Here is a 56,768-nt window from a genome sequence, read left to right on the forward strand (position 1 = left end):
AAGCCAGACTCACTTTGAATCAACAGGTCGTAGGCTTTTTTATCGCGGTAGGGACCGTCTTCGCCATAGCCCGAGATATTGCAAACGATAAGCTGTGGAAAACGTTCATGCAGCGCATCAAACGATAAGCCCAAACGCGCGGCAGCACCCGGTGCCAAGTTTTGCACCAATACATCGGCTTTGGCCAACAACTGCTCCAACACCGCTTGTGCTTCGGGTTGCTTCACGTCCAGCGTCAGGCTTTCTTTGGAACGGTTCGCCCACACAAAGTGCGAGGCCATACCCTCTACGCGTTCATCATAAGCACGTGCAAAGTCGCCCGTACCCGGGCGTTCCACTTTGATTACCCGTGCGCCTAAATCTGCCAATTGCCGCGTACAAAACGGGGCAGCAATCGCATGCTCTAACGTCACAACGGTCACACCATCAAGAGGACGGGACATCTTTACCTCAGCTTAGAAAGAACGTGGCAAGCCCAGAACATGCTCGGCCACGTAAGAGAAAATCAGGTTTGTAGAAATAGGCGCTACTTGATACAAGCGCGTTTCACGGAATTTACGCTCAATATCGTACTCTTTGGCAAAACCAAAACCACCGTAGGTTTGCAAGCAGACGTTAGCCGCTTCCCAGCTGGCTTTAGCCGCTAAATATTTGGCCATATTGGCCTGAGCACCACACGCTTGGCGAGCATCAAACCTACGCGCTGCGTCAAAACGCATCAGGTTAGCCGCTTCAATTTCAATAAAAGACTCAGCAATAGGAAACTGCACACCTTGGTTCTTGCCTATAGGTCTATCAAACACCACACGGTCATTCGCGTAGCGACACGCTCTATCAATAAACCAGTAGCCATCCCCAATACACTCGGCCGCAATCAAAGTGCGTTCAGCATTTAAGCCTTCCAAAATGTACTTAAAGCCTTTGCCTTCTTCACCAATCAGGTTTTCTTCGGGAATTTCTAAATTATCGAAGAACAACTCGTTGGTTTCGTGATTCACCAAGTTAGGAATAGGCCGCACATCCAAGCCTTTACCGATGGCGTCACGCAAATCCACCATGAAAATGGACATACCTTCAGACTTTTTACGCACCTCAGAAAGCGGTGTAGTACGCGCCAACAAAATCATCAAATCTGAATGCTGTACGCGTGAAATCCACACTTTTTGGCCGTTCACTACCCAACGACCGTCTTTTTTCACAGCGGTAGTCTTGATCTTGGTAGTATCAGTGCCCGTGGTGGGTTCTGTTACCGCCATAGACTGTATGCGTAATTTGCCTGCGGCGATCTCTGGCAGGTATTTTTCTTTTTGTGCCGTACTGCCACTACGCAGCAAAGTACCCATGTTGTACATCTGGCCGTGCACAGCACCTGCATTACCGCCACAACGGTTGATTTCTTCCATAATCACCGATGCAGCTGTTAGCCCCAAACCTGTACCACCGTACTCTTCGGGGATCATCGCGGCCAACCACCCCGCTTCAATCAACGCATCTACAAAAGTTTCTGGATAGGCTTCCTTGGCATCAATTTCACGGAAATACTCATCCGGAAATTGTTTACACAATTGGCGTATACCATCGCGGATTTCTTCAAATTCATCGTGTTCTATGTGCATGCTTATTCTCCGTTTTTAGTAGAGCTCTACCTGTGCCTGCATGGCCAGGTGCCCCGTTTCTGTGCAGGCCCACAAGGAAACCTGATGCGCGTTGTCTTGGCGTCCACATACGGTGAACGAATGAATATCAAAAATAGGGCTCACCGCTTTGAACGAGAAATTTCGTACGCGAGCATCTGGCAGCTCTCTACGCAATAAATCCAACAGCAGCGTAGCAATCAACGGGCCATGCACAATCAGCCCTGGGTAGCCTTCTTCTTGTGTGACGTAACTGCGGTCGTAGTGAATACGGTGACCGTTAAACGTCAGTGCCGAATAGCGAAACAGCAGCACGGGATCAGGGTCTATACGTCGTGTCCATTGCGCTGACTCTGGGGCAGGAATAGGAGTGGGTGCCGGCGCATCCGCTGCGGGTAAATCACGGTACACAATATCGTGGTACTCCACGATGGCCAATTTTTCGTCCGCATAAATATCGTGCTTTACCTTCACAAACACCAATGCACCACTGCGGCCTTCTTTAACTGTTAAATCAGCAATGCGCGATACCCGCTTGATCTGTTGCCCTTCATGCAAAGGCGCTACAAACTCGAGTTGGCTACCTGCCCACATGCGGCGTGGTAACGGCACAGGCGGCAAGAACCCACCACGTTGTGCATGCCCGTCATGGCCAAGCTCAGACTGTCTATGCACAGGCAAAAAATACAGCCAATGCCAACATGGCGGCACATCTAGCATGGCCACATCAGGGTCATCTCTGTCCAACGTAGCTGTTAAGGCTTTCAACGGTGCTGCAGTAATGCTGTCCGTTGCTGTTTCGGTACGCCCTATCCACTCGCGTAAATGTTCCATGTCTACCGCTGCCATCACCCTTCCTTTGTTCTTTGAGTCTATGTTCTGCTGTAGATCGATTTTAGGTATCACTCAAATATCTGTAAAATAGTTATTAAGTCTATTTGCTATACATTTTTCATATACCAGAAAGCCATGGAATTACGTCAGCTACGCTACTTCATAGGTGTGTGCGAAACCGGCAGTCTGCTGCGTGCCTCTGCGCGTTTGCACATTGCCCAACCGGCGTTGGGGCAACAGATTACGGCACTGGAAAATGAACTGGGTGTGAAACTGTTTGAACGTTCTAATCGGGGCATGATTCAAACAGAGGCCGGACGCACCTTTCTGGAACATGCACGTGTGGTACTGGCTGATGCCGAACGTGCCAAACAAGCCGTGCGGTTTTCTAGCACTACCCCTAGCGGTGAAGTCGCCATAGGCTTGCCCACCAGTATTGCCCTCAGCACTACGCTCCCCATACTCAGCGCCTGCAGACAACAATTTCCCAATGTGCGGCTCAAAATTGTGGAAGCCTATAGCGGTTTTATTCAAGAATGGCTGCATTCAGGTCGCTTAGATATCGCGCTACTGTTTGGTGCTGAACCCGAACCCGGGCTCAATAAACGTGCTCTGCTGGACGACAGCCTGGTCTTTGTTTCCAGTACTCAACAGCCTTTAGCAGACAACCTCAGTTTAGCCGATATCAGCAGCCTCCCGCTCGTGTTGCCGGGCCAAGAACACGGCTTACGTCGCATCATTGACGACGCCTGCGTCGCTCAAAAACTCACGCTGGATGTAGTGGCCGAAATCGAATCGTTGGGCAGCGTAAAACGTGCCACCCAAGCTGGGCTAGGCAGCACCATTTTGCCGCAAGTCTGTATTTTGGAAGAGGTTGCCAACGGCACCCTGCATAGCGCCCACATTGATGGTGGCAATTTATCCAGACGCGTGGTGTGTGCCACCAGTTTGACACGTCCAGGCTCTACCGCTATTGCTGCCGTAGAAGCCTTAATTTTAGATGTGATTTCTCAGATGGTGAGCAGCGGCATCTGGCCCGCTCGCTGGATTGACGAAGCGCTCTAAACCTAGCTTCCAGCCCTTTTTCTCCTTGTTTTTGTACTGCATCTGATCATGCGGCGGTATACGCATGTTTCGTGATAACCCTTATTGCCGGGCAAAACATTGTTGAACAATAATGAAATTGTTCAACAATTATTAGCAGCACAAACGCCACCAAGCCCACAAGGAGACTCCATGAAAAAGCCACATCAGCGCACGTCTTTACGCGCACTCACACACGCTCTAACCAGCCCACTAACGTGGTTGGGCTGCAGCGCCATCTTGGCATTTAGCCCACTCGCCTCTGCCTCTACCGACACACCTCCTACCGTGCAATCTGGTGTGCTGACTATTGCTTCTGACTTAACCTACCCACCCTACGCTTACTTCCAAGACAAAGTACCTTCCGGTTTTGATGCGGACTTCAGCCGCTTAATGGCCAAACACCTGAACTTGGATGCCAATATCGTAGACACCCGGTTTGCTGATTTGGTGGTGGGGCTACGCGCTAACCGTGTTGATGTGGTGGCCTCAGCGCTGTACATGACACCAGAACGCGCCAAGCTAATCAGCTATGTGCCGTATCTGAAAACAGGTTCGTCACTCATCGCCTTGAGCAAAAGTACTCAGCGCCCCCAAAACCCTGAAATGCTGTGCGGGCTCAAAGTCAGCACCATCAAAGCGGCATCGTGGACACCCAAGTTAGAGCGCGTATCGCAATCCCATTGCCAAGCACAAGGCAAGCCTGCCATCACTGTGTTGGAATTCCCTACCTCACCTGAAGCCTTGATGGCTCTACGTTCCAGCGCTGCCGACGTGATGATGGAAGATTCCGCCGTGGCTCACCAGTTGGTGCAAACCATGAAAGGTGAGTTGGAAGTTACGTCTCCCGAGTTGCTCTACACCATCGTGATTGCCCTAGGCGTTAACCAACGTAATCCAGCTCTTTCCGAAGCCCTAACACAAGCTTTACAACGCGCCACCGAAAGCGGTGAGTACGCCCAACTGCTAGAGCAATACGGTCTTGCCGCCCCCACACAGGCCGACATAGAAAGCTCTCTTGCTACACAGCCACAATAAGAATCGGAGTATCTGGTAATGGAATTTGATTGGTCGTATGCATATAGCCTACTTTTTGATCATGACTTTTGGCTCGCCTGCTGGACAGTCGCCAAACTGGGCTTTTTGTCCTGGTTACTGGCGGGCGGCTTAGGCTTCTTTCTGGCTCTGGCAAAACAGTCCAGCATTCGGCCCATCAACTGGCTATCCAGACTCTACATCTGGTTCTTCCGCAGTTTGCCGCTGTTGGTACTGCTGATGTTTATCTACAACCTGCCGCAGGTGTTCCCCGCCTCGGCCAGTGTGCTCACCGAGGCTTTTTATGCCGGTTTGATTTCGCTGGTATTAAGTGAAGCAGCCTACATGGCTGAAATTCACCGTGGCGGCATTCTGGCAGTACCCCGTGGTCAATATGAGGCCGGTAAAGCTTTGGGACTACGCTATGCCGGTATTCAGCGCTTGATCATCATCCCCCAAGCCATCCGCATCGCCTTGCCTACGCTGAGCAACGAGTTCATCACTATCGTGAAATTAACCTCGCTGGTATCAGTGATTTCATTGACGGAAATTTTGTTGGTAGGCCAACGCCTGTACACACATAACTTTCTGATCTTTGAAACCATGCTGGCTGTTGCCTTCTATTACGTGCTGATGGTGACGATTTTCGACAAAGCATTGGGCTGGTTAGAGCAATACTTGGACGTCAACAAACGCAAACCCACGGCCTATCGTTTGAGCAGTGCCGAACAAGCTGCCATTCAAAAGGCACCCTCTACCACCACCGCGACAACTGCCCCAACCACGGCACACTCAACTCCTGCACTGGAAGTTCGCCACCTTAACAAGTTCTATAGCGATCACCATGCACTGAAAGACATCAACCTGAGCGTACGTAGCGGTGATGTGATTTCCATCATTGGCCCATCCGGTTCCGGTAAAACATCGCTAATACGTACGTTAAATGGCTTAGAAGCTTTTTCAGACGGTAGTGTATGGATTCACGGCCAGCACTTCTTAGGCACACAAAACGGCCAAAGCTTAACGGCACCCCATCCTGAGCTTATTCTGGATATAGGCATGGTGTTCCAAAGCTTCAACCTGTTCCCACACCGCACCGTGCTGGACAACGTCACGCTAGCCCTGAGCTATCACAACCGTGGCACCGCCTCGTCTCGACGTATTGAAGCACTCACCCAGCTGTCCCGTGTGGGCATGGTAGAGCATGCCAACAAATACCCGCACCAGCTTTCCGGTGGTCAGCAGCAACGTGTCGCCATTGCCCGTGCCTTGGCCATGCACCCTTCCATCATGCTGTTTGATGAGCCTACTTCAGCGTTGGATCCTGAGTTGGTCAACGAAGTGCTGCGTGTTTTGGAGTCCTTAGCTGCCGAAGGCATGACCATGCTGATCGTGACCCACGAAATGCGCTTTGCGTTCAACGTTTCCAATCGTGTCGTTTTCATGGAAAACGGAGCCATTTTGCACGATGAATCACCCACCGATTTGCGCCAATCCAGCGATACGCGCGTCAGTGAATTTCTGAGCCAACTGAATCACTAATCGCATCATGAGTACCGAAACCGTTTCTACCGCTTCGTGCTTGCACCGTATTGACGCTGCGCCTAGTGAGGCCGCTCTCGCCCTAACGGCCATAGACAGGCAAGCCAGCACCCACACCGCTGGCCCGCTAGCCGGCTGGAACATGAACATCAAAGCCAATATAGATGTAGCGGGTTGGGTGAGTCATGCCGGTTCTGCCGCCTTTGTACAGCGCCCTGCTGCCACACACGATGCGACCCTCGTGCAGCAATTGCGGCAACAAGGAGCCACGATTCTGGCACAAAGCAACATGACGGAATTTGCCTATGGTGCATTGGGCTTGAACCACCACTTTGGCACACCACGTAATCCGCGTTACCCCAATGAAGAGCGCGTACCCGGTGGCTCTAGCTCAGGGGCTGCGGTATCCGTCGCCTTGGGCTTTAGCGATGCAGCCTTGTGTACAGACACCAGCGGTTCGGCCCGCATCCCTGCTGCGTTTTGTGGCCTGGTGGGGTTCATTCCCACCAAGGGCTTGCTGCCCGAAGACGGAATCTTCCCGCTTTCGCCCAGCTTTGATGTACCAGGCCTCATCACCCCTAACGTCACACGCTGCACTCAACTCTTTACTGCCTTACACCCCACAACGCACCCCGCCACCTCGCCCTCTCAGCCTTGGACGCTGTTAGTTCCCACTGAGTTAGATAGTTTGAGTCTGGATGACGATGTTGTTCAGCAATTCCAGGCTGCCTGCGACGCATTAGAACAAGCCGGTGTAACGTTGGTGAAAGCGAGTTTTCCAGCATTGATCACGGCCGGTGCCACTGCGGCAGAAGGCGGGATGATTAGCGCCGAAGCCTACGGCATCCACCAGCACTGGTTAGACAACTATGGTGAGCAATACGACCCATTAATACGTCAGCGCATTACCGCTGGTGCTGCGTTACCAGCATGGCGCTACGCACAGGCTCGTCAACAACTACACGAGCAAACACGCGCAGCGCTACATCAACTCGCACACATAGATGCCGTACTGACACCTACCTGCCCCATGCTGGCTCCCGCCCTCGCCCCGCTACACGACAGTGAGTGTTATCTGGCCACCAACAGGCGCTCATTCTTACTCACTGAATTTGCAAATCGCCTGAATCTACCAAGCCTTAGCTTGCCATATACCCCCGCCAATACGCACAGCATTGGCTTATTAGTGACTGCCAAACCCCACAACGAGCCTAGGCTTCTTGCTCTAGCCCAGTGGATAGAAACCCTTTTACTTGCCAAGGAGCAACACCATGATTGTGATTAATGCCAAACAACTGCGCGGTACCCCTAGAGACGCAAGCGGCCCGGGCTGGGAAAGCGTACGCATGATTGTCAAAGACGATGGCATGGGCTATTCCGTACACGAAACACGCATCACAGAAGGTGCCGAGCTAGAACTGGAATACAAAAACCACTTCGAGACCAACTACTGCGTATCCGGCGAAGGTGAAGTCAAAGACCTGAACACCGGTAAAACCTACCCCATCAAAGCAGGTGATATTTATGCCCTAAACCTGAATGACCCGCACATGCTGCGCGCCATCAAAGGTGACCTGCATTTGCTGTGTGTGTTTAATCCACCGCTCAACGGTGATGAAACCCATAACGCTGATGGCAGCTACGACGTGCGCGACTAATAGCTCCCCGTTTTCTGCTGGTTTTTACACATCATCTTTAGAGGTATCACATGGGAAATTATCCTGCCGCCTACCAGTCCACTCAGGGCTCAGCACTCTCTGTGGACAAAGCGTTCTACAGCCGTCTTATAGAACGCCCAGAAACGCGCACCTTAGTAGACAAGTTTGTGGTGCCCATACGCAGTGGCAAAGCATGGGAAGTACCGGCTGGCCACGTCTGCCGCATTGTCACTATTGAAGGCCCTCAAGTAGCCGATTTAAACATGTGGAATAGGCACGACCCGCGCGAACGCATGTGGGCATCCCGTACACGTCAGCTACAAGCCGCACACGTTAGCATTCATGATCGTTTGTGGTCTACGCTGCCCTTCCTACGTCCTATGGCCACTATTACTGATGACACCCTTGCCAACTACGGTATTGATGGTGACGGCGGTCGCGTCCATGACTTGCTGGGCACGCGTTGCGACCCTTACGTCAATCATCTGCTCACAGGTGAAGATTTCCATTTCCACTGTCACTCCAATCTGACACGTGCGGTTGCTCCCTACGGCTTAACGGAATTCGACGTACACGACGTCTTAAATGTGTTTCAATGCACAGGCTTGAATGACGACGATCAGTATTTCATGAAGGCCTGCCCTGCTCAAAAAGGCGACTACTTCGAATATTTTGCCGAAATAGACTTGCTGTGTGCGTTGTCTACCTGCCCTGGCGGTGATTTATCCGTACCATTATGGGGGCCAGACGCCCGTGACCCTATTGATGTTTGTCGTCCATTAGGTGTAGAAGTATATGCGTTGGCACCAGAATTACTGGAAGGTTGGTCACAACCAGAACGCGCCCGTTACCACGGCCACCACGGCATGAACCCTGAACTCGTTCAATGGAGATGAGTCATTGAAAACCAAAATCGATGTGGAAAATCTATCTATTGTTGATGTCATTGGCTACAAGCTACGCAATGCCATTATCGAAGGTAAGTTGGCCCCCGGAGAGCAATTGATAGAAGTGGATCTCGCACAAACCTACGATGCTTCACGCAATAGCATCCGCGAAGTGCTGCATCTACTGGTTCGCGATGGCTTGGCCACATCGATTCGTCACCGTGGCGTCTTTGTACGCAAGTTTCACGTTGATGATCTACAAGACTTATACACTGCACGTCGTACCTTGGAACTGCACGCTGTGCGCTCCTCGCCTCCGCCTTCCCGCACGTTGCTCAACAAGATGGCCAGAAACAACAAGCAAGCCGAACGCGCCTTGGCCAAAGAGCACTGGCAAGAAGTGGGATCACTCAGTTTGATGTTCCACCAACTGGTGGTGTCCATGCTGGGTAGCAAACTGTTGGATGAGTTCTTTCTCACCCTCTGTGCGCAGCTACGTTTGGTGTTCTTTGCCGGCCCTGATGAAAAAATCGTTCAAGCCCCGCTGTGGATAGATTGGGAACGCCGTATACATCAATGTTTATGCGACGGTGACATCGCCCAAGCCGAGCACGAGTTAGCACAGTACTTAGATGCCTCTGAAAAAGCCTTGAGCAAAGTGGTCAGCACATACCAAAACTCAGGTCTGAAATAAACACTGCATTTACCTGTTATTACAGCCTTTTTCCATGTGTGTAAGACTTTACCTGATATAGTTTTCATAGGACGACCTAGATAAGGTAAAACCAAGTGAGCGTACCTGCTTGACCCGTATCAATCCCTTTTTTACCTATCGTGGCAAAATGTGTTTTAAGCCCATTGTTTTTTCATCAAGGTATTTCAACATATGAAAACTGTACTATTGCCCTACGACGGTTCCGACACCGCCAAACGTGCTCTGCAATATCTGATTGATCTGTCTAAGGATTATTCCGGCTTCTCAGTGCATGTACTGAATGTGCAGTTTGATCCGCAAATTTATGGTCGCAGCTACACAGCCTTCATTGGCGACGCGCTGAAGCAACTACGTGAGGACACACACAAATACGCGATTGATATGGCCGAGCAAGCCGCTGCAATGCTGCGCGAAGCTGGCATCAATACTACTGCTCACGCTTCTGTAGATACCGATATCGCATTCGCTGTAAACGAACTGATCAAATCGCAGAAATGTGACTCCATCGTAATGGGCACACGCGGTATGAGCGGTTTGGGTAATCTGTTCTTGGGCTCGGTAGCCACTCGCATCATTCATCAAGTAGACATTCCTGTCACTCTGATCAAATAAGCGGGTACTCATCTACAAAAACAGGCGCTTTACGCGCCTGTTTTTTATTGCCTATTCACTACGTATTACATACGTCCCATTACATCTGTTGCAGGGTTACGTTTGTGCCAATAGGCCAAAAAGATATGTATGAAGATCGCAATAAACAACACAATGCCCAGATTACCGTGCCAATTGTTCCCTAGCGCTACCATCCACTCTACCTTTTGCTCGCTGGCTTGTGTGATAGGAATACCGAAATAGTTGAAGGCGCGTCCCGACCCATATTGGCGGAACAAGGCCATACAGGGTACTACCAGCATAAACACATACATCAAACGGTGTCCCCACAAGGCAAACGTGCTAATCGCTGCTGGCGATTCTTCACGCATCTTCCATGCCCACAACACACGTATCCACCACAACAGAAACAGCGTAAAACCTACTATGCGATGCCAAGGCCATAATGCATCCGCAAAAGCCGACCCGTCAGCAAACCGGCTAACGAGAATTGTCACCAGCATCACACCAAAACCTATCGCCATTAACCAATGCAAAAAACGGCTTACCCCATCGTACCGTGCTTGCGAATTGGAAAAAGAACGCATAACAGCCTCCTTCATCTAAACGTCATGGAACAGGATGAGTGGATGCATGATGCGTCCACTCACGCCACATAGCAACTAACAATGCCATCAAGACCGGGCCTATAAACAACCCTACAAAGCCCATAGTCTGTACACCGCCTACCAATCCGAAGAATGTAGGCAAAAATGGAAGTTTCACCGGGCCGCCTACCAAACGTGGGCGCAGCGTTTTGTCTACGATGAAGAGCTCTATCGCCCCCCACAAGAACAACCCCACACCAGCACCTACGCTACCCGACCCCACTAAGTACAGCGAGATCAGCGTAAAGGACAATGGCGCACCACCAGGTATCAGCGCCATGAAACCAGTGACCACCCCCAGCAACGCTGGAGACGGCACACCCGCTATCCAATAGGCAATACCCAGCACAATCCCTTCACCCAGCGCAATTAGCCCCATACCGGTGACAGTGGAGTTTACTGTTGCCGGTACGACACGCGAAAACCGCTGCCAGCGCTCAGGCAAAATGCGCTCGCCGATGACATCCAGTTGGAACAATATATGATCGCCGTCTTTATAGATGAAAAATAAGGTAATCAGCAGAAACAACAATGTCAGCATCAAGTGGAACACGTTACCTGTAGCCGACAGCACCATACGGTAAATATTGCCTAAATGCTGGCCGCTGACCATCTCTACCACAGAGCCTAATGCATGAGGCTCACCCAGATAAAACGTCCAGTACTCAGATAGTCTCTGCCCTACTAACGGTAATGCGCTTATCCAATCAGGTACTGGCATACCATCGCGGTTTGCCGCTAAAGCCCACGCAATAAAGCTGCTGGCTTCTTTAATAGCGAAGGACAACGCCAATGATATGGGTACAACCACCACCACAATCACGACTAACAGCGCCAAAGTGGCCGCCAAGGTATTGCGGTTATTACAGTACGCCAATAAACGTCTATACAGTGGCCAACTTGCCAAGCCTATGATCAGCGCCGCCAATACGGGCACCAAAAAGCCATGCAAGAAATACAAACCGGCCAAGACAATAAGTAGCAATAACCAACGGGCAATCAGGTGAGCCGGTAAAACAGGTTGCATAAGAAGCGCTTCCGTTAGTAAGAATCAAGCTGTAAAGATAGGCGTAGCAGGCAACGCACGCTTATGCGCTGACGCCGCAAAGTAACGCAGCATAATTTGCGCCGCGTCATCACTTACTGCCTTTCCTTCCAGAAAATCATCGATTTGCTCATAACTTACACCAAAAGCTTCCTCATCTGGGCGCAACGGTGACAAATCTTCCAAATCGGCTGTTGGAACTTTATACACGAGCTGATCTGGCGCACCCATCAACGCCCCCAAACCCCGTACTTGGCGTTTAGTCAGCCCAGCTAATGGCATGACGTCTGCAGCACCATCACCAAACTTGGTGAAAAAGCCCATCAATGCCTCAGCAGCATGATCACTACCCAACACCAACCCTGAGGCGGCTGCCGCTGCGGCATATTGCGCCACCATGCGCTGTCTGGCTTTGATATTACCTACGATGAAATCTTGTTGTGCGGCGCTTTTGAAGGTTTGCCCAGCTTGCAACATTTGCGCTAACAAAGCGTCCGTTGCTGGCTTGATATCTACAGTTAGACGCTCATCTGGTTGAATCACATCCATGCAAGCCTCGGCATCTGCCGCATCAGCTTGCTGACCGTAAGGCAAACGCATAGCGATAAAGCGCACGTTATCGCCCTCTTTACGTAGACGTTCTGCGGTGCGTTGTGCCAAACATGCAGCGACCAAGGAATCCACCCCACCACTGATACCCAACACCATCGCCTGCACACGACTGCGCTTCACATACTGCATTAGAAAAACGATACGACGTTCTAACTCGTGCTCTAGATTCAGCCCGGCTTTCACACCCAGTTCTTCGATAATTCTTTGTTGTGCTTCGCGCAATCTTGCATCCTGCATAGTCATTTCCTACTTGGGTTTCAACGACAGTGAAGCACTTATTGTAATGCCATGCTGTCAGAGCCACTGTTAAAAATCCGTGCCTATACCCCACACATCCTGACAATCTGTCATAACATTACCCGCTATACTGATAAAACTTTACCAATTGCGTCATTTAGTTACTGTCCATCAGGATGAAAACCTCTTCCTTGCAAGACTTAAAAACACTGAGCATCGCGTCACTACAAGATACGTTTTCCACACGTTATCACTCCAAGGACTTCAGCTTCGCTCGCAGTGAGTACTTACGCGTACGGATACAGATTATTGCGCTACTTTTTGCCTTACTCACCCCGTTGTGGGCGGTAATGGATAATCTAGCCCTACCGGAACACACTCTTAATCATGTGCTGCTCTTACGTGTAGTGATGTTTATTGGTTTAGTCGCCATTTTGCTGGCGTCTAGGTTCAAGCGTTCTAACCGTAGCAGCCTGCTATTAAGCACCTTCATCTTCGTGCTACCGGCTCTGTTTTACGCTGCCGTATTGGTTTACCTACCTAACGATGGCAACTACTCGTTAGTGGGCTACAGCTTCATTCCGTATTTGCTAACGGCCACCTTGGGGATCTTCCCCTTCACCTTGTTAGAGTCTTTTAGCATAGGATTAGGCCTACTTTTGCTGCAATTCTGCTCTGGCTTTGTAGACGGTACTGCCTTTAGCCCTCGCGCCTTACAAGACTTGTGGCTGCTGGCGGCCTTGCTGGTCATCGCCATGACCACCAACCACTTTCAACTAGGCTTATTGCTGCGGTTATATCGCCAAGCCACCCACGACCCGCTAACAGGCTTACTAAACCGCACCGCACTCACCCGTCATATAGAACACCAAACACCACAAGAGCTGGTACCGCCCGTAGCCGTGATGCTGTTGGATCTGGATTTCTTTAAACAGATTAATGACCAACACGGTCACTCTGTGGGTGATCAAGTGCTCAAACGTTTTGCGTCGTTGCTCAAAAAAGAAGCCAAACAACAAGACGTGATTTGTAGATACGGGGGCGAGGAGTTCTTATTACTCAGCGGCCCCTGCGCCTTAGAAACCGCCACTGCCCAAGCTGAACGCATACGCGAAGCCTGTCATCAACTGCGACTGAGCAATCTGGATGGCCATACAGTGAGCCTGACCGTCAGCATAGGCATCAGCATGCTGCGCCATGGCGAGCACCTAAACGATGCCATACAGCGCGCGGATCAACGCCTATACCAAGCCAAACGTGCAGGTCGTGACTGCATCATAGCTGGTACAGCAACCTAAGCGTGTAATGAGCGTAAGCCCACTTACTCACGACTGGCCTGAGTAAGCCTAAGACACCCAACACTATCGTGGGGACGGAGAGGAAACTTTTTTGATTTGGTGTCTCAAAGCACAAAAAGCTTTCCTGCAGTCCCCACAGCATGTGCGATCAACTCTAGCCGTAACACTTAAACGGAAAAAGGCAGCGCTATGGCTGCCTTTCTTCATTTCTGCGACCAGCTTACTTACGGTACAACTGACTCACGTCACGTACTGCACCACGGTCAGCCGAAGTTGCCAGTGCAGCATAGGCACGCAGAGCCTGAGACACCACACGTTTACGATCTTCTACTGGCTGCCATGCATCTGCACCGCGTGCTTCCATTGCAGCACGACGTGTTGCCAATTCTTCATCGCTAACAGCCAAGTGAATACGGCGGTTAGGAATGTCGATTTCAATCACATCGTTTTCTTCTACCAAGCCAATGGTGCCGCCCTCAGCTGCCTCGGGGGATGCATGACCAATCACCAACCCTGAAGAACCACCCGAGAAACGACCATCGGTAAACAGCGCGGCTTTAGCGCCCAAACCTTTGGATTTCAGGTAGGAAGTTGGGTACAGCATTTCTTGCATACCAGGACCGCCTTTAGGCCCTTCGTAGCGGATGATGACCACATCGCCTTCGCCTACTTTGCCATTCAAAATGCCATCAACGGCACTTTCTTGGCTTTCGTAGATACGGGCACGACCAGTAAAGGTCAGAATGCTTTCATCCACACCCGCTGTTTTCACGATACAACCGTTCACTGCCAAGTTACCGTACAGCACGGCCAAACCGCCGTCTTGCGAGTAGGCAAACTCTTTGCTGCGAATACAACCGCCTTCACGATCTAAATCTAGGTCTTCGTAGTAACGATCTTGGCTGAATGCCACTTGGGTAGGAATACCACCCGGTGCAGACAGATAGAATTTTTCTACTGCTTTCAGGTTTTCACCCTTCACATCCCAACGACGAATAGCTTCGCCCAAGGTGCCGCTGTGAACGTTATTCACATCTAGGTTTAGCAAATCAGCACGCGCCAATTCGGCCAAAATACCCAGAATACCGCCAGCGCGGTGTACGTCTTCAATGTGGTATTGCTGTGTAGCAGGTGCCACTTTACTCAGGCACGGTACACGACGCGAAATACGGTCGATGTCGCTCATGGTGAAGTTCACTTCAGCCTCTTGAGCCGCTGCCAGCAAGTGCAATACGGTGTTAGTAGAACCGCCCATGGCCACGTCTAGTGTCATGGCATTCTCAAAGGCTTCAAACGTCGCCACATTACGCGGCAATACGGAAGCATCTTCTTGTTCGTAGTAGCGTTTGCACAGTTCAACGATCAGGCCGCCAGCCATTTCAAACAAGCCTTTGCGGCGTGCATGCGTAGCAACGATAGTACCGTTACCTGGCAAGGACAGACCCAACGCTTCAGTCAGACAGTTCATGGAGTTAGCCGTGAACATACCAGAACAGGAACCGCATGTAGGACAGGCGCTGCGTTCGGTTTCAGCTACTTCTTCGTCAGATACACCGTCTTCAGCTGCTTGAATCATGGCATCCACCAGATCCAGCTTGCGCACTACGGTTTTGCCATCTTTGGACATGACTTTACCGGCTTCCATTGGGCCGCCGGATACAAAGATGGTGGGGATGTTCAAGCGCAAAGACGCCATCAACATCCCGGGGGTAATTTTGTCGCAGTTAGAGATACACACCATGGCATCGGCACAATGCGCGTTCACCATGTACTCGACGGAATCCGCAATCAGCTCACGCGAAGGCAGCGAATACAGCATGCCATCGTGACCCATGGCAATACCGTCATCCACCGCAATGGTGTTGAATTCTTTGGCTACGCCGCCTGCTGCCTCGATATGACGTGCCACTAATTGGCCCATATCCTTGAGGTGCACGTGACCCGGCACAAACTGTGTGAACGAGTTCACTACAGCAATAATAGGTTTGCTGAAGTCGCCATCTTTCATGCCCGTCGCGCGCCACAATGCGCGCGCGCCGGCCATGTTGCGGCCATGAGTAGATGTACGTGAACGATAGTGTGGCATGTGTGCTGCTCTAGTCAAAAAGCATTGAAAAGAAGACTATGATAAACGTGCAGGCAACATAAAGCGACCAGACTGCTAAAAAAACACAGCTAAAAGCCTGCACCGTGCTACAGAATTGCACCGACCACCCCACACTAGAGGAGACATCATGCCCCAGCCGCAATCACTTCCCAACCAGCTTCCTTTATTACGCCAAGACATACGTTTGTTAGGCAAAGCACTGGGAGACGTGATTTACGATACCGATGGGGCTGATATTTTCAACATTATTGAGCGGTTGCGGCGCAGCGCCGTAGGCTACCGACGCACAGGCGATCAAAACGAATTACAAGCACTCACTGCTGACATTCCACAGCTAAGTTTAGTGGATGCACACACCGTATCACGTGCCTTTGCGTACTTTCTGCACTTGTCCAATATTGCCGAAGACCGCGAGCAAACTCGCCAACGCCGCCAACACAGCCCAGACCAAACACCCGGTTCGCTGGAATACGCTTTGGCGTTGTTTGCTGAACAGCCTGAACCCGAGCAACTGCTGTCCTTTTTAGAGCAAGCCTGTATTGTGCCGGTGCTGACTGCCCACCCTACTGAGGTACAACGTCAAAGTACGCTGGCGCTACACCAAGCTATTGCTGCACTGCTGCCACTGCTGGATCAACAAGCTGCAGGCCATCAACCGCAATTGCGTCATCGTTTAACGGCGCTCATCACTACCATGTGGAAAACACGCATGCTGCGTCAGCACAAGCTGACGGTGATGGATGAAATCGACAACGCGCTGGCCTACTATCCGCACACCTTCTTTCAGGCTATTCCACAGCTTTATCACGACTTGGATCTGTTGCTGCACCCTGCGCCCTCCAATGCACGTACAACCTTAAGCCAACCACCGTTACGCCCCCTACCCACTTTCTTACGTATGGGCAGTTGGATTGGTGGCGACCGTGACGGCAACCCCAACGTGGATGCCAACACACTGGAACAAGCCTTGCTGCATCAAAGCAGCACCGCACTGCGTCACTATTTAAGCGAGCTCAAAGCCCTAGGTACTGAGCTGTCACTGTCAGAATCCTTGGCTCCGGCCAGCGACGCCCTGATGGCACTTTCCGCCGCCAGCCAAGACCAATCTCCGCATCGTGTGGACGAACCTTACCGACGCGCCTGCATTCATCTTTATGCGCGCGTCGCAGCCACTAGCCAACACCTAACGGGCAAGAGTTTGGCCATGCACCAAACCTATGCGGCGCCAGTCTATGAATCACCTGCTGCACTGCTGGCTGATCTGCAATGCATTGCAGACTCGCTGCAAGCTAGTCACGCGGGTGCCGTGGCCGATCTGCGTTTACGCAACTTGATGCAAGCCGTCAGTATCTTTGGCTTCCACTTAGCCACGCTGGACTTACGTCAAAGCTCTGACGTACACGAACGCGTGTTGCACGAACTGTTCCAAGCCGCTGGCGTGCAATTCCAAGGTCAACTAGTGCAATACAGTCAGTTGAGCGAAACTGACCGTGTCGCCCTGCTGCGCCAAGAATTGGCAGAAACCCGTCCACTGGTATCGCCGTGGCTCACCTACACAGACGAAACAGAAAAAGAACTGGCCATATTGCGTTATGCCGCAACTGCACGTAAACAATATGGCCACCGCGCGATTGAACAAAGTATCGTGTCGCACACCGAGACATTAAGCGACTTGCTGGAAGTGCTGGTGCTGCAACAAGAAACCGGGCTGATTATTCCTGGTCTGCATGATCGCCAATCTTCGGGCTTGATGGTGGTACCACTGTTTGAAACCATTCCCGATTTGCAATGTGGTGCCGCCATCATGGCAGCCTACTTGGCCTTACCTGAGGTCTCTGCTCGCATACGTCATGCGCAAGACTCCGTACAAGAAGTGATGCTGGGCTATTCCGACAGTAACAAAGATGGCGGTTACTTATGCTCCAACTGGTCTCTGTATCAAACAGAACGCGAACTAGTGGAAGTGTTTGACCAGCACCATGTTCGACTGCGCCTGTTCCACGGTAGGGGCGGCTCGGTAGGCCGTGGTGGTGGCCCTAGCTTTGATGCTATCTTGGCTCAACCTGCCGGTACCGTTAACGGCTTAATCCGCCTGACTGAACAAGGCGAGATCATTCAAGGCCGTTATAAAAATGCAGACGTAGGCCGTTGGCACTTGGAAATGCTGGTAGCCGCAACGCTGCAAGCCAGCCTAAACAGCTCTACCGATGTAGAAAACCAGCATGTCAGTCAATACGGCGCGGCCATGCAGTTTATGTCCGATGCGGCTCGCGACAGTTACCGTGCCTTGGTATACGACACCCCCGGTTTTAACGACTACTTCTTTAGCGCCACCCCTATTCGTGAAATTGCAGGGTTGAACATAGGCTCGCGCCCTTCATCACGCAAAGCATCGCAAACCATTGAGGATTTGCGCGCTATTCCATGGGGCTTCTCGTGGGCACAATGCCGTTTGCCTATCACAGGCTGGTACGGTGTAGGCAGTGCTATTCAACGTTATTTGGACGAAGGCATCGCCGGTGGCCCGCGCACCCAAGAACTACGTTTGCAGCAACTGCGTGACATGGCTAAAAACTGGCCGTTCTTCCGCACCTTGCTGTCCAACATGGAACAAGTGTTGGCCAAAACCGACCTAGATATTGGTGAAGCGTATGCCCAGCTCTGCCCTGACGCCGACCTAGCACAGCGTATTTTCGGTGCGATACGCGAAGAGTACCAACGCTGCTGCACGCTGTTTACGCTCTTAACTGAACACACCTTGCTAGAGCACGACCCAGCGCTGCAAGCTGCTCTGACAGAGCGATTTGCGTACATTGACCCACTGAACCACTTGCAAGTAGAGCTTCTTCGCCGGTTGCGTCAACACCCACAAGAGGTTGCCACCGAAGAGCAAGAAGCCATACACATCACCATCAACGGTATTGCCGCAGGCCTACGTAATTCGGGCTAAACCCCTTGCCCTGCCTGCTGGTCTAGCTACCGGCAGGCAGGCTACAATACCCCCATCCGGTTATTGTTTATGCCATGAAAGCTTTCTTGCAACGCCCCATCTGGCGCGCCATTATCCTTTGCATACCGCTGTGGATAATCTTCAGCAATTTCTTGCTGGCAGTGATCAGTGCCACTGCTATCAGCTATCTTATTGGCATGCTCACTGAACTACGGCGTCTAGAAGCACGCCAACGCGACAAATCTGAACCGCCTTCCTCGTCTTGATCACATGAAACTGCTGCAAACTCCCCATATGCCTTCAGGCCTTCCTATGTTGGAGCCTGAACTGACCGCCCTATTGGACCAACAGCACCACATATTAAGTGCTCGCATCCACGCTGAATCCGGCTTTATGCCGTTTGATCGCTGGATGCATGAGTGCTTATATGCACCGGGTTATGGCTACTATACAGGCGGCAGCACAAAGTTTGGCAGCACCTCGCCTCAAGGTGACTTCACTACCGCACCCGAACTCACCCCATTATTTGGCCAAACAGTTGCCCTGCAAATTCAACAAGTGCTACAGCAATTGGGTAGCGTCAATATTCTGGAGTTTGGTGCGGGCACAGGCGCGTGGGCGAAATCCATCATTCCCGCCTTGGCAGACCTAGGCATTGAGGCCAGCTACGCCATCTTGGAATTGTCGCCAGACCTACAACAGCGTCAGCAGCACACCTTGGCAGAGTTTGGTTCGCAGGTTCAATGGCTACAGCAATTACCACAGGACTTTGTGGGCTGTGTGATTGCCAACGAAGTGTTAGATGCCATGCCCGTGCATGTGGTGCAACGCGCTGACGACGGCAGTATCCTAGAAGTAGGTGTGACACTTGCCGACCCTGTCACCGCGACTGGCCCCTTAGTCAGCCCCTTCCAATGGGCCGCCAAACCCGCCGCGCCTGAGCTTGCTGCCATTGCCGAAGAACGTTTACCCCACATTCCCGGCTACCGCACAGAAATTAACCTGCAAGCCGAAGCATGGGTAAAAGGTGCAGGACAATGGCTGCAACGCGGCGCTATCTTATTATTCGACTACGGCTTTCCTCGCCACGAGTACTACCACGGCCAACGTGCAGAAGGTACGTTGATGTGCCACTTCCGTCATTACGCACACGCTGAAGCGCTGCTTTACCCTGGTCTGCAAGACATCACCGCGCACGTAGACTTCACGGCAATGGCTGACGCCGCTTTAGAAGGTGGGCTAGATGTACTGGGCTACACCGCACAAGGACGTTTCTTGCTTAATAGTGGTTTGGCACAACGTTTGGGTCATGCGCCAGACAACCAAGACCCTGAAGCCACAGCGCGTTGGGCGCACACTGTAGGCGCTGCACAAAAATTGCTGTCTGAAGCAGAAATGGGTGAACTGTTTAAAGTGCTGGCCTTGGGTAAAAACATAGACCCGCCACTGATAGGCTTTTTCAACGGCGACCGTCGCGATCGCCTTTAATCCGTCATCAAGTTAGATAGCACCATCACGCGGGCAGCCTGTACAGCTGCCCGTATTTGTGGCCCCTGTCCGGCATACTGTCGGGCAATACTCGCCGCATCCACCTGCAACACCGCATTCAACCTCTGCAACCACAACGCTTCCTCTACATGGCGGTAGCACGCTAAGGCTCCCAGCAACAAAGCGAACCTATCCGGCCTGCGTAACGCATCTACCTTTTCTAACCATTGCAACTGTGTTTCTGCAGGAGCACCCTGCTCCAAAGCCGCATGTGTCAGCGAGACCGACATCAATTGCGACAAGTCTCTGCACTCGGCTGAAGCACGTATGCGGTTAGCCAGATCCAACGGCGCATCACTCGCCGCGCACAGCACCGCATAGCGTTGCACGCTGTCTAGATTACGCTCTACAGCTAGCTGTAGCGCTTGCTCTACTCGGGCGTCGTACTGCAACCCTGGCATGACACGCTGCGTAGCCTGCACAGACTCCAGCACCTGCACAAAGCGCCAAGGTGCTTGGGTATGTAAAGCTTTACGTAATTCTTGCCAAATGCGCTCAGGCACCAACGCATCCACTTCACCATCGGCTACTAATTGCTTGGCCAATTTTTCCGTTTCAGTGGCAATACTGAAGGTACTAAAACGGGCAGCGAAGCGCGCTAAACGCAGTAGGCGTACTGGGTCTTCTACAAAGGCTTGCCCCACGTGGCGCAGTAGCTTCGCCTCTAAGTCGGCCTGCCCATGTAAGGGGTCAACAATTCCACCGGTAGCGCCCAATGCCATCGCGTTAATGGTGAGATCTCGACGACGCAGGTCATCTTCTAAGGTAACTTCTGTACCGGTATAAAAGGTAAAGCCTTGGTAGCCCCTGCCCGACTTACGCTCGGTGCGTGCAAGTGCGTATTCTTCTTTGGTGTGTGGGTGCAAAAACACGGGGAAATCGCCCCCCACAGGAATGAAGCCACGCGCTTGCATGGCTTCGGGAGTTGTCCCCACCACTACCCAGTCTTGATCACCAGCCGGTAAGCCTAGCAGTGCATCACGCACTGCGCCGCCCACCACGTACACCTGCAACCCCGCAATATAGCGATCGTTGGTTGCAGGCCGTAACGCTGCTAGCTTTTGTTCTAGTGCCTTAGCCCCCATTAAGGCAATGCCGCCACACTGTTAGCCGTAGGCGAAATCACCCCCAACCTGCGTTTCAATGACTGAGGCTCACCCGTAAACATCATGGAGTAATACGTCGCGTTGGATAGTACGTTCTTCACATACAAACGGGTTTCTGTGAATGGAATAGTCTCGGCAAAGATGGCGCCTTCTACCGGCGCTTGTAAACGCGAACGCCACAGGATTGGACGTTTTGGCCCAGCGTTATACCCTGCAGACGCCAATACCTCAGAACCATCTAACTGTTGCAACACCATGTTCAAGTAGTTAGTACCCAAGATCGTGTTGGTATCGAAGTCGTTCACGCTAGAAGGCGTAAAGTTGCTCATGCCAATTTTGTTCGCTACCCATTTCGCTGTACCTGGCATCAACTGCATCAAACCTGACGCGCCAACGCCTGAACGTGCATCGGTAATAAAGCGCGACTCTTGACGAATCAACCCATACACCCATGCAGGGTCTAAGCTCACCAATTCTGCTTTTTCAGCCACACGGTCTTCAAACGGTGCAATAAAGCGCTGATCAAAGTCGATTTCATTACGTGTCAGCAGCGATGTATTCACTACGCGATCATAGATATGCTCTTGGCGAGCCAGCTCAGCTGCCGCGCGCAGTTGTCTGTCGCTCATACCACGCAGTGCAAACGACCACTCTGATACAGCCTCTGGGCGCCAACCCAAACGGAACAATTCCAACGAACGCATCAAACCAGGGTGCAAACGCATGTCGGCAATTTCTTGAGCGCTCACGCTGGCAGGGCGTGCTGGCAATTGCGGCAATCTACCCAATTCCTCGTGCGCCAACTGACCATAGAAATTCAGGTCACCCGTAATGGACTCAAACAAGGCATTCGCTTCAGCAGTTTGGCCTTGAGCTTGCAGCGCACGGCCTTTCCAATACACCCAGACAGGCTCAGCAGCTTGCTGCGGTGACATTTTCTCTACAGCAGCCTGCACTTTAGACCAATCAATCACTGGCTCACGCAGCTCAGCACGTACTTCCCAGGCATGGTTGTAATCTGTTTTACGCGTAGAACCCGATAGCCTGTACCAACGTGCGGCATCAGGCTCTACACGCAATGCTGTCGTTAACCCAAACTGACCCCATACCCAATCCATGTTCTCGCGTGGGATACGGGTTTGCCAGCTTTGCTGTATGTACGCGGCTTGTTCAGCACGGTTAGCATCACGAGCCAAGCGCGACAAGGCCAAAGTCACTAATTCTTGTTGTCCACGGTCTTTAATAGACCCTTGTGCTTTCAACCATTGCTGTGGCGACTTCAACAAGGCTGCATACTCTTTCATTTGTGCTGGCGTGAAGATAATCGCTGCCAGACGTTGCGCCTCGGCGGCTTTCCCTTGCTCTAACGCATTGCGCATCAAACCGCGTATATCTTGCCAGCTCACCGCCTGATCAGCGTACAACTGGTCCAACATGGTCCAACACGTAACGCCAGGTTTAAACTGCGACAGCACAGTTTCGCTATCTACACTTTGACCCGCCATATGACGCGCATAACTTTGTGCACAGCGTGTTTGTGAGTTGCCCAAATCAGCAGCATTCAGTTCATTAATGAGCGCGTAATCACCACCACGTACGGCAATAATCGACCAATCACCTTTTAGACGTTCGGCTAAATAGTGATCAGGATAGGTGCGCAGGAAATGGCGTAGTGAGTCGGCTGGAGCAACGTTCTTAGGGTCCTGTAGCTGTTGGCGCAACGACCAATACTGTGGATAAGCGCCTAACACGGTGTCATCTTTAGCTTGGTTAGCCAGCGCTGGCAAGGCATTCCAACGTTTGGCGTCCAACGCATCTTTGGCTTGCAACACGGCTTGCCGCGCTTGTGGGGGCACAGTAGGTGCTACCGCCACACGAGGCAATGTAGGTTCTGCTACCGCAACCTGTGCGGCGGGCGGTTCTGCAGTAACTGTTTTTTCTGCATGCTCACTGGATTGAGCCCCCGAACATGCTGCTAACCCCAACACTGACAAGGCTATTGTCAACATGGAAAGCGGTGAAGGTAACACGGGATGTGAAACCGCTTCGTTTTTCTGATACCTTAAGGGCTTTGCACTCATATTTTTACCTGCCTTGAGAACGTGCTGGGCGGAATCGCCTGACTGTAGGACACCAATTCATTATGTTACGACAAAGACTGCTAGAAAAACGTAAACAACAAGCAAAATCCGATACAAGCCGCGGTGCTCTGCTGATGCGCGGTCGGTTGTACACATGGGTAGCTGGCGTCAACAAAACCCGTAAAGAGCAAAACAAAGCGCCCATCACGCATATAGCCGGTTTTTGGTCCATGCCAGACGAGCCAGAACTACAACCTTTGCTGTACAAATGGGCCGATGAAGGCATGCAAGTTTCACTGCCTGCCGTACTAGGCCCTGACCAAGCGTTACAATTTAAATTGTGGGACCCCGAAGGCGAGATGAAAACGGGTGCCTTTGGCATACAAGAGCCCGACACCACAGTAGCAGCCCCTGCCCCTGATTTGGTTCTGGTCCCTACATTAGGCTTTACCCGCCAAGGCGATAGGCTAGGCTACGGTAAAGGCTATTACGACCGCACTTTAGCTGCACTACGTGAACAAAACCATCACTTCCTAACGGTAGGCTTGGCATGGGCATGTGGCGACTTATCCACTGAGGATTACACGCCTCAAGATCACGACTTCCAACTGGATGCTGTACTGACCGATAAAGGCTGGGCCAAACCCGCACCGACAGTCTAAACAGCAACAAAAAAGGGGCTTATAGAAGCCCCTTTTTCTATGCTGCCACGTCTTACTTGAACATTAGCTTAGGCAATATCGCCATCGACGCATCGGCACCATTTAGCGTGTAGAAGTGAATACCTGGCGCACCACCATCTAGCAAGTCTTGACATAGACGACCAATCACATCCACACCAAAGGCTCGAATAGACGCTCGGTCATCGCCAAAATCAGCCAAACGCAAACGCAACCACCGTGGAATCTCTGCACCACACATATGCGAGAAACGCAGCAATTGCGAAGAGTTGGTAATAGGCATAATGCCCGGCACGATAGGGATATCCACGCCTTTCTCTCGCACGCGCTGCACAAAATCAAAATACGCATGAGGGCTAAAGAAATACTGCGTGATGGCACTGTTCGCGCCTTGCTGCACCTTGTGAATAAAGTGCTGCAAATCCGTATCCATGCTGATGGCTTGTGGGTGCATTTCAGGGTAGCCCGCTACCTCAATATTGAAATGATCGCCACTGTGCTCACGAATCAAGCGCACCAAGTCGCTGGCATAGCGCAGTTCACCCGCATCGCCCCCCATCCCGGAAGGCAAGTCGCCACGTAAGGCCACGATACGATTAATACCGCGTCCACGGTAATCATCTAAGATCGCCAACAGCTCATCACGCGTAGAACCCACACAGGACAAGTGCGGGGCCACATCAAAACCTATGTTCTGAAGCAGATCCACGGCCCCTACTGTGCCGGAGCGGGTGGAACCACCCGCCCCAAAGGTCACGCTCACATAGGCTGGATTCAGCCCCTGCAGAGTTTTAGCGGTACGCACCAGCTTTTCCTGCGCAGCAATATCGCGCGGAGGAAAAAACTCCAGACTAAGCGACTGTTTCTGTGCCATTGACTAATAACCTTGATAAGAATCCTGAGACCACACTATAAATAATGGCTCCTATCACCGCCCACCAGAAACCATCCACCTGGAAGCCGTTCAAAATTGAGCCAGCCATCCAGAATACCAGCGCATTAATGACTAAAAGAAATAAGCCCAATGTCACAATCGTAATGGGTAGCGTCAACAGCGTTAACACCGGTTTCACTAAGGTATTGAGCAGGCCAAGCACTACAGCAGCAATCATGGCTGAGCCAAATGAGGCCACATGAATCCCTGGCAGTACATAAGCCACTACCAGTAGCGCTACAGCATTCAGAATCCAGATCAGTAATAAGATCATCATGAATCTCCCTTTAAAAAAGGGCACTGCACAATGCAATGCCCTGCTCTACACGTTTAGTAGCGGTAGTGGCCTGGTTTGTAAGGGCCATCTACAGGAACATTAATGTAGTCAGCTTGCTGCTGACTCAGTTCTGTCAGGTTAACACCCAACTTTTTCAGGTGTAAACGTGCTACTTTTTCGTCCAAGTGTTTAGGCAATACGTACACTTGACCACTTTCGTAGGCTTCACCACGCGTGAACAGCTCGATTTGCGCAATAGTTTGGTTCGTGAACGAAGCAGACATCACGAAAGATGGGTGACCTGTTGCACAACCCAAGTTCACCAAGCGGCCTTGTGCCAACAAGATGATGCGTTTGCCGTCTGGGAAAATCACGTGATCAACTTGAGGTTTGATCTCTTCCCATTGCAGATCTTCAATCGCCGCTACGTCAATTTCGTTATCGAAGTGACCAATATTGCAAACGATAGCTTGGTCTTTCATGCGCTCCATGTGATCGCGTGTGATCACATGGTAGTTACCTGTAGCAGTTACAAAGATATCCGCTTTGTCAGCAGCCTCTTCCATGGTCACTACACGGTAGCCTTCCATGCTGGCTTGCAGTGCGCAAATAGGATCAATTTCAGTCACCCACACTTGAGCACGCAGAGCGGCCAGTGCTTGTGCACAACCTTTACCCACGTCACCAAAGCCCACTACGACGGCAATCTTACCGGCAACCATCACGTCAGTAGCGCGTTTGATACCGTCAACCAGTGACTCACGGCAACCATACAGGTTGTCGAACTTGGATTTAGTCACGGAGTCGTTCACGTTGATGGCTGGGAATGCCAACTCACCACGTTTGGACATCTGGTACAGACGGTGTACGCCTGTAGTGGTTTCTTCGGTTACGCCTTGGATTTGTGCCAGACGTGTGGAATACCATGTGCCATCTTGCTGCAAACGTGCACGGATGCTGGCGTACAGTACGCGCTCTTCTTCGCTGGTAGGTTTGTCCAATACAGACAAATCTTTCTCAGCACGAGCACCCAAGTGCAACAGCAGCGTTGCATCGCCACCATCATCCAAAATCATGTTGGCTTGTTCACCAGGCCAGTTGAAGATGTCGTGGGCGTATTCCCAATATTGTTCCAGTGTTTCGCCTTTTACCGCGAACACAGGGATACCAGCGTCAGCAATAGCAGCAGCAGCGTGGTCTTGGGTAGAGAAAATATTGCAAGATGCCCAGCGTACTTCTGCGCCCAACGCCACCAGCGTTTCAATCAGCACAGCAGTCTGGATAGTCATGTGCAAACTGCCAGCAATACGTGCGCCTTTCAGTGGCTGGGAAGCAGCGTACTCTTCACGAGTCGCCATCAAACCAGGCATTTCTGTTTCGGCAATAGCAATTTCCCGGCGGCCCCAGCCTGCCAGACTAATATCTGCAATCACGTAATCTTCAGTTTTAACAGTCATGTGTGCTCCGATAAATTGGTGCGAGAACCGACGGGGCACACTATTGGCATCACCACGGCTTCTCGGCACGAGAATCTGGTGAGCGTCGTTGAAGGGGATCAACGCTACTGTCTGAGCCTGGCAAACCACATGGGGTTTGTCGCAACGCTCCTCAGACAGGAATCAAAACGTGTAAATTGTACCTGCTAATTGTCTTTGTGCTAAGACCTAATAGCCTGATTTTAACTAAGGCCTATGCCAACGAAAACGCGCATCAAGAACACAAAGAGGCGCCGAAGCGCCTCTTTACTTCATGAGCAATTACGCCAACCCGGCAGCTGCGCGCAATGCTGCCGCTTTATCGGTAGCTTCCCATGTGAACTCAGGCTCGTTACGGCCAAAGTGACCGTAAGCTGCAGTTTTGCTGTAGATAGGACGCAGCAAGTTCAGCATGTTGATAATGCCTTTAGGACGCAGATCAAAGTGCTCACGTACCAACTCAGCAATGCGCTCATCCGACACTACGCCTGTACCTTCGGTGTACACAGTAATGTTGATAGGCTCTGCCACACCAATGGCGTAGCTAACTTGCACTTGGCACTGACGCGCCAAACCAGCAGCCACCACGTTTTTTGCTACATAACGTGCAGCGTAAGCAGCAGAGCGGTCTACTTTCGAGGGATCTTTACCAGAGAAAGCACCACCACCGTGAGGGCATGCACCACCGTACGTGTCCACAATGATCTTACGACCTGTCAGACCGCAATCGCCTTGTGGGCCACCAATCACAAACTTACCAGTAGGATTCACCAAGAACTTGGTATTTTCTGTCAGCAACTCAGCAGGGAAGCTAGGGCGGATGATGTGTTCGATCACCGCATCGCGAATCTCTTCCTGAGAAATTTCAGGCGCATGCTGCGTAGACAACACTACTGTGTCTACTTCTGCAGGACGACCATCTACATAGCGGAATGTCACCTGAGATTTTGCATCTGGGCGCAACCAAGGCAAACGGCCATCTTTGCGCAGTTCGCTTTGACGCTGTACCAAACGGTGTGCGTACCAAATAGGTGCTGGCATCAAGTCAGGCGTTTCATCGCACGCGTAACCAAACATCAGACCTTGGTCACCAGCACCTTGGTTCAGAATTTCTTCTTCAGAACGGTCTACGCCCTGGGCAATATCTGGTGACTGTTTGTCGTACGCCACCAAAACGGCGCAACCTTTATAATCAATACCGTAGTCGCTATTGTCGTAGCCAATGCGCTTGATGGTATCGCGTGCAACCTGAATGTAATCTACGTTGGCGGTGGTGGTAATTTCACCCGCCAAAATGACCAAACCAGTGTTGCACAGCGTTTCTGCTGCAACACGAGCGTTAGGGTCTTGTTCGAAGATGGCGTCTAGAATGGCGTCGGAAATTTGGTCAGCAACCTTATCTGGGTGACCTTCGGAGACAGATTCAGACGTAAATAAGAAGTCGTTATTTGCCACAGCTTTTGCGTCCTGTAGTAATGCGCATTAAAAGGAAACGAGCTGCGTTGCACCACACACACAAAGGCTTAATAGGGCGCGACGCTTTAGCGGGTTTAAGAGCCAGTAACTGGCATATCGCTCCGCAAGTTGTCGGTTAACTCAGCGATAAATTGCATTTTAAGCGAAAATAACACATCTTTAAATGTATAAACAAATTTCTGGCGTTATGCCCTGGGATTTATGCTGTTGTTTTTATTACGTCTGATGTCTGCATTGCCGCTGCGCGTGCTGCATGCACTGGGACGCTTTGCGGGTTCTATTATCTATTTTGTGCCAGGTCGTTACCACAATAGACTGCGTGAAAATGCCGCACAAGCGGGGTTTACAGAGGGTAAATTTGCCCGTCGCGCTGCTGCCGAAACCGGCGCCATGCTGATGGAACTGCCCAAAGTATGGCTGCAAACAGAGCAATGCTTGGCGCTATGTCAAAACCCCGATTCCGACATTGTTACGCAAACGTTGGCTGAAAATCGTGGTGTGTTGTACCTCACGCCACATTTGGGGTGTTTTGAGATTACCGCCAGACGTCTGGTGCAATATGGCCCCATCACGGTGATGTTCAGACCACCGCGACAATCGTTTCTTGAGCCTGCCATGCGTGCCTCACGCGACACGCCGGGGCTGCACTCTGTACCCGCTAATGTTCAAGGAATACGCGAATTTGTGCGCGCATTGCGCCGTGGCGAAGCCGTGGGGATGTTGCCAGATCAAGTACCTAGTAGTGGCGATGGCTTATGGCTGCCCTTTTTCGGCAAACGCGCCTACACCATGACCTTAGCCGCCAAGCTGGCCTTGCAAACCAAAGTGCCCGTTGTCTTAACAGCGGGTGAGCGTTTGCCCAAAGGCCAAGGCTGGAAAATTCATTATCTACGTCTGCCAGAACCTTTCCCTGACAACGTAGAAGACATGGCCTTGCTGATCAATCAAGGCATGGAAACGTTGATTCAACGCTTCCCTGAACAATATCTGTGGAGCTACAACCGCTATAAGGTGCCGCCTGAAGCGCCCCCTATTCCAGAACACCTACGCTAAACTTAACGCTGCCTACCGCTTTTGCCAAAGGATACTGCATGAGTCCCTCTGATCTGAACGCCCTTGCTATCGCCCAGTTCCTGAGTACCCACCCAGATTTTTTCCTGCAACATCGCGATCTCTTTTCAGAGTTACGTGTTCCGCACCCTCATGAAACCAGAGCCATCTCGCTGGGCGAGCGTCAAATACTGGGGCTACGTGCCAAAAACAAAGAGCTGGAACGTAAGCTACACACATTGATAGAAAACGCGAGCGCCAATCAGCGTATTGCCGATCAGCTACGCACATGGACTTGCACCATGTTGGCCGAGACCGATACGGCGCAACTGCCACTGCACATACAAGAATCCTTAACGGAAGTGTTCGATCTGGACGCCATCGCCCTGCACTGCTGGGAAGATTTCGCCGCCACAGAAGCGCCAGAGGAACTACAAAAATACGCCCAAGCATTAACGTCTCCGCGTTGCGGCATTCCCCCTCAAGAAGTGCTGGCATTATTGCCTGACAGCATTCAATCGGTAGCCATTGTGCCCTTGCTGCACCCAGTGACTCAAAAAAATTCTGGTGTGCTGATTTTGGGAGCGACACAAGCCGAACGTTTTACCACGGACATGGGCACCGAATTTCTGCTGAATATTGGCCAACTGTGTTCGGCGGCACTTAGCCGAGGCACTGAATAACCATGCCTACCCCAGCCTCTGCAACGGTGCAGTCATGGTTGGACCATCTGCGCTACGAGCGACGACTATCCGAGCACAGTCTGGCGGCATACGAGCACGATATACAGCATATTCTGCCTTTATCTGGCTCTATCTCGCCTGACACGCTCACACCCGCTCAACTGCGCCAAAAACTGGCTGAACTACACGCTGGTGGGCTACACCCTCGTAGTCTGCAACGCACACTCGCAGCATGGCGTAATTTTTTCCATTGGTGGTGCGAGCAATACCCTGCCCACCCCAATCCGTGTGCTGAGCTCAAAGCTCCCAAAAGCCCACGCCCACTACCCAGCTCATTATCCGTAGACCAAGCACAGCAATTACTGGATCATCAGCCGGCACAAAGCTTAGAGCATCTCAGCCCCGTGCAGTCACGCGATCAGGCCATGTTTGAGCTGCTGTATTCTAGCGGCTTACGTTTAAGTGAATTAGTGAGCCTAGACACCCATTACGTGAAACAGGCAGGCTATGAATCGTCCAGTTGGCTAAGCCTTCAGGAAGCTGAACTGCATGTGCTAGGCAAAGGCAATAAAAGGCGCTCGCTGCCCATAGGTAGCAAAGCGCTGCATGCTGTGCAGTGTTGGTTGCAACTACGCGGCCGTGTACTGCGCAGTGCGGTAGACGATGCCGAACACTACTACGCGCTATTTTTGGGGGCTCAAGGCAAACGCATACACCCCCGTATGGTGCAAACACGCTTGCAGAAATTATGCCAAGAAGCGGGCCTGTCTTTAGACATCAGCCCTCATGCTTTACGACACAGTTTTGCCAGCCACATGCTGCAATCAGCTCAAGACTTGCGAGCTGTGCAAGAGCTACTAGGACACAGCAACATCAGCACCACGCAAATCTACACGCGCTTGGATTTTCAGCATTTGGCACAGGTGTATGACCAAGCACACCCCCGTGCCCGTCGCAAACCGTAATTACGGTTGTAACGCCTCTTCTACCATACGTAGATTGCTCTGCATCATCCCCAAGTAAGTAGCGGCCTCATGGCCTGGCTCAGCCAAGGCATCAGTGTATAAGGTACCACCCATACGTGCGCCTGTTTCTCGGGCCAATTGTTTAGCCAAAGCAGGGCTCACCGCATTTTCTAGGAAGATAGCCGTAATATGCTCTGCGCGTGCTCGCTGCACTAGGTCAGCCACTTCACGTGCTGACGGTTCAGCTTGGCTAGACATGCCCAACAACGGTACAAATTCGATGTTGTAGGCTTTGCCTAAATACGCCAATGCATCATGCGACACCATCGCTTTGCGGCGTTCAGCAGGAATAGCCGCCAAGCGCTCTTTAGCCTGTGCATCTAACTGCTTCAACTGTTCTATGTAACGAGCCGCATTTTCTTGGAATATAGGGGCAGACTCTGGTGCCACTTCACTCAACGCGTCACGAATATTTTCCACATACACCACCGCATTGGTGAGGCTTTGCCACGCATGTGGATCTTGCGGGCCATGCTGATGATGCTCATGTCCATGACTGTGGTCGTGGTCGTGGTCGTGGTCGTCAGTATGATCGTCTACGTGATCATGATTATCCAGCGGTTGCACTCCTTTGGTAGCTTCTATCTGCTTACCGTTATAGCCGGCCGATTGCACTAATCCTGCCAACCACGGTTCAAACTGCAAACCATTTACAATCAACAACTTGGCATCTGCCAATTTACGCACATCACCCGGTCTGGGTTCAAACGCATGAGCATCGGCATTAGGGCCAATCAAAGTGTTTACCTCAACAGCATCACCGCCCACCACGCTTACCATATCGCCCAAAATCGAAAAACTCGCCACCACAGGCAAAGGTTTGGCTACCGCAACAGATGCCACCGCTACGCTAATAGACATGGCAGCTACCCCTTGCGCCATATAGCGTCCAATGGGGCGTAACCACCTACGTTGACTGTCTCTAGTATTCATGTGCTTTCCTCTGTGATGAATAGATGGCCCCTAGACGATTACCGCAAGCGTTGCAGCAACCCACCCTGTGGACCACAGGCTAGTGATAGAAAATAGGTGATCCCCGCAACCAGAATAATGGCGGGTGATGCTGGCACATTGGCGTAGTAGGAAAGCAGTAATCCAACGAAACATTCGCCCATACCTAACAAGGCGGCCAACACCATCTGGCTACTGGCAGAGCGTGCCCAAAAGCGGGCAGCTGTTGCGGGCAACATCATGATCCCCACTACCATCAGCGTGCCTAGCACCTGAAAGCCTGCTACCAACACTACAACCAACAGCACCAAAAACAGCATGTGCACCCAAGAGCCTGATCGCCCTTCAGCACGTAAAAATAGCGGGTCTAAACACTCCAACACCAGCGGCCTATAAATAATGGCCAGCACCAACAGTGCCACACTGGAGGTTCCTGTGACCAGCAACAATGCTTGGTCATCCAACCCCAACACAGTGCCAAACAGCACGTGTATTAAATCCATATTGGAGCCTTTTAGGGATACCAATAGCACCCCTAAGCCCAAAGACACCAAATAAAACGCGGCAAAACTAGCGTCTTCTCGCAACGGCGTCAGCCTAGATACCAAGCCCGCCAGTAACGCCACCACCAAACCGGTAATCACACCACCTAGCGCCATCGCACCCACCGATAGACCTGATAGCAAAAAGCCTGCTGCCACACCGGGCAAAATGGCGTGCGCCATGGCGTCGCCCATTAAGCTCATGCGGCGTAATACCAAAAACACACCTAACGGACCTGCGGCGGCAGCCAAGGCAAATGATCCCGCCAGCGCTCGGCGCATAAAACCAAATTCAACAAAGGGGTGAATCAACACATCGTACAGCCACATCACAGGTAGTCTCCCTCGCACAAGTGACGGGCCAAATGCAGATTCTCTGCAGTCAATACGGACTCTGTTTCTCCCCACGCGACCAATTGGCCAGCTAACAGTACCGTTTCGGGGAAATTTTGTCGGATAGTATGCAAATCATGCAGCACCACAATCACCGTTCGCCCCTGTTGATGCCAGCGATGCAGCAGCACCATCAGGTCATCCGTGGTAGCTTTATCCACAGCAGAAAAAGGTTCGTCCAGCAACAAGATAGGCGCATCGTGCATGATCAATCGGGCAAATAAGGCACGTTGCAATTGACCACCCGACAGGGTACTGATGGCACGCTCAGAGAAACCTTGCAAACCCACCTGGCATAGCGCATCTTGCACGCGCTGATGTTCAGATTCACTTAACCCACGCCATGCCCCAGTGCGCCGCCATGATCCCATGGCCACCAAGTCATACACGCTAATAGGAAAACTGCGATCCAACTCACCAAACTGGGGCAGAAATGCCAAACGTTGGGGCGAATTGATCTGTATTTTGCCCTTCAACGGTGTAAGCTGCCCAGCCAAACCTTTAAGCAACGTCGACTTGCCGGCACCATTTGGGCCTGCCAACGCATATAAACCACCTTGCATAAATTGGCCGCTGACATCACGTACAGCCACTTTATCGCGCCAACCCAACGACACCTGATCCAAACTAATTACGGCATTGTTGGTGGCCATTATTTGAACCACCCTAACGCCCATGCAGTCAGTAGCCATAAGACCACAACCACAGGCAATACACGCAAACAACGCTGCCAAGCTGAGCTTAGCAACACCGTGCCTCTATAGATTCTTTTACCCACTTTAGGCGCGGAATGTGCGGTCGTTCTACTGTGATGCATGACTTACTGGTAAGATCAATAGATAGCATTATTCTTAGATACGTTATGTTATAACATATCCAACTTTTTGTGTCTGTATATTTACTATGCCTGTGCATGTTCTGACTCCCCAAGCCCTAGAGGCACAACTGCAAACAGCGGAAAAACTCTGTCAGCAGAGGGGTAAACGTTTGACCCCTATCAGAAAGCAGGTACTGGAATTGCTGCTCAAACAACAGCGCAGCCTTAAAGCCTACGAGCTACTTGATTTGTTCAGGCAGGATCAACCCGGTGCCGCACCTCCTACGGTCTATAGAGCGCTGGAATTTCTGACTGAAGAAGGTCTGATTCACCGTTTAGATGCCGTGAATGCATGGACCGCCTGCGTAGATGCCAACGGCCATCCGCACGATCTGCTGATCGTCTGCACCAAGTGCGGAGCCGTCGCTGAGCTGTGTGCGCCACAGCTCACCGCCCAACTCGCGGAATGCGTGGCACAAGCGGGTTTTACCCTCGGCACACAGGAGACCGAGCTGCAAGCATTGTGCAAAAACTGTCAACAAAGCTTATGTAGCTAAATATTCCTGTCTTTTACCGATGGCTTCTGACGCATAAAACGTATATATTGCTTTATTTCTCGCCGTGCGACTCGGGCATTTGCCCTGAACGCAAGGCTGTGCTGTAATCTGCAAGTTATTTTATTGCCTATGCAGCTTTTGTTTACACCAACCTGATTGCACAACCATGAATGCAACAAACGCTTCTATGATCCCAGTAACCATTCTGACCGGCTTTCTTGGCGCAGGTAAAACTACCCTGCTCAAGCGCATACTGTCTGAACAGCATGGCCAACGTATTGCCGTGATCGAGAATGAGTTTGGGCCTGAAAACATCGATAACGAACTGCTGATTCAAGACGGCGAAGAAGAAATCGTTGAGCTCAGCAATGGCTGTGTGTGTTGTACGGTACGTGGCGACTTAATGCGCGCATTGAACGACCTGTATCAGCGTCGTGCAGACGGCAACGTCAAATTCGATCGTGTCATCATCGAAACGACTGGTATGGCCAACCCTGGCCCTGTATGCCAAACGTTTTTCGTGGATGACCAGATCGCTGCTCACTATCGTCTAGATGCCATCATCACGATAGTAGATGCCAAACATGGTATGGAAACCCTAGATCAACAAGCCGAATCGCAACAACAAATTGGCTTTGCTGATCGCATCCTGATTTCCAAAAAAGATCTGGTATCCGACGAGGAATACCAAGCACTGCGTAACCGCATTGTGAAGATCAACCCCCGTGCCAGCATTTCTCCGGTGCACTTCGGTGAAGCCGATATTAATGAACTGCTGGATTTGGGTGGGTTTAATCTGGATGCCATTCTGGATATCAACCCAGATTTCCTCAAAGACGAGGACGAACATCATCACCATCATGAGCATCACCATGAACACGAGCACGAACATGGTGAACACTGCGGGTCTGATTGTGGCCATCACCACCATCATGCACCGCACCAAGATGAAATTGGTGCATTTGTATTTCGTTCACGCAAAGCTTTTGATCCGGAACGCCTGGAAGATTTCCTGGGCGGTATCACCCAGGTATTTGGTCCGGACCTACTGCGGTACAAGGGTATCCTCTACCTAAAAGGCGTGAATCGCCGCATGTTGTTCCAGGGGGTACACATGATGATGGGGGTTGAACCCGGGAAACCGTGGGCAGCCAAAGAAAAACCTGAAAGTAAAATCGTTTTCATCGGACGTAAACTGCCTCAGGAGATTTTTACGCAAGGGCTGGAAAACTGCTTGGTCTAAGGACCTTGCTCTCCCTTCTGCCCCACTACGTTAGAGAGAGAAAATCATGGCAAACAAATCGAATGTCAGCAATCACCCCACCAAGCTGCTAAGCGTTGAAGAGTTATTGGCCATGCCGGACAACAACTACATGAACGATGCACAACTGGCTTTTTTCAAAAACCGGTTGAGAGAGCTGGAACAGGAAATTTTGGCTAACGCTGGTGCCACCACCGAAAACCTGCGTGAAACACAGTTCGTGCCTGACCCAGCAGACCGGGCCACTATCGAAGAAGAACATGCACTGGAACTGCGTACCCGCGACCGTGAACGCAAGCTGCTGAAGAAAGTACAGCAATCCATTGCCCTGATCGATGCTGGCGAATACGGCTGGTGTGAGGAAACAGGCGAACCCATTGGGTTGCAGCGCCTGTTGGCTCGTCCTACCGCCACCTTGTCTCTGGAAGCACAAGAGCGCCGCGAAAAACGTCAGAAGCTGTACGGGGACTAATCAGCGGCCTTTATACCGCTTTGCAGACCGCCCAGTTCTATACTCTGTGCCACGCTAGCCCCGGCTACCGTGGCACAGTTATTTTCTGCTGACCCGACTCTTGAATTTATGGCATCCACCCCCATTTGCTAGAGTAAGAACAGTAAGGAATGTTATGGAACAATTTCACGCCACTACCATCATTGCCGTACGTCGCGGCGAGAACGTTGCCATTGGTGGCGACGGTCAGGTCACGCTGGGCAATATTGTCATCAAAGCCACAGCACGCAAAATTCGTAAACTCTACAGGAACTCCGTACTTGCGGGTTTCGCTGGCGCTACCGCCGATGCGTTCACCCTGCTAGAACTGTTCGAAGCCAAATTGGAAAAACATCAGGGTCACCTGATGCGAGCCGCCGTTGAGCTGACTCGTGATTGGCGTACCGATCGCGCCTTGCGCCGTTTGGAAGCCATGCTAATTGTTGCCGACAAAGAGCACACCTTGGTATTGACCGGAAACGGTGACGTACTTGAGCCTGAACACGGTATTGCCGCTATTGGCTCCGGAGGTTCGTACGCTCACTCCGCAGGTTTGGCCTTGGTACAAAACACCGATATGGCGCCTGCTGACATCGTCAAAAAATCCTTGGAAATCGCTGGCGATCTTTGCATCTACACCAACGGCAACCACGTTATAGAAACGCTCTGACTTTCAAAGGCTGTATCATCATGTCCGCTACATCCATGACACCCGGAGAAATTGTCTCCGAGCTAGACAAACACATTGTTGGCCAAAATCGTGCCAAACGTTCCGTGGCCGTGGCCCTGCGTAATCGCTGGCGTCGTCAGCAGGTTCCTGAGCCTCTCAACCACGAAATCACTCCTAAAAACATTTTAATGATCGGGCCCACTGGTGTAGGTAAAACCGAAATCGCCCGTCGTTTGGCCAAACTGGCTAATGCACCTTTCATCAAAGTCGAAGCCACTAAATTCACTGAAGTGGGTTATGTAGGTCGTGACGTAGAAACCATCATCCGTGATTTGGTCGATGCTTCCGTCAAACAAACTCGTGAATTAGAAATGCGTCGTGTACGCAGCAAAGCTGAAGAGTCCGCCGAGGACCGCATCTTGGATGCTTTAGTACCTCCTGCTCGTGACAGCTACGGCCAACCTGAACGCGAAGAAACTGGTGCACGCCAAACCTTCCGCAAACGTCTGCGCGAAGGCAAACTGGATGACACCGAGATTGAAATTGATGTGGCGCAAGCCATGCCACAAATGGAAATCATGGCGCCTCCAGGCATGGAAGAAATGACCGAGCAACTGCGTGGCATGTTTGCTGGCATGGGTCGTGACAAAACCAAAAAACGCAAACTACGTGTGAAAGAAGCCTTCAAGCTACTGGTAGACGAAGAGGCCGCTAAACACATCAATGAGGAAGAACTGCGTGCAGCGGCGGTACAAAACGCCGAGCAAAACGGTATCGTCTTCTTGGATGAGATAGACAAAATCACATCCCGCGAAGGCAATACCAGCGGTGAGGTTTCTCGTCAGGGTGTACAACGTGACCTGCTGCCATTGGTAGAGGGCACCACTGTCAACACCAAATACGGTGTGGTGCGTACCGACCATATTCTGTTTATTGCTTCCGGCGCGTTCCACTTGTCTCGCCCATCTGACCTGATCCCCGAGCTGCAAGGTCGCTTCCCTATCCGTGTGGAACTGGACTCCCTAACTGCCGATGATTTCGTCTGCATTTTGTCTGACACTGATGCTTCGCTGACTAAACAGTACACGGCGTTGTTGGCAACAGAGAACGTGCATTTGGACTTCACACCAGAAGGCATTCGTCGCTTGGCTGAATTGGCTTTCGAGGTAAACGAGCGCACAGAGAACATTGGTGCACGACGCTTGTACACCGTGATGGAAAAGCTGCTGGATGATCTATCCTACGAAGCTGGCTCTAAAGCCGAACAAACTGTAGTGATTGATGCCGCTTATGTCGATGCACAGTTGCAAGAAGCTGTGACGCACCAAGACTTGGCTCGCTACGTGCTGTAAGTCTCATTGCTTTCAGCATCAACGAAACAGCCGCCCTTTGGGCGGCTGTTTTTATATCAGGGCGGTCTCTTTAGCTGTCGCAAACCATTGTTCCCTACTGACACTCTATACGGTAGAGCACAAACTAAATAGCCATCTCTGTTAGCTCATTCCCTATTGCTCAGAAACGCTGCCACAGCGAGGGCTTGTGTCTTTTACTACCTACGCTACTTATTTCTGAATACTAATCACCACGTATTCGTCGTTCTGGCGAATGGCCACAAAACGTACTTTATCACCGGGTTTTAAATCAGCCAGCAAGCTAGGATCAATGCGGTAAACCAGAGTCATCGCTGGCAACCGTAAAACGTCAATCTCACCGTGTTTCAATGTGATTTTGCCTGCACCTGGATCCACCCTGCGCACTTCGCCAGAGGCTCTGGCCTCTTGAGCAACACTTACACTTGAGAACAACGTCATGAATACTATAGCTAGTAAAGCACTTAGCTTACGCAAAGTTCGCAGCATCGTTTACACTCCTTTACGGCATGATGCATTATTGTAGCAGCCCGTTTTGACTACGCCGTATACGCGTATTTTTTGAATTATCGCACACAGTCTGTATGTCATACCCTCTTTCCTCTGGCTATATTTTACGCGAAGCTACGCTTCAAGACATTCCCCAAATCCATCAATTAATGATGGAAATGGCGACATTTGAAAAGTTGCTGGACACCTTCCAAGCCACAGAGCAAACCTTGCACGATAACATCTTCACGCAGCCTGCTGCTGTGAACTGTTTGGTCATTTGCCATCAAGATGCGCCGGAAACTTTGGTGTCCTACATCATGTGGTTTCATAATTACTCTTCTTTCAGGGCCAAACGTGGCCTGTACCTAGAAGACATTTATATTGCCCCTGAACATCGCCGTTTGGGTTTAGGTCAACAAGTCTTACAATACTTGGCGCGCAAAGCACTGGAGCTAGATTGTGCTAGGTTTGAATGGGTAGTACTAGACTGGAACCAAAGCGCAATTGAGTTCTATGAACACCTAGGTGCTTCAGTATTGCCTGACTGGCGCATTGTGCGCATAGAAGGTTCAGCCTTAGCAAACTTAGCCCAAGCAGGCCAACCCGTATGAGTGACAGGCTTTCCACCATCACCACACGCACAGGCGACCAAGGCGAAACCAGCCTTGGTGATGGGCAACGCGTACCCAAGAACAGTTTACGCATCCATGCCTTGGGCGAAGTGGATGAGTTAAACAGCCTCATTGGGGTGTGGCGCTGTGAAGCCTTGCCAGAAAACATTGATACCTTGCTATCCCATATACAGCACCACCTATTCGATATGGGTGCTGAGCTATGTATCCCTGGCCATACTGCTATGCGTGACTCGCAATTGGCTGCGTTGGATAACGCCATACTCACCCTCAACGAACCACTACCACCGTTAAAAGAATTTATTCTGCCCGGTGGCTGTCGTGCTGCTGCACTGGCTCACCAAACACGTACGGTAGCACGTAGGGCTGAACGTAGCGTCGTAGCATTACTGCAATTCGATGCTGTACGCCCCGTGGTGCAACAGTATTTAAATAGGCTCTCAGACTTGTGCTTTATTCTGGCACGATGCCTGAATAAACATGCTGGCCAACCTGATGTACTGTGGCAACCCCAAGCACAATCATGATGTGCAACTGCGCACATAATTTGCCAACTGTTGGCTGACTCTAGCCAAATCAGCTTGCAGGACAGTAAACCCTGAACTCTTACGGTGATGGCGCTCATCCATATATAAAGCTCTGTTCACCTCTATCTGCAAACTGTGCCGATTTTGTGCTGGCTTTCCTACCTGTGTCACGATCGCCGCCCCCGAATAAGGGTGATTGCGCACTACCCTGTAGCCTGCTGATTTCAACAGATGCTCTACCGTGGCAATGAAATCTGCACTACAACTGGTGCCCTGCCTATCGCCCAATACAAAATCCGCCACAGGCCCTGTGGTAAATAGCGCTTTAACGCTAGAAGGCATGGAATGCAGATTCAAATGCCACACACCGCCAAAACGTCTATGCAAATGCCGTACTTGTAGCCCCAGCCAATCATGGTACGGTCTATACACCAGAGCCAAGCGCGCTTGTACTTCTGCGACGCTTAACTGACGGTCGTACAGTTCAACAGGCCCTAGGTTTTTCCACAGTAACCCATGCCCCAGTTGAGTCTTCTCTGATGGCTCAAGCAACCCCGGCCACGGCGCATCCATCATGCCTGAATCCAGATCTGTTTCGTGGCGATTCAAGTCCACATAGCTTCTGGCCACGCGTGCCGCCAACAAGCCTGCTCCTTGCGTAGGTAAAGCCGACCATAGCTGATCCACAAAAGCATCCTCGGCACGACGCAATACCTGCATGGGTGCTCGGCTACGAAAATCCAAGGGATATACATTACCGCTATGCGGGGAGTCTGCCACCAATGGCACCTGCAAGGCACCATCTGGCGCATGCCATTCAAATGGCAATAACTGATTGTGAACATCCTGCATAGTCTCTCCTCTACTTCTTTTTATGGCTGCACGATCTCACACCGCAGTACGGCTAGTTCTTTGTAACATAGCCCATTGCAAAACGGGCCATGTACCGCTTGAGTACATGGCCCGTAAAGGTTACGCGTTGCAACTGGCTTAGATCATTTCTTTACCATCACGTTTGGCAGCTCGCCAATCTCGTACTAATGCACCGATCAGTAGTACCAACACGCCTGCAGATAATACTGGCCAGATCAATATATAAGTCACAATCCAATTCATGTTTGCTCCGTTCTTATTAAAGCTGAGGCTTAGGCGTCAACGCAGGTTGTTTCGTGGAAGGTTTCACCATTTTTTCTTGCTCTTCATGGAAAGCGCGTACACGGTGTGACAGCACAGAGAAATCAAAACGTTCGGAACTACGTAGACTCATCAACGTACACACAATTGCACTCGCACCATAGGAGGTCAGCGAACCCAACAATACGGTGTAGTCGCGCCAGAAGCCTACGCCGTAGTAGATCAACACGACGGTAACTACTGACCCCACCGCCAATGCTAGGTTGCGACCAAAGAACGCGAAGGTCATCAAACCTACCACCACACCGCCACCCACCGAAGCAACCAGCTCAAAGAACACCGCAACAATGCCGGTCATGGGTATAAGCTCAAAACGCACCAACAAGAACATAGTGACGGCACATGCGACAGAGGTAGTAAAGGCGGTATTGGTCACTCGGTTCCAGAAGAAGCTACTGATTACAGGGAAAACAATCGCCCCCCACAGTGCCCCCACGAACACCAACATGACCAAGATGTCCAGACGCAAACTCGCAAAGACCACACCACACATAGTGGCAACAATCATGGTCATACGTCCCCACAACAACATACGACGTGGGTCAGGTTTACCTTTAGCGATGTTTTTGCCATAAATATCCGTCATCACAATAGCCGACAATGCACACAAGTCAGCGTCAGCGGTAGAAGACAACGAACCAATCACCAAGATAAAGAACAGCGCAATACCAAAGGGTGGCAAGTAGGCTGACGCCATTTGCGGGATGATATTGTTCATATCCCCATCAATAGGCTGTAAACCGGTAAAAAGTGCCAGCAGCCCCAAAATGCCCAATCCAATCACTACTACACCGTAGCCTACGGTAGCGGTTAAGAAAGTAGGTTTTATTAAGTCTTGGCGCACAGCAAAGAGTCGCTGTGCAATGGTCTGGTTACCGATGGCATAGGCCAATACCGCAATAAAATACGGTGCCCCTTGCTCCAGAATCGCTGTAGTCGAGAAGAAATCGGCTTGTTCACTACTTAGACGCCAGAAGTTATCCGCGATGAGATCCGGTCCACCAGCATTAAAAAAGATCAACGGGATAATTATCACCGCCGCCAGAATCATCGCTACTAATTGTGCAAAGTCAGTCAGTACTGAGGCTCTGAACCCTGACCACAAGGTGTACGACAACACACCTAAACCGGCAATTAATACGCCTTGGATAAAACTCAGCGGGCTTAGCATGGACACCAATGCACCGGCTGCCGTGAAGTTCACCATCAAACTGATACAGCTACCAATCAGGTTGGATACCGCCATGATCATCTGACTGGAACGCCCGTGCCGGGCATACACTACCTCAGCCAGCGTATGAGCTTCAGGCGCTAATTCCCTAAAGCGTCTTCCAAAAGGGAAGATAAACAAAATCATCAATGCGCCCCAGAATCCATAATGTATTGGGCCAGATAACCCGTACTTATATCCTGAGGTGGCGCTTGCATAGAAAGACGCTGCCCAAATCCATGTAGCGATCATACTGGCGGCTGACAGCCCAAACCCTACCGCGCTGTTAGACACCATATAACCGTCTACGTTCTCCTCCTTTTTACTGATGAGTAATGACAATAAAAACGTCAGTAAATAGAAGCCCAGCAATAGCAAAATCGCTGAGGTTGCAGACAGCTGAAAAAACTCTGTTTCTTGCATGCTTTTTTAGTTTCCTTAATGTTATTTCAACAAAAAGGCTTTACAGGCAGCAGACATCAGAAAGCCTACGCCAGTAAAACCAGCGCGCACCAACCGAAACACCAATAACCGGAAATAAACGCAACAAAGCATCCCAAGAAAATTTGAGATACGCAGACACAAAGGGTGCCTAAGGGGCGTGAGAGCCTTAATGAAGGCCACACGGGCCCCGACGCAGACTGCCTAAGCAGTTGATGGTTGCCACGACCTTTTCGGACGGGCATAGGTGTATCGGCTTACAAGCCGGGTCACTGTATAGCGACCTAAGACAAGGTTACCGATGGTCGAGCCTCCAACCTCTTGACCGGTAACACATACGTGCTGATTGCAGCCATTCTGACTGAATCCCGGTCATTATAGCTACGATACCCACTGGCATCAAATTCGCATAAACCCGCAAAAGCGCGACTATCTACAGATCGCTGTGGACAGTAGAATTTGCCATGTACTAAAGGATAGGACGTATACCCTCTACGGGCATACAATACTCACACCGCCACGTTTCCTTTACTTATAAACATTTATTGCAAAAATAATATTTTGTTACGCAAAAAATCCGGTGTATTTCCGTAATACTCCGTTAATAAAATAGTGAACCTTTACTGTAGCTTCTTACGCTAATCGAACAACAATGCCAGCCACTTTCTTTTCACCCTCGCTCTACAGTAGCGTTGCGGTTTTCTTGCTAGGTGCAATCGCTCTAGTAGTCTCCTCTGGGTACTCGGTAGGTGCTGCCCTGCTTTTATTAGGTGGACTCTATGTTCTGTTTAGCCGTAACAAACCAACACTCACTAAACAAGATTGGTTGGTTCTGGCGGCTTTAGTCCTTTACGGCTTGATGGGTATCATTGAAGCCCTACTCTATCAGTATCCCTCACGCGCTTATGACTTACCCAGCCGCTTTCTTGCTGCGGCTATTGCTCTATTTTTTGTACTGAAATTTCCCCCTCGCCTCACTTGGTTATGGGCTGGTTTAGCAACAGGCGGCATATTGGCTGGCGGTTGGGCTGGATACCAAAAAATCTTTTTGCATGTATATCGCGCAAAAGGCTTCACTCACGTTATTCAATTCGGCAATATTTCCATGCTGACTGGCCTATTGTGTTTGGCTGGCCTAGCGTGGGCCTGTACCCGCCCCAACAAACGGTGCTGGATTCTATTGTTAGGTCTAGGTGCCATAGGTGGTATTGCTGGTTCGTTGTTCTCAGGCAGTCGCGGTGGCTGGATAGGTTTACCGTTGATCGCACTAATCTTCTTTCGTGTTTACCACCAGTATTTTTCACTACGCCTGAAAGCCCTACTTATCAGCGCCGTTGTCGCACTAGCCGTAGTGATCTATAGCGTTCCACAGTTTGGTGTACAACAGCGAGTACATGAAGCCATCAATAACGTCACCCTTTACAGCCAAGGCTCTAGTGATACGTCTGTAGGTGCTAGATTTGAAATGTGGAAAGGTGCTAGCCAATTATTCTTGGCTAAACCCATTTTTGGTTGGGGTAAAGCGCAGTACCAACAGGCCATGACTGAACTTGCTGAACAAGGCAAAGCCCATCCCGTTGTAAAACAATTTGGCCACCCCCACAACGAAATACTAAATAACGCTGCAAAACAGGGCATAGTAGGAATTCTGGCCTTATTGTTTCTATATATAGTGCCGTTACGCCTCTTTGCTCCAGGATTACGCGCTGAGTCCTTAACACAGCGCTCATTAGCAACAGCTGGTTTTCTTTTGCCTATTGCCTATATAGATTTCGGGTTATCACAAGCATTCCTCACTCATAATAGTGGGGTGATGGTGTACGCTTTCTGGCTAATTGTGCTGTGGAGCAGCTATAGGTCTTACACCGTTCAGAAATAAACTGTTAAGAAATATCAAATGATGAATAGAAAAGCACACATTTGCTAACAATACAATTATGCTTGGCCGATGAGTGCCCCCCTCTCCCCCCCTCTCGTTGCAGGCGATCCTCAAGGCAGACATAGGCTGCCCTTTGGGGTGTGGGCAGTATTCATCGCTTTAGTACAAATAGTGTTGGGCATAGTATGGGGGCAATTTATTGACTACAACCCCACACTCAACGCACTCCCTGGATTACTCATCCCCTCTGGTGTCGTTCTGGCACTAGCATTGGCGCGCGACCCCCGATTTTGGATGAGCGCAGCCGCTGCACAGTTCATCTATGCGTTAGCCGGCAACACATCCATTGAATACAGCTTTTTGCTGGCCGCCATTGCAGCCTTAGAAATAGTGCTCACCTGCTGGATCATGCGCAAACTGCGCTTTGATGCCTCATTAGAGTCCCCACGCCACTTCATTACGTTGATGCTGGTGCTCGCTCTGGGCACACAAAACCTGAGCGCGCTTGGCTATAGCGTGGTCCTGCACCTTAGTCATCCCCTACTACAAGCTAGCCTGCGAGACTGTTATCTCAATCTCTGGGCCGTAAGCTTAATAGAAAAACTCTTATTCATTCCCCTGGTACTGGCGTGGGTGAAGGGCTGTACGTTTCAGCGACCACGACTCACCGAGTTTCTGCTCAGTACCGTACTGCTCTGCCTGGCTTCGTACTACGCCTACCGCTATGGCCCCAATGGGTTGTTTTTACTCTTACCTGCACTAGCATGGTTATCCACCAGACAGAACTTACTGCTCTTTAGCATCAGTCTGTTGTGCATGACCTCCACCATGTTGGTGGCACAGCAGTATGTGTACTCAGGCAACGAAGCCCCTGAACTACTTTGGTTCTTGCTGGGCAGTCTGCCCTTAGCTCTCACCTGTAACATCAGCTACCGCACACAGCAGCTCAAACAAGCGCAAAATCTGTATACCACGGATCAATACGACAAGCTGTTCAACCATGCTCCAGTACTGATTAACAGCTTTGATATGGATGGTCGCTGTATAGTGTGGAACAAAGAATGCGAGCGTGTATTTGGTTGGAAACGCGAAGAGTTATTCAACTCACCAGACCCTCTGGCACTACTGTATCCAGATACCATTCAACGCTCGGCAGCACGCCACAGCATCTTTACCCGTGAAGTCTCGTTTCAAACCTGGCACCCACGCACTAAACAAGGTCATAGACTCAGCACACTGTGGGGCAATATACAGATTGATGAGAACCATGCCATAGGCATTGGGATAAATCTCAGCGATCACGCCCGAGCCGAACAAGAACTACTGCTGGCTAAAGAGCGCTACGAAAATCTAGTACAACGTATTCCGGTGGGTGTGTTCACCCTACGCCAATCGCTAGACGGTGCCATCATGTATGAGTACGTCAGCCCGCGTCTGTGTGAAATGTATAGCCTGTCGGATAAAGCGATTTATGCCGACCCCAAAGCCATCAGCGACTGCTGGCACGAAGAAGACCGTGCAGAAACTATACGCTTAACTGCTGAGGCTCGTGCGTGGCTGCGCCCCATGCGCTTAGACACCCGCGCCATCATCAACGGCCAAGAGCGTTGGATACGCATAGAAAGCAACTCTACTCGCCTGCCTAACGGCGATATTCTGTGTGACGGTGTGCAAACCGACATCACTGAAACCCGTCGTAATGAGTTTGAGCAGCGCATTGCGGCCAGCGTATTTAAACGCAGTTATGACAGCATTCTGATTCTGGATGATGAGCATCGCATCATTAATGCCAACCCATCAGCCATACGTTTAAGCGGTTATACCCTAAGCGAATTGCGTGGTCATACTGTAGACCTGTTGCTGCCACCCTCATCACAAGCGGTGAACTACCAGCGTGCTATTTGGCAAGAAGTCATGACGACAGGCGCATGGCAAGGCGAAGTCACCATGCACTCCCATAATCAGACCGAGCGCCCCTTGCAGGTCTCTATTGTGCCGGTGCGCAATAACAAGGGAGCCATTCTGCGTTATATCGTGGTGGGGACCGATGTGAGCCTACTCAAAGCTCGCGAGGCACGTTTGGAGCGCCTGGCACACTTTGACTCGCTCACCCAATTGCCTAATCGCTACCTGCTTACCGATCGCTTACGACAAGCACTGTCACATGCCGACCGTAATCAAAACCTGCTGGCCACTTGCTATGTAGACCTAGATGGCTTTAAAGCTGTGAACGACCAGTATGGACACAGCATCGGTGACATGCTGCTTAAAGAGGTGGCGTTACGACTGACCAGCAAGCTACGAAAAACCGATACCGTTGCCCGCTTAGGCGGCGATGAAATGGTGTTATTACTGGGCGACTTTAAATCCCCCAAAGACTGCTGCGGCTTGCTGCAAGAACTGTTGAGCTTACTGGCTCAACCGTATCAAATACACGGTTTACAGCCCATCACCGTATCTGCCAGTATTGGGGTGAGCTTCTACCCTACCGATGCCACCGACCCAGAACGCCTGCTACAACTGGCTGACCAAGCCATGTATTTAGCTAAGCAGTCTGGAAAAAACACTTACTATTTTCACAATCAAGCCACAAAAGAATCGCCTCTCACCGATGTCTCGCTCTAAGCACTAACAGTACAATGTGGCGTTCATTCCGGCCGTCTATACCCTATGTTTTCTTGGGAGAACACCATGTCTCACGCGTTTCGCAACCGCCATACCCCAGCGGTAGCACTGTGTGCCGCTTTACTGTCTGCAGGCTTACTGGGCCACAGCCCCCTTACCTTGGCACAAGCCGCAGCACCAGCTAGCAACAGTTCACCTGCTACAGCACCAGAAACGCCAACGGTAGCGGCCACTCCAGAAGCACAAACTCCGGCGACTGCAACAGACGCGGACGCTACGCCTGCCCAAGAACCCGCTGCCGCTACAAACGCGACTGAGGCTGCACCCAAAGCACCGCCTGCTAACGTCATTACCGTCAATGACCCTGTGGATGCTTTCCCCGCGCCCGAGCCCGGTTTTGTACGTCATGTGATCCACTTGCCTGTGGGTAACTATGAAAATGATCTGAAAGTAGAACTGCTACCCGGCAAAGTCATAGAGACCGACTGCAACACGCGTCAGTTCATTGGTCAGCTAGAAGAAAAAACGCTAGAAGGCTGGGGTTATACCTACTATGTGCTTCCCAGTATAGAGGGCCCTATCTCAACAATGATGGCGTGTCCGGAAGACAGCAAAAAGATGCAGTTTGTGCCAGTGACTGGCAGTGCTGGCTCATTGTTGTACTACAATAGCCGATTGCCCGTCGTAGTCTATCTACCCGAAGAAGTAGAGCTACGGTGGCGCACCTGGGTCGCGACTCCTGTGGTCAGCGCTAACAGTCAATAATAACTATCTTTAGCAGCCGGCGGAGAGGCTCCATGATTGTTGCTATTACAGCCTTATTCGTCTTTCAATTACTAGGGGAAATCGTAGTCCAATACTTGGGCATACCATTACCCGGACCTTTAGCCGGCATGTTGCTGCTGCTTGCTGTATTCATCATACGCGGTGGCATTCCTACCGAGCTTGATAAAGCAGGCACAGCGCTATTGCAGCATTTGATGCTGCTGTTCATTCCTACGGTCACAGGGATCATGCTGTTCTTTGACAAGATTGCCGAAGAATGGCTGCCCTTTATTGTGGGTAACTTGCTAGCGGTAGCACTGACTATCTTCTGCACCGCTTTTGTGCTCAAAAAACTGATGACCAGACAAGCAGACAAGGAAGAACAATGAACGACGATTTCTTCCGTATCTGGGTCTTCCTGACCGAGTCACCCTTGCTGTGGTTAACACTCACACTCTGCGTGTATTTGTTCACCCTGACTATCTACAAGCGTGCTAATTCCAACTCATTTCTGTTGCCCGTGCTGACCTCGGTAGTGATTCTGGTACCCATTTTGCAATGGACAGACACCCCGTATGAGCACTACTTTGAAGGTGCACAGTTTATACAATTGTTGATTGGCCCAGCTACCGTAGCATTGGCGATCCCACTGTATAAACAGTTGAAACTGCTACGCCAACACTGGAAGCCCATTATGGCCGCACTATTTGTGGGCACCAACGTGGCTATGTTTAGTACGGTGTTTATTGCGTGGGCGTTGGGTGGTTCGTCGGCCATCATTATTGCCATGATGCCTAAATCGGCCACTATGCCTATAGCCATGGCGCTGGTGGATTATTTTGGTAGTGAGCCGTCGCTGGCTGCTGTGTCGGTAGCTATTACCGGCATTGGTGGCACCATTATTGCTGTGCCGCTGCTGCGCATGATGAAGGTCACAGACCCCATTACTGAAGGCTTTACGCTAGGTTTAACGGCGCACGCTATTGGTACAGCACGCTCTATGCAGCTCAATCAAACCACGGGAGCTTTTGCAGCCTTGGGTATGAGCCTGACTGGTATTGCTACCGCGTTGCTCATGCCCGCTGCCGTTGCTATAGGCCGCTCACTGGGTATGTTGTAATTACTCTGTACGATCCAACGCCAGGATTTGCTGCTTACGCCAGCGCAGTAAGAACAGCCCTGGCAAGGCAATCACAATAGTCACCAAGAAGAAGGTAGGCCAGCCTAAACCTTCCACTAAAAATGGGGTTAGTGGGCCTGCCAAATAGGTACGTCCCACTGCCGCCAAAGCTGATAGCAGCGCAAACTGCGTGGCCGAGAACTGTCTATTGCACAGTGCCATCAAGAGAGCCACAGACGCTACCGTACCCAAGCCGCCGCATAGGTTCTCTAGCCCCACTACCACTGCCATCAGCCACAGCTCAGACGCGTTCACCGCCAAGACCCAGTACCCTAGGTTAGACACTGCCTGCAAAATACCAAATAGCATCAAGGCTCGGTACAGACCCAACTTTGCCATCATGCTGCCGCCTAACAGCGCCCCAGCAATGGTGCTCGCTAAGCCGAATATTTTATTGATGTAGCCGATTTCGCTTAAGCTGAACCCTGCACCACGAATCAAAAATGTGGTGGATAGCGCCCCAGCAAATGCATCACCCAGCTTGTACAGCACAATCAGCAGCAATAAGCTCAGCGCCCCCTCGCGGGAGAAAAACTCTTTAAATGGCTCTACTACCGCATCACGCAAGTTACGCGGAGGCTTCACTTTCAGCTCAGGCTCAGGGGCCATCAACGTCGCTACCATACACCCAGCCATCAATAAGCCCATCAGCATGTAGGTATACTGCCAACCCAACCATTTGTCAGCCAGAATCAGGGCCAAACCACTGGATACCAACATGGCTATACGGTAGCCCAACACACGCAAGGCAGCACCCGCCGCTCGCTCGTCTTGGTGCAAGACATCAGTACTGTATGCATCAAAAGCAATATCTTGCGTGGCCGACATAAAGGCCACAAACACCGCCAACAAGGCTAACGGCATGAGCTGTGTGCCGGGCGATAATAACCCCATACCCACAATGGATAGCGCCAGCAACAATTGAGAAATGAGAATCCAACCGCGTCTACGCCCTAAGATAGGGAATGCAAAGCGATCTATCAGTGGTGCCCACAAAAATTTCAGCGTGTAGGCTGACCCCACCAGCGTCAAAAAGCCAATTTGCGTCAAACTGACATTTTCTACGGTAGCCCAAGCCTGTAACGTCCCACTTGTCAGAGCCAGTGGCAAGCCACTCGCAAACCCCAACGCCAGCAATGACAACACTCGGGGACTGGCATAGGGAGACGCCATAATGCTAAAACCTTTATCTAAGCTGCCGCATGCGGCGATTCAAAACGATATACAGCCAAACGACTACGCAGGCTAGGTAATACACGCACCTCAGTACTGTGGTCAAAGGCTGCACGATGAGTGATACGTAAATTCAGTGAACGTGCCAGATCTTCAAAATCTTTGAACGTACACAAGTGGATATTGGGCGTGTCATACCATTGGTACGGCATTTCACCCGATACTGGCATACGTCCAGCCAAAATAGACAAACCGTGTGACCAGTGTCCAAAGTTCGGGAAAGACACAACTCCGAACCGCGCCACTCGTGCCATTTCGCGCAAAATATGTTCGGTATTCAACATAGACTGCAAGGTCTTAGATAATACCACCGTGTCAAAAGACTGGTCTGTAAACAATGCCAAACCTTGTTCCAAGTCTTGCTGAATCACAGGTACGCCGCGGCGTACACAGCTAATCATAGACTGCGGATGACGCTCTACGCCTATGCCATCCACCTGCAACGAGTCGCGCAAGTGAGCTAACAATTTACCATCGGCACAGCCCAAATCCAGCACACTGGAGGAAGGCTCAATCCACGATGCAATACGCTGTAAGTCAGGACGCTGCGCTAAAGACGCTGTATGTATGTTGCTCATGCTAATACTCCCGTTACTCGTGCACGGGCTCCCAACCCCATAGTCTCTGCAATATGGTCATAATATCCTTGCACCACCCCGTGATAACGCTCGTCATCTAACAAGAACGCGTCGTGCCCATGCGGCGCATCCACTTCGGCATATGTCACTGACAGCCTGTTTTTCAACAGTGCTTGCACGATTTCACGTGAACACTCCGGAGAGAAGCGCCAGTCTGTAGTGAACGACACCAACAAGAACTTCGCTTTCACATGCGCCAAAGCTTTGGCCAAATCACCATTATGCTGACGCGAGGGGTCGAAATAATCCAACGCACGCGTAATCAGCAAATAGGTATTCGCATCAAAATAGGTAGAAAATTTCTCGCCTTGATAACGCAGGTAGGACTCCACCTCGAACTCTACGTCGTAACCATAGCGATACGCTTGTCCATCCAAAGGATTACGCTGACTACGGCCAAATTTCTCGGCCATGACCGTATCGGACAAATAGGTGATATGACCCAACATACGCGCCACACCCAACCCACTACGCGGCACGGTGTTGTGCGCATAGTAATCCCCAGCATGAAACTCAGGATCAGAAATAATGGCTCGTCGCGCCACTTCGTTAAACGCAATGTTCTGCGCGCTTAATCGAGGTGTACTAGCGATAACAATGCAGTTTTCTAGACGATCTGGTTGGCTAATCGCCCATTCCAGTGCTTGCATCCCCCCCAGCGAACCGCCCATGACAGCAGCGAATTTTTGGATGCCAAAATAATCTGCCAAACGAGCCTGAGCATTCACCCAATCTTCCACTGTCAAAATAGGAAAATCGGCGCCCCATGGCTTATCAGTCGCAGGATTCGTAGAGGCTGGGCCTGTCGAGCCAAAGCATGAACCTATGTTGTTCACACCTATGACAAAGAAACGGTCGGTATCCAACGGTTTGCCGGGGCCAACCATGTTGTCCCACCAGCCTATGTTTTTAGGATTGGTAGCATCTATGCCGGCCACATGGTGCGAGGCGTTTAACGCGTGGCACACCAGCACCGCATTGCTGCGATCGTCGTTCAATGTGCCATAGCTTTCCACACACAGCTCATACTGCGGCAGCACTTGGCCGCTTTTCAGCAGCAAGGGCTCGGAAAAACCAATGATTTCTGGTTTGACTATACCCACCGAACCTTCAGGAACGATGGCATCAGACAAGCCTGCCGTAACAGGAATAGAATTAGCAGTAGTACCCATAGGGACCTCTTTAGCTGGATTTATGGAGCGCCCGCAAGCGGATCAGGCAAATCGGCGCAAACAAATGAATTGATCGATAAAAGTGTATCACTTGGCGCCCGCTTGCACAGCCCCACTGCTGCTTTTTTTGGGCAAAGCCTACCTGATCGGCATATACTGCTTTAATTCCTATCAAACTAGTACTATTTAATAGGGTTATCCAACCCCCGTGGTGGCCTCAATGAATACTCGCTCCAGACTACTCCACGTCCTTCAAAATCAGCCTGATATCCTGCGCACGTTACGACGCGGTATAGAAAAAGAAGGACTGCGAGTTGATACGTCTGCACACCTGTCTCGACGCCCGCACCCTGTTGCGCTGGGCTCTGCTCTGACCAACAAGCACATCACTACAGACTATTCAGAAGCACTGCTGGAGCTGATCACAGGCACGCATCACAACGTGGCTAGTCTGTTGGATGAGCTAGAAGCTATACACATTTTCACCGCCCAAGGCATAGACACTGAAACCATGTGGAATCAGTCCATGCCAGCCTTGCTGCCTAGCGAAAAAGACATTCCTATCGCGTGGTACGGCAAGTCCAATGTGGGCATGATGAAGCACATTTACCGACGCGGCTTAGCCGAGCGTTACGGTAAACGTATGCAGTGTATTGCTGGCATACATTACAACTTCTCGTTGCCCGACACCCTATGGCCATTGATGGGCTTTGAGGGCTTGGACTTACAAGAACAACGCTCTACGGGTTATTTGGCACTGATCCGTAACTTCACCCGTTACTCGTGGCTGCTGATGTACCTGTTTGGTGCATCACCCGTAGTGTCTAGTGGTTTCTTGAAAGGCCACTCGCTGGCTTTGGAACAAGTCGCCCCTGACAGCTACACCTTGCCGTGGGCGACCAGCTTACGCATGAGCGATCTGGGCTATCAAAACAAAGAAGCTCAGGCCGAACTACAACTGTGCTACAACGATCTGGACACCTTCTTGATGCGCATGCTGCACGCAACACGCACACCGTGGCCTGATTACGAACGCCTAGGCACACACCGTGACGGTGAGTGGATCCAGCTCAACACCAATATTCTGCAGATAGAAAACGAGTACTACTCCAACATACGCCCTAAACGTACCACGCAGTCAGGCGAACGCCCTTCGGCTGCGCTAGCACAACGTGGTGTGGAGTACGTGGAAGTACGCTGTCTGGATATAGACCCCTATTCCCCATTAGGCATTAGCGAACAAAGCTGTCACTTCTTAGACACCTTCTTGTTATTCTGTACTTTAGAGTCCAGCGATGAGTTCCCTAACAACGGCTTCTGTCAGCACAGTAAAAACAACTTTGCCCACGTCGTACGTGAAGGCCGTAAGCCTGGCCTGATTCTGCACACACCAGAACACGGCAGTATTAGTCTTCAAGACTGGGGTAACCAACTGCTGGAAGCGATGGCCCCGTATGCTGATCTATTGGATCAGCACTTACAAAGCGGCCACGCCCACCGCGATGCTCTGAATGCTCAGCTCCATAAGCTACGCGATCCAGACAACACACCCTCAGCACGTTTGCTGCGAGATCTAAGCGCTTCTGGTTTGAGCTTTGTAGACTTTAGCCTGAAACAAAGCCAAGCTCATCGTCAGCACTTGTTGGATACGGCCCTGTGCCCTAAACGCCAAGCCGCTTACGAACAAGCCGCAACAGAGTCCCTGACTTTGCAAGAAAACATTGAGTCAGCCCAAGCGAATCAAAGCTTTGAGGACTACTTAAGCTCTTTTGAAACCAATAGCTAACCCCGCTATTCGGTCATAAAAAAAGCAGAACCTACTTACAGGTTCTGCTTTTTTATGTGCGATCAACATAGTAGCGGCTAGGCTTTTATGCTGAAGCACAAACAGGGGGGTTATTTACGCCGCCTGCTTTTATTCAGAAGCGACTTCGTCTTCCGCTGGTGCTGCAGGCTCAGCAAAACCGGCACCGGCTTCGTTCGCCATATAAACTATCGCACGTTCAACCTCGAGGTTTTCCAAACTTGCGTTACCACCACGGGCTGGCATAGCTCCTTTACCGTTCAGCGCGACTGTCAGCATCGCATCGTAACCTTGCTGTACGAATGGAGACCACGCTTCAGCGCTACCAAACAACGGCGCTCCTGCAATCCCCGAGGAGTGACAGGTCGCACAGGTTGATTCGTATACTTCTTTACCTGTTTTCAGCACTTTAGGCCCTTCCGCTACGAGTTCTGCTGGCCCCAGTACAAAACCTGCTACAGGTTGAATACGGGCAGCAATAGCTTCATGGGCTTGATCGTTATAGCTAGCACCGGCTTTCAGCCCCACCGAAAACAAGTTCACTAGCATCACCACCAGTGCGATAGGCACAATCACGGCCAAGATCACAACCAGCATGATTTGCTGTAAAGAGAATTTTGGGCCTTGCTGGCCACCTTGATTATTATGGAGTTGTTCCGTATTGCTCATAATCGGATCCCGCAAATTTGAACAGTAACAGGCGACAACTCTTTACGAGCCACGCCAAAATTAAAGACGCATACACGCACTGCCATACCTACGCTTCCCTTCTAGGCAATCCGTACATAGTGACTAACATCGCATTATAGCGGACTGCACCCAACTTGTACGCACACCATGCCCTAACCTGCCGTCTACACCCTATAGCTTCCAGCATTTTTTCCAAAAACAAGGTAAAATGCTTAGTTCTGCGACCATAGTTCAATGGATAGAATTAGAGTTTCCGAAGCTCTCGATACAGGTTCGATTCCTGTTGGTCGCGCCACTACATCAAACAGCCACCACACAACATTGTGTATGCTTTCTCGGCTCTACCGCCTTTTATCATTAAAGGCGCGTCATTAGTTTCTCTGTTTCCGCTATCACTCATCCAACTTGCCCAACTGCTTCACCTCAAGAGGCTATCTACGCGTGAAAAAACTCCTTGCCCTATTAGGATGTGGACTGACCGTTTTCTCTTTTCAGGTACACGCACACCCACATGCTTGGATAGACGTACAAAGCAATATCGTACTCTCGGAAGATGGCCAAATACAGGCTATAGAACAAGCGTGGTTGTTTGATGACTTATACAGCGCCGCCATACTGGATGGCATTGCAGAAGACTATGAAAACACTGACCAAGCCCTGCAACAGTACGCCACGGATGTCATCCACAACCTTGAGCCCTACAGCTACTTCATTCGCCTTGTTATCAATGATCAGCGCGCGGCATTCGGCACCATCACACAGTTTTCTATAGAGAAGCGTGGCTCACAACTGCTGTTATCCTTTTCTGCACCATTAGCAAAACCTGTAGACCCACGACAGGACACCGTCTCTTTCTCGGTCTACGACCCCACCTACTATATACACATGACTCACCCTGCAGAGTCGCCCCCTACGCTGTACCCAAACCATGGGTTGCCGTGCAGTGCCTACATCACCCAGCCTACCCCCTCTGCCGAGGACTTCAGCCGCGCCTTTGCATTAGATAAAGGTGACAGTGTTGACGACGATCTGGGTCACTTATTTGCAGAAAAAGTACATATACAATGCCCGAACTAAGCCCGTCATCCACACGTCTGTGGACACGCTCTGTAGTCATCGCAGCACTCATTCTTGTCGTCATAGGGCTCTTATACCGCTATGTGCCGTGGAATCAGTTTTTGCTGTGGGTACTAAAAACCCAAGCACAACTACATAGACAACTGGCGACCACACTGCGTGTGGTGTCTCAGGGTGGCTGGTCTGCGGCATGGCCACTGATTGGTATTAGTTTGCTATATGGTGTGTTTCATGCAGCGGGACCAGGGCATGGTAAAGCTGTGATCACCACTTATTTAGGCACCAGTAGAACCCTATTACGCCGAGGGATTATGCTTTCCATTGCCTCATCACTCATGCAGGGTGCTGTTGCGGTTCTCTTGGTAGAGCTTTTAGCCAAGTTGCTGGGTTACTCATTACGCCATACCCAACAAGCCGCCACTCAACTGGAAAATATTAGTTTTGCATTTGTGATAGCACTGGGCGCCATTCTGGCACTGCGTAGTGCGCGCAAGCTCTATCAACACTGGAAACGTCCTAAACCCGCAAGTAAAGGGCTGTTTACTACTGGCCGAAAAATGCAGTCGTATTGTGCCGAGTGTGGTGGCGCCCATCAATTAAACCAAACACACCTCAGCCAACCATTAACATGGCGCACTGCTATCCCCATCATCATGGCTATAGGATTGCGACCATGTACAGGCGCGACCTTAGTCTTGCTAGGCGCGTATTCTTTGGACTTGCGCTGGGTGGGTATTGCCGCTGTCGTAGCCATGTCCATAGGCACAGCCCTCACAGTGAGCGTATTAGCCATTATTACCGTATCGTTCAAGCAGTTGGCCTTACGATTTTTTCAACGCCAGTCCGGCTCAACTCCCCATCACCTTTACTTTGACTTGCTGGGTTTGCTAGGGGGCATGGTGATTTTGCTGCTAGGCATAGGGCTAT

At 50.9% G+C, this 56,768-nt stretch carries 56 protein-coding genes, 1 tRNA gene and 1 riboswitch (2 of these 58 only partly in view); of the genes, 32 read left to right on the plus strand and 25 right to left on the minus strand.

The window, feature by feature from the left end; all coding sequences use genetic code 11:
* The 3 genes in view from AC3QL0_RS15120 to AC3QL0_RS15130 are tightly spaced (at most 15 nt apart) and all read right to left on the minus strand, a layout consistent with a single transcriptional unit that may run on beyond the window.
* A protein-coding gene (locus tag AC3QL0_RS15120) for a CaiB/BaiF CoA transferase family protein (protein WP_493009215.1) crosses the window boundary here: on the minus strand, positions 1-443 show its 5' end (the start). It extends 739 nt beyond the left edge of the window; the window shows 443 of its 1,182 coding nt (coding positions 1-443); its start codon is at positions 441-443; the stop codon falls past the left edge of the window.
* Between the two features lie 12 nt (positions 444-455).
* Entirely contained in the window at positions 456-1,616 is a 1,161-nt protein-coding gene (locus tag AC3QL0_RS15125; protein WP_135865254.1) for an acyl-CoA dehydrogenase family protein, read from the minus strand.
* A gap of 15 nt (positions 1,617-1,631) precedes the next feature.
* Positions 1,632-2,483, minus strand: a complete 852-nt coding sequence (locus AC3QL0_RS15130; RefSeq protein WP_493009216.1) for an HTD2 family dehydratase — start codon at positions 2,481-2,483, stop codon at positions 1,632-1,634.
* Between the two features lie 120 nt (positions 2,484-2,603).
* On the opposite strand from AC3QL0_RS15130, the gene AC3QL0_RS15135 reads away from it, so the two are divergent.
* From AC3QL0_RS15135 to AC3QL0_RS15170, 8 genes are all read left to right on the plus strand, one after another.
* Positions 2,604-3,533 carry a LysR substrate-binding domain-containing protein gene (locus tag AC3QL0_RS15135; protein WP_493009217.1) on the plus strand — a complete coding sequence of 310 codons (930 nt, stop codon included), beginning with the start codon at positions 2,604-2,606 and terminating at the stop codon, positions 3,531-3,533.
* 171 nt (positions 3,534-3,704) lie between these two features.
* Positions 3,705-4,589, plus strand: coding sequence for an ABC transporter substrate-binding protein (locus AC3QL0_RS15140; protein WP_493009218.1), 885 nt, complete (start codon positions 3,705-3,707; stop codon positions 4,587-4,589).
* An 18-nt stretch (positions 4,590-4,607) separates the two neighbouring features.
* Positions 4,608-6,128 (plus strand): amino acid ABC transporter permease/ATP-binding protein, encoded by a 1,521-nt coding sequence (locus AC3QL0_RS15145; protein ID WP_493009219.1) that lies wholly within the window; start codon positions 4,608-4,610, stop codon positions 6,126-6,128.
* Positions 6,129-6,135: 7 nt separating this feature from the next.
* A complete protein-coding gene (locus AC3QL0_RS15150; RefSeq protein WP_493009220.1) occupies positions 6,136-7,413 on the plus strand; it encodes an amidase in 1,278 nt (425 codons plus the stop codon).
* Positions 7,400-7,786, plus strand: coding sequence for an ectoine synthase (locus tag AC3QL0_RS15155; protein ID WP_493009221.1), 387 nt, complete (start codon positions 7,400-7,402; stop codon positions 7,784-7,786). The genes AC3QL0_RS15150 and AC3QL0_RS15155 overlap by 14 nt, the downstream gene beginning before the upstream one ends.
* A 50-nt stretch (positions 7,787-7,836) precedes the next feature.
* Positions 7,837-8,682, plus strand: coding sequence for an urea carboxylase-associated family protein (locus tag AC3QL0_RS15160; protein WP_493009222.1), 846 nt, complete (start codon positions 7,837-7,839; stop codon positions 8,680-8,682).
* Positions 8,683-8,686: 4 nt separating this feature from the next.
* Positions 8,687-9,367: a GntR family transcriptional regulator gene (locus AC3QL0_RS15165; RefSeq protein ID WP_493009223.1), complete on the plus strand. Its 681-nt coding sequence runs from the start codon at positions 8,687-8,689 to the stop codon at positions 9,365-9,367.
* Positions 9,368-9,559: 192 nt separating this feature from the next.
* Complete coding sequence (locus AC3QL0_RS15170) at positions 9,560-10,000, plus strand: universal stress protein (RefSeq protein WP_493009224.1); 441 nt, start codon at positions 9,560-9,562, stop codon at positions 9,998-10,000.
* A gap of 65 nt (positions 10,001-10,065) precedes the next feature.
* On the opposite strand, the gene AC3QL0_RS15175 is transcribed toward AC3QL0_RS15170, so the two are convergent.
* The 3 genes from AC3QL0_RS15175 to nadE are packed head-to-tail and all read right to left on the minus strand — an operon-like array spanning position 10,066 to position 12,547.
* Complete coding sequence (locus AC3QL0_RS15175) at positions 10,066-10,587, minus strand: cytochrome b (protein ID WP_493009225.1); 522 nt, start codon at positions 10,585-10,587, stop codon at positions 10,066-10,068.
* A gap of 22 nt (positions 10,588-10,609) precedes the next feature.
* On the minus strand, positions 10,610-11,674 hold the full coding sequence (locus tag AC3QL0_RS15180; RefSeq protein ID WP_493009226.1) for an AI-2E family transporter: 1,065 nt from the start codon (positions 11,672-11,674) through the stop codon (positions 10,610-10,612).
* 24 nt (positions 11,675-11,698) lie between these two features.
* Positions 11,699-12,547, minus strand: coding sequence for an NAD(+) synthase (gene nadE / locus AC3QL0_RS15185; RefSeq protein WP_493009227.1), 849 nt, complete (start codon positions 12,545-12,547; stop codon positions 11,699-11,701).
* A gap of 170 nt (positions 12,548-12,717) precedes the next feature.
* Between nadE and AC3QL0_RS15190 the strand changes: the two genes are divergently transcribed.
* Positions 12,718-13,839, plus strand: a complete 1,122-nt coding sequence (locus AC3QL0_RS15190) for a GGDEF domain-containing protein (protein WP_493009228.1) — start codon at positions 12,718-12,720, stop codon at positions 13,837-13,839.
* Between the two features lie 220 nt (positions 13,840-14,059).
* On the opposite strand, the gene ilvD is transcribed toward AC3QL0_RS15190, so the two are convergent.
* A complete protein-coding gene (ilvD, locus tag AC3QL0_RS15195) occupies positions 14,060-15,925 on the minus strand; it encodes a dihydroxy-acid dehydratase (protein WP_135862766.1) in 1,866 nt (621 codons plus the stop codon).
* Between the two features lie 148 nt (positions 15,926-16,073).
* Here ilvD and ppc point away from each other — a divergent pair, with 148 nt between their 5' ends.
* The 3 genes from ppc to AC3QL0_RS15210 all read left to right on the plus strand — a co-directional run bounded on the left by ppc (position 16,074) and on the right by AC3QL0_RS15210 (position 20,384).
* Positions 16,074-18,896 (plus strand): phosphoenolpyruvate carboxylase, encoded by a 2,823-nt coding sequence (gene ppc / locus AC3QL0_RS15200; RefSeq protein WP_493009229.1) that lies wholly within the window; start codon positions 16,074-16,076, stop codon positions 18,894-18,896.
* Positions 18,897-18,970: 74 nt separating this feature from the next.
* Entirely contained in the window at positions 18,971-19,162 is a 192-nt protein-coding gene (locus AC3QL0_RS15205) for a hypothetical protein (protein ID WP_430221148.1), read from the plus strand.
* A 4-nt stretch (positions 19,163-19,166) separates the two neighbouring features.
* Positions 19,167-20,384 carry a class I SAM-dependent methyltransferase gene (locus AC3QL0_RS15210; RefSeq protein WP_493009230.1) on the plus strand — a complete coding sequence of 406 codons (1,218 nt, stop codon included), beginning with the start codon at positions 19,167-19,169 and terminating at the stop codon, positions 20,382-20,384.
* Here AC3QL0_RS15210 and AC3QL0_RS15215 read toward each other — a convergent pair.
* Positions 20,381-21,529 carry a tRNA nucleotidyltransferase/poly(A) polymerase-related protein gene (locus AC3QL0_RS15215; protein ID WP_493009231.1) on the minus strand — a complete coding sequence of 383 codons (1,149 nt, stop codon included), beginning with the start codon at positions 21,527-21,529 and terminating at the stop codon, positions 20,381-20,383. The genes AC3QL0_RS15210 and AC3QL0_RS15215 overlap by 4 nt on opposite strands.
* The gene (locus tag AC3QL0_RS15220) at positions 21,529-23,631 is read right to left on the minus strand and encodes a lytic transglycosylase domain-containing protein (RefSeq protein ID WP_493009232.1); all 2,103 of its coding nucleotides are present in this window, start codon (positions 23,629-23,631) and stop codon (positions 21,529-21,531) included. The genes AC3QL0_RS15215 and AC3QL0_RS15220 overlap by 1 nt, the downstream gene beginning before the upstream one ends.
* Before the next feature lie 62 nt (positions 23,632-23,693).
* Between AC3QL0_RS15220 and AC3QL0_RS15225 the strand changes: the two genes are divergently transcribed.
* The gene (locus tag AC3QL0_RS15225; protein WP_493009233.1) at positions 23,694-24,293 is read left to right on the plus strand and encodes a 5-formyltetrahydrofolate cyclo-ligase; all 600 of its coding nucleotides are present in this window, start codon (positions 23,694-23,696) and stop codon (positions 24,291-24,293) included.
* Between the two features lie 52 nt (positions 24,294-24,345).
* Here the strand turns inward: AC3QL0_RS15225 and metF are convergent, their stop codons facing one another.
* The 4 genes from metF to metK form a co-directional block, all read right to left on the minus strand.
* A complete protein-coding gene (metF, locus tag AC3QL0_RS15230; protein WP_493009234.1) occupies positions 24,346-25,185 on the minus strand; it encodes a methylenetetrahydrofolate reductase [NAD(P)H] in 840 nt (279 codons plus the stop codon).
* Positions 25,163-25,519, minus strand: a complete 357-nt coding sequence (locus tag AC3QL0_RS15235) for a phage holin family protein (RefSeq protein WP_493011007.1) — start codon at positions 25,517-25,519, stop codon at positions 25,163-25,165. The genes metF and AC3QL0_RS15235 overlap by 23 nt, the downstream gene beginning before the upstream one ends.
* A 56-nt stretch (positions 25,520-25,575) precedes the next feature.
* Positions 25,576-26,979, minus strand: a complete 1,404-nt coding sequence (gene ahcY / locus AC3QL0_RS15240) for an adenosylhomocysteinase (RefSeq protein ID WP_430221154.1) — start codon at positions 26,977-26,979, stop codon at positions 25,576-25,578.
* Between the two features lie 73 nt (positions 26,980-27,052).
* Positions 27,053-27,138: riboswitch (S-adenosyl-L-homocysteine riboswitch) on the minus strand.
* Positions 27,139-27,279: 141 nt separating this feature from the next.
* Positions 27,280-28,452 (minus strand): methionine adenosyltransferase, encoded by a 1,173-nt coding sequence (gene metK / locus AC3QL0_RS15245; RefSeq protein WP_493009235.1) that lies wholly within the window; start codon positions 28,450-28,452, stop codon positions 27,280-27,282.
* Positions 28,453-28,665: 213 nt separating this feature from the next.
* On the opposite strand from metK, the gene AC3QL0_RS15250 reads away from it, so the two are divergent.
* Genes AC3QL0_RS15250 through AC3QL0_RS15260 form a run of 3 tightly spaced genes read left to right on the plus strand, consistent with a single transcriptional unit; the run spans position 28,666 to position 31,171 of the window.
* On the plus strand, positions 28,666-29,526 hold the full coding sequence (locus tag AC3QL0_RS15250; RefSeq protein WP_493011008.1) for a lysophospholipid acyltransferase family protein: 861 nt from the start codon (positions 28,666-28,668) through the stop codon (positions 29,524-29,526).
* Positions 29,527-29,564: 38 nt separating this feature from the next.
* Complete coding sequence (locus AC3QL0_RS15255; protein ID WP_493009236.1) at positions 29,565-30,206, plus strand: DUF484 family protein; 642 nt, start codon at positions 29,565-29,567, stop codon at positions 30,204-30,206.
* 2 nt (positions 30,207-30,208) lie between these two features.
* Complete coding sequence (locus AC3QL0_RS15260) at positions 30,209-31,171, plus strand: tyrosine recombinase XerC (protein WP_493009237.1); 963 nt, start codon at positions 30,209-30,211, stop codon at positions 31,169-31,171.
* On the opposite strand, the gene AC3QL0_RS15265 is transcribed toward AC3QL0_RS15260, so the two are convergent.
* Genes AC3QL0_RS15265 through AC3QL0_RS15280 form a run of 4 tightly spaced genes read right to left on the minus strand, consistent with a single transcriptional unit; the run spans position 31,172 to position 33,934 of the window.
* Positions 31,172-32,164 carry a metal ABC transporter solute-binding protein, Zn/Mn family gene (locus tag AC3QL0_RS15265; protein WP_493009238.1) on the minus strand — a complete coding sequence of 331 codons (993 nt, stop codon included), beginning with the start codon at positions 32,162-32,164 and terminating at the stop codon, positions 31,172-31,174. It lies immediately after the preceding gene.
* A 38-nt stretch (positions 32,165-32,202) separates the two neighbouring features.
* Positions 32,203-33,054: a metal ABC transporter permease gene (locus AC3QL0_RS15270; protein ID WP_493011009.1), complete on the minus strand. Its 852-nt coding sequence runs from the start codon at positions 33,052-33,054 to the stop codon at positions 32,203-32,205.
* Positions 33,054-33,770, minus strand: a complete 717-nt coding sequence (locus AC3QL0_RS15275) for a metal ABC transporter ATP-binding protein (protein ID WP_493009239.1) — start codon at positions 33,768-33,770, stop codon at positions 33,054-33,056. The genes AC3QL0_RS15270 and AC3QL0_RS15275 overlap by 1 nt, the downstream gene beginning before the upstream one ends.
* On the minus strand, positions 33,770-33,934 hold the full coding sequence (locus tag AC3QL0_RS15280) for a hypothetical protein (protein ID WP_493009240.1): 165 nt from the start codon (positions 33,932-33,934) through the stop codon (positions 33,770-33,772). Before AC3QL0_RS15280 ends, AC3QL0_RS15275 begins: the two co-directional genes overlap by 1 nt.
* 86 nt (positions 33,935-34,020) lie before the next feature.
* On the opposite strand from AC3QL0_RS15280, the gene AC3QL0_RS15285 reads away from it, so the two are divergent.
* The 5 genes from AC3QL0_RS15285 (at position 34,021) to hslU (ending at position 38,264) form a co-directional block, all read left to right on the plus strand.
* A complete protein-coding gene (locus AC3QL0_RS15285; RefSeq protein WP_135867083.1) occupies positions 34,021-34,491 on the plus strand; it encodes a Fur family transcriptional regulator in 471 nt (156 codons plus the stop codon).
* Between the two features lie 166 nt (positions 34,492-34,657).
* Positions 34,658-35,734, plus strand: a complete 1,077-nt coding sequence (locus AC3QL0_RS15290) for a CobW family GTP-binding protein (protein WP_493009241.1) — start codon at positions 34,658-34,660, stop codon at positions 35,732-35,734.
* 46 nt (positions 35,735-35,780) lie between these two features.
* Positions 35,781-36,224 (plus strand): RNA polymerase-binding protein DksA, encoded by a 444-nt coding sequence (gene dksA, locus AC3QL0_RS15295; protein WP_430221162.1) that lies wholly within the window; start codon positions 35,781-35,783, stop codon positions 36,222-36,224.
* 154 nt (positions 36,225-36,378) lie between these two features.
* Positions 36,379-36,912 carry an ATP-dependent protease subunit HslV gene (hslV, locus tag AC3QL0_RS15300; protein WP_135866723.1) on the plus strand — a complete coding sequence of 178 codons (534 nt, stop codon included), beginning with the start codon at positions 36,379-36,381 and terminating at the stop codon, positions 36,910-36,912.
* A gap of 20 nt (positions 36,913-36,932) precedes the next feature.
* The gene (gene hslU, locus AC3QL0_RS15305; protein ID WP_493009242.1) at positions 36,933-38,264 is read left to right on the plus strand and encodes an ATP-dependent protease ATPase subunit HslU; all 1,332 of its coding nucleotides are present in this window, start codon (positions 36,933-36,935) and stop codon (positions 38,262-38,264) included.
* Positions 38,265-38,474: 210 nt separating this feature from the next.
* On the opposite strand, the gene AC3QL0_RS15310 is transcribed toward hslU, so the two are convergent.
* Entirely contained in the window at positions 38,475-38,771 is a 297-nt protein-coding gene (locus AC3QL0_RS15310) for a copper-binding protein (RefSeq protein ID WP_493009243.1), read from the minus strand.
* A gap of 95 nt (positions 38,772-38,866) precedes the next feature.
* On the opposite strand from AC3QL0_RS15310, the gene AC3QL0_RS15315 reads away from it, so the two are divergent.
* Both AC3QL0_RS15315 and AC3QL0_RS15320 read left to right on the plus strand, forming a co-directional pair.
* The gene (locus AC3QL0_RS15315; RefSeq protein ID WP_493009244.1) at positions 38,867-39,385 is read left to right on the plus strand and encodes a GNAT family N-acetyltransferase; all 519 of its coding nucleotides are present in this window, start codon (positions 38,867-38,869) and stop codon (positions 39,383-39,385) included.
* Positions 39,382-39,933 (plus strand): cob(I)yrinic acid a,c-diamide adenosyltransferase, encoded by a 552-nt coding sequence (locus AC3QL0_RS15320; protein WP_493009245.1) that lies wholly within the window; start codon positions 39,382-39,384, stop codon positions 39,931-39,933. The genes AC3QL0_RS15315 and AC3QL0_RS15320 overlap by 4 nt, the downstream gene beginning before the upstream one ends.
* On the opposite strand, the gene AC3QL0_RS15325 is transcribed toward AC3QL0_RS15320, so the two are convergent.
* The 3 genes from AC3QL0_RS15325 to AC3QL0_RS15335 all read right to left on the minus strand — a co-directional run bounded on the left by AC3QL0_RS15325 (position 39,928) and on the right by AC3QL0_RS15335 (position 42,760).
* Complete coding sequence (locus AC3QL0_RS15325) at positions 39,928-40,785, minus strand: N-formylglutamate amidohydrolase (protein WP_493009246.1); 858 nt, start codon at positions 40,783-40,785, stop codon at positions 39,928-39,930. The genes AC3QL0_RS15320 and AC3QL0_RS15325 overlap by 6 nt on opposite strands.
* Positions 40,786-40,923: 138 nt before the next feature.
* On the minus strand, positions 40,924-41,049 hold the full coding sequence (locus AC3QL0_RS15330) for a putative transporter small subunit (protein ID WP_493009247.1): 126 nt from the start codon (positions 41,047-41,049) through the stop codon (positions 40,924-40,926).
* Positions 41,050-41,065: 16 nt separating this feature from the next.
* Entirely contained in the window at positions 41,066-42,760 is a 1,695-nt protein-coding gene (locus tag AC3QL0_RS15335) for a sodium:solute symporter family protein (RefSeq protein ID WP_493009248.1), read from the minus strand.
* Between the two features lie 670 nt (positions 42,761-43,430).
* Here AC3QL0_RS15335 and AC3QL0_RS15340 point away from each other — a divergent pair.
* The 5 genes from AC3QL0_RS15340 (at position 43,431) to AC3QL0_RS15360 (ending at position 49,167) form a co-directional block, all read left to right on the plus strand.
* Positions 43,431-44,657: an O-antigen ligase family protein gene (locus tag AC3QL0_RS15340; RefSeq protein ID WP_493009249.1), complete on the plus strand. Its 1,227-nt coding sequence runs from the start codon at positions 43,431-43,433 to the stop codon at positions 44,655-44,657.
* Positions 44,658-44,726: 69 nt separating this feature from the next.
* Positions 44,727-47,282 carry a diguanylate cyclase domain-containing protein gene (locus tag AC3QL0_RS15345; RefSeq protein ID WP_493009250.1) on the plus strand — a complete coding sequence of 852 codons (2,556 nt, stop codon included), beginning with the start codon at positions 44,727-44,729 and terminating at the stop codon, positions 47,280-47,282.
* A 66-nt stretch (positions 47,283-47,348) separates the two neighbouring features.
* Positions 47,349-48,047: a serine protease inhibitor ecotin gene (gene eco, locus AC3QL0_RS15350; RefSeq protein ID WP_493009251.1), complete on the plus strand. Its 699-nt coding sequence runs from the start codon at positions 47,349-47,351 to the stop codon at positions 48,045-48,047.
* 32 nt (positions 48,048-48,079) lie between these two features.
* Entirely contained in the window at positions 48,080-48,436 is a 357-nt protein-coding gene (locus tag AC3QL0_RS15355) for a CidA/LrgA family protein (protein WP_493009252.1), read from the plus strand.
* On the plus strand, positions 48,433-49,167 hold the full coding sequence (locus tag AC3QL0_RS15360; protein WP_135864151.1) for an LrgB family protein: 735 nt from the start codon (positions 48,433-48,435) through the stop codon (positions 49,165-49,167). Before AC3QL0_RS15355 ends, AC3QL0_RS15360 begins: the two co-directional genes overlap by 4 nt.
* Here the strand turns inward: AC3QL0_RS15360 and AC3QL0_RS15365 are convergent, their stop codons facing one another.
* From AC3QL0_RS15365 to metX, 3 genes are read right to left on the minus strand one after another with little or no spacing between them, the layout of a single operon-like run.
* The gene (locus AC3QL0_RS15365; protein ID WP_493009253.1) at positions 49,168-50,400 is read right to left on the minus strand and encodes a muropeptide transporter; all 1,233 of its coding nucleotides are present in this window, start codon (positions 50,398-50,400) and stop codon (positions 49,168-49,170) included.
* Positions 50,401-50,417: 17 nt separating this feature from the next.
* The gene (gene metW, locus AC3QL0_RS15370; RefSeq protein ID WP_493009254.1) at positions 50,418-51,038 is read right to left on the minus strand and encodes a methionine biosynthesis protein MetW; all 621 of its coding nucleotides are present in this window, start codon (positions 51,036-51,038) and stop codon (positions 50,418-50,420) included.
* Complete coding sequence (gene metX / locus AC3QL0_RS15375; RefSeq protein WP_493009255.1) at positions 51,035-52,270, minus strand: homoserine O-succinyltransferase MetX; 1,236 nt, start codon at positions 52,268-52,270, stop codon at positions 51,035-51,037. Before metX ends, metW begins: the two co-directional genes overlap by 4 nt.
* A gap of 220 nt (positions 52,271-52,490) precedes the next feature.
* Here metX and gshA point away from each other — a divergent pair, with 220 nt between their 5' ends.
* A complete protein-coding gene (gene gshA, locus AC3QL0_RS15380) occupies positions 52,491-54,056 on the plus strand; it encodes a glutamate--cysteine ligase (protein ID WP_493009256.1) in 1,566 nt (521 codons plus the stop codon).
* Positions 54,057-54,185: 129 nt separating this feature from the next.
* Here the strand turns inward: gshA and AC3QL0_RS15385 are convergent, their stop codons facing one another.
* Positions 54,186-54,743 carry a c-type cytochrome gene (locus AC3QL0_RS15385; RefSeq protein ID WP_493009257.1) on the minus strand — a complete coding sequence of 186 codons (558 nt, stop codon included), beginning with the start codon at positions 54,741-54,743 and terminating at the stop codon, positions 54,186-54,188.
* Positions 54,744-54,984: 241 nt separating this feature from the next.
* On the opposite strand from AC3QL0_RS15385, the gene AC3QL0_RS15390 reads away from it, so the two are divergent.
* The 3 genes from AC3QL0_RS15390 to AC3QL0_RS15400 form a co-directional block, all read left to right on the plus strand.
* Positions 54,985-55,059: transfer RNA gene (locus tag AC3QL0_RS15390), tRNA-Arg, on the plus strand.
* 146 nt (positions 55,060-55,205) lie between these two features.
* Entirely contained in the window at positions 55,206-55,841 is a 636-nt protein-coding gene (locus AC3QL0_RS15395; protein ID WP_493009258.1) for a DUF1007 family protein, read from the plus strand.
* Positions 55,829-56,768, plus strand: partial view of a nickel/cobalt transporter gene (locus AC3QL0_RS15400; protein ID WP_493009259.1) — the 5' portion only. It continues 41 nt past the right edge of the window; only the first 940 of its 981 coding nucleotides appear in the window; its start codon is at positions 55,829-55,831; the stop codon falls past the right edge of the window. Before AC3QL0_RS15395 ends, AC3QL0_RS15400 begins: the two co-directional genes overlap by 13 nt.

This window comes from Paenalcaligenes sp. GW821-LYS-B07-1 (genome assembly GCF_058803365.1).

Bases quoted from the DNA above. Each gene is read 5' to 3' on its own strand.
- AC3QL0_RS15385 (WP_493009257.1), bottom strand. From the start codon at position 54,743: ATGAGCAATACGGAACAACTCCATAATAATCAAGGTGGCCAGCAAGGC.
- eco (WP_493009251.1), top strand. From the start codon at position 47,349: ATGTCTCACGCGTTTCGCAACCGCCATACCCCAGCGGTAGCACTGTGT.
- AC3QL0_RS15125 (WP_135865254.1), bottom strand. From the start codon at position 1,616: ATGCACATAGAACACGATGAATTTGAAGAAATCCGCGATGGTATACGC.
- hslV (WP_135866723.1), top strand. From the start codon at position 36,379: ATGGAACAATTTCACGCCACTACCATCATTGCCGTACGTCGCGGCGAG.
- AC3QL0_RS15205 (WP_430221148.1), top strand. From the start codon at position 18,971: ATGAAAGCTTTCTTGCAACGCCCCATCTGGCGCGCCATTATCCTTTGC.
- gshA (WP_493009256.1), top strand. From the start codon at position 52,491: ATGAATACTCGCTCCAGACTACTCCACGTCCTTCAAAATCAGCCTGAT.
- AC3QL0_RS15355 (WP_493009252.1), top strand. From the start codon at position 48,080: ATGATTGTTGCTATTACAGCCTTATTCGTCTTTCAATTACTAGGGGAA.
- AC3QL0_RS15215 (WP_493009231.1), bottom strand. From the start codon at position 21,529: ATGGGGGCTAAGGCACTAGAACAAAAGCTAGCAGCGTTACGGCCTGCA.
- AC3QL0_RS15145 (WP_493009219.1), top strand. From the start codon at position 4,608: ATGGAATTTGATTGGTCGTATGCATATAGCCTACTTTTTGATCATGAC.
- AC3QL0_RS15175 (WP_493009225.1), bottom strand. From the start codon at position 10,587: ATGCGTTCTTTTTCCAATTCGCAAGCACGGTACGATGGGGTAAGCCGT.
- AC3QL0_RS15285 (WP_135867083.1), top strand. From the start codon at position 34,021: ATGCCTGTGCATGTTCTGACTCCCCAAGCCCTAGAGGCACAACTGCAA.
- AC3QL0_RS15180 (WP_493009226.1), bottom strand. From the start codon at position 11,674: ATGCAACCTGTTTTACCGGCTCACCTGATTGCCCGTTGGTTATTGCTA.
- AC3QL0_RS15160 (WP_493009222.1), top strand. From the start codon at position 7,837: ATGGGAAATTATCCTGCCGCCTACCAGTCCACTCAGGGCTCAGCACTC.
- AC3QL0_RS15265 (WP_493009238.1), bottom strand. From the start codon at position 32,164: ATGAATACTAGAGACAGTCAACGTAGGTGGTTACGCCCCATTGGACGC.
- ahcY (WP_430221154.1), bottom strand. From the start codon at position 26,979: ATGACTGTTAAAACTGAAGATTACGTGATTGCAGATATTAGTCTGGCA.
- AC3QL0_RS15170 (WP_493009224.1), top strand. From the start codon at position 9,560: ATGAAAACTGTACTATTGCCCTACGACGGTTCCGACACCGCCAAACGT.
- metF (WP_493009234.1), bottom strand. From the start codon at position 25,185: ATGGCACAGAAACAGTCGCTTAGTCTGGAGTTTTTTCCTCCGCGCGAT.
- AC3QL0_RS15280 (WP_493009240.1), bottom strand. From the start codon at position 33,934: ATGCATCACAGTAGAACGACCGCACATTCCGCGCCTAAAGTGGGTAAA.
- metX (WP_493009255.1), bottom strand. From the start codon at position 52,270: ATGGGTACTACTGCTAATTCTATTCCTGTTACGGCAGGCTTGTCTGAT.
- AC3QL0_RS15325 (WP_493009246.1), bottom strand. From the start codon at position 40,785: ATGCAGGATGTTCACAATCAGTTATTGCCATTTGAATGGCATGCGCCA.
- AC3QL0_RS15235 (WP_493011007.1), bottom strand. From the start codon at position 25,519: ATGATCTTATTACTGATCTGGATTCTGAATGCTGTAGCGCTACTGGTA.
- AC3QL0_RS15360 (WP_135864151.1), top strand. From the start codon at position 48,433: ATGAACGACGATTTCTTCCGTATCTGGGTCTTCCTGACCGAGTCACCC.
- dksA (WP_430221162.1), top strand. From the start codon at position 35,781: ATGGCAAACAAATCGAATGTCAGCAATCACCCCACCAAGCTGCTAAGC.
- AC3QL0_RS15315 (WP_493009244.1), top strand. From the start codon at position 38,867: ATGTCATACCCTCTTTCCTCTGGCTATATTTTACGCGAAGCTACGCTT.
- AC3QL0_RS15220 (WP_493009232.1), bottom strand. From the start codon at position 23,631: ATGAGTGCAAAGCCCTTAAGGTATCAGAAAAACGAAGCGGTTTCACAT.
- AC3QL0_RS15345 (WP_493009250.1), top strand. From the start codon at position 44,727: ATGAGTGCCCCCCTCTCCCCCCCTCTCGTTGCAGGCGATCCTCAAGGC.
- AC3QL0_RS15260 (WP_493009237.1), top strand. From the start codon at position 30,209: ATGCCTACCCCAGCCTCTGCAACGGTGCAGTCATGGTTGGACCATCTG.
- AC3QL0_RS15340 (WP_493009249.1), top strand. From the start codon at position 43,431: ATGCCAGCCACTTTCTTTTCACCCTCGCTCTACAGTAGCGTTGCGGTT.
- AC3QL0_RS15255 (WP_493009236.1), top strand. From the start codon at position 29,565: ATGAGTCCCTCTGATCTGAACGCCCTTGCTATCGCCCAGTTCCTGAGT.
- AC3QL0_RS15225 (WP_493009233.1), top strand. From the start codon at position 23,694: ATGTTACGACAAAGACTGCTAGAAAAACGTAAACAACAAGCAAAATCC.
- ppc (WP_493009229.1), top strand. From the start codon at position 16,074: ATGCCCCAGCCGCAATCACTTCCCAACCAGCTTCCTTTATTACGCCAA.
- ilvD (WP_135862766.1), bottom strand. From the start codon at position 15,925: ATGCCACACTATCGTTCACGTACATCTACTCATGGCCGCAACATGGCC.
- AC3QL0_RS15365 (WP_493009253.1), bottom strand. From the start codon at position 50,400: ATGGCGTCTCCCTATGCCAGTCCCCGAGTGTTGTCATTGCTGGCGTTG.
- AC3QL0_RS15335 (WP_493009248.1), bottom strand. From the start codon at position 42,760: ATGCAAGAAACAGAGTTTTTTCAGCTGTCTGCAACCTCAGCGATTTTG.
- AC3QL0_RS15210 (WP_493009230.1), top strand. From the start codon at position 19,167: ATGAAACTGCTGCAAACTCCCCATATGCCTTCAGGCCTTCCTATGTTG.
- AC3QL0_RS15130 (WP_493009216.1), bottom strand. From the start codon at position 2,483: ATGGCAGCGGTAGACATGGAACATTTACGCGAGTGGATAGGGCGTACC.
- AC3QL0_RS15310 (WP_493009243.1), bottom strand. From the start codon at position 38,771: ATGCTGCGAACTTTGCGTAAGCTAAGTGCTTTACTAGCTATAGTATTC.
- AC3QL0_RS15155 (WP_493009221.1), top strand. From the start codon at position 7,400: ATGATTGTGATTAATGCCAAACAACTGCGCGGTACCCCTAGAGACGCA.
- AC3QL0_RS15270 (WP_493011009.1), bottom strand. From the start codon at position 33,054: ATGTGGCTGTACGATGTGTTGATTCACCCCTTTGTTGAATTTGGTTTT.
- AC3QL0_RS15135 (WP_493009217.1), top strand. From the start codon at position 2,604: ATGGAATTACGTCAGCTACGCTACTTCATAGGTGTGTGCGAAACCGGC.
- metW (WP_493009254.1), bottom strand. From the start codon at position 51,038: ATGAGCAACATACATACAGCGTCTTTAGCGCAGCGTCCTGACTTACAG.
- AC3QL0_RS15150 (WP_493009220.1), top strand. From the start codon at position 6,136: ATGAGTACCGAAACCGTTTCTACCGCTTCGTGCTTGCACCGTATTGAC.
- AC3QL0_RS15275 (WP_493009239.1), bottom strand. From the start codon at position 33,770: ATGGCCACCAACAATGCCGTAATTAGTTTGGATCAGGTGTCGTTGGGT.
- AC3QL0_RS15190 (WP_493009228.1), top strand. From the start codon at position 12,718: ATGAAAACCTCTTCCTTGCAAGACTTAAAAACACTGAGCATCGCGTCA.
- hslU (WP_493009242.1), top strand. From the start codon at position 36,933: ATGTCCGCTACATCCATGACACCCGGAGAAATTGTCTCCGAGCTAGAC.
- nadE (WP_493009227.1), bottom strand. From the start codon at position 12,547: ATGACTATGCAGGATGCAAGATTGCGCGAAGCACAACAAAGAATTATC.
- AC3QL0_RS15290 (WP_493009241.1), top strand. From the start codon at position 34,658: ATGAATGCAACAAACGCTTCTATGATCCCAGTAACCATTCTGACCGGC.
- AC3QL0_RS15140 (WP_493009218.1), top strand. From the start codon at position 3,705: ATGAAAAAGCCACATCAGCGCACGTCTTTACGCGCACTCACACACGCT.
- AC3QL0_RS15320 (WP_493009245.1), top strand. From the start codon at position 39,382: ATGAGTGACAGGCTTTCCACCATCACCACACGCACAGGCGACCAAGGC.
- AC3QL0_RS15330 (WP_493009247.1), bottom strand. From the start codon at position 41,049: ATGAATTGGATTGTGACTTATATATTGATCTGGCCAGTATTATCTGCA.